The 55919-nt window shown below is 68.3% G+C and carries 51 protein-coding genes and 1 riboswitch (2 of these 52 cut by a window edge); of the genes, 28 read left to right on the top strand and 23 right to left on the bottom strand.

What is annotated here, in order from left to right; all coding sequences use genetic code 11:
* The 6 genes from AC07PA_RS01520 to AC07PA_RS01545 form a co-directional block, all read right to left on the bottom strand.
* Positions 1-207: the start of a polyamine aminopropyltransferase gene (locus AC07PA_RS01520; RefSeq protein ID WP_494603713.1), read on the bottom strand. It extends 1377 nt beyond the left edge of the window; the window shows 207 of its 1584 coding nt (coding positions 1-207); its start codon is at positions 205-207; the stop codon falls past the left edge of the window.
* 4 nt (positions 208-211) lie between these two features.
* Positions 212-1282, bottom strand: a complete 1071-nt coding sequence (locus AC07PA_RS01525) for a hypothetical protein (RefSeq protein WP_494603711.1) — start codon at positions 1280-1282, stop codon at positions 212-214.
* A 58-nt stretch (positions 1283-1340) separates the two neighbouring features.
* Positions 1341-3485: a TonB-dependent receptor gene (locus AC07PA_RS01530; protein WP_494603709.1), complete on the bottom strand. Its 2145-nt coding sequence runs from the start codon at positions 3483-3485 to the stop codon at positions 1341-1343.
* Positions 3486-3647: 162 nt separating this feature from the next.
* Positions 3648-3869, bottom strand: coding sequence for a DUF350 domain-containing protein (locus AC07PA_RS01535; RefSeq protein WP_007851022.1), 222 nt, complete (start codon positions 3867-3869; stop codon positions 3648-3650).
* 20 nt (positions 3870-3889) lie between these two features.
* The gene (locus AC07PA_RS01540; protein ID WP_007851024.1) at positions 3890-5383 is read right to left on the bottom strand and encodes a DUF4178 domain-containing protein; all 1494 of its coding nucleotides are present in this window, start codon (positions 5381-5383) and stop codon (positions 3890-3892) included.
* Positions 5384-5485: 102 nt separating this feature from the next.
* Entirely contained in the window at positions 5486-6535 is a 1050-nt protein-coding gene (locus AC07PA_RS01545) for an SPFH domain-containing protein (RefSeq protein WP_494603707.1), read from the bottom strand.
* A 248-nt stretch (positions 6536-6783) separates the two neighbouring features.
* Here AC07PA_RS01545 and AC07PA_RS01550 point away from each other — a divergent pair, with 248 nt between their 5' ends.
* A complete protein-coding gene (locus AC07PA_RS01550) occupies positions 6784-7038 on the top strand; it encodes a DUF2061 domain-containing protein (RefSeq protein ID WP_494603705.1) in 255 nt (84 codons plus the stop codon).
* 78 nt (positions 7039-7116) lie between these two features.
* On the opposite strand, the gene AC07PA_RS01555 is transcribed toward AC07PA_RS01550, so the two are convergent.
* Positions 7117-7671 carry an adenine phosphoribosyltransferase gene (locus tag AC07PA_RS01555; protein ID WP_494603703.1) on the bottom strand — a complete coding sequence of 185 codons (555 nt, stop codon included), beginning with the start codon at positions 7669-7671 and terminating at the stop codon, positions 7117-7119.
* Positions 7672-7825: 154 nt separating this feature from the next.
* Between AC07PA_RS01555 and AC07PA_RS01560 the strand changes: the two genes are divergently transcribed.
* Complete coding sequence (locus AC07PA_RS01560) at positions 7826-10888, top strand: bifunctional diguanylate cyclase/phosphodiesterase (protein WP_494603701.1); 3063 nt, start codon at positions 7826-7828, stop codon at positions 10886-10888.
* 9 nt (positions 10889-10897) lie between these two features.
* On the opposite strand, the gene AC07PA_RS01565 is transcribed toward AC07PA_RS01560, so the two are convergent.
* Positions 10898-12883 carry a monovalent cation:proton antiporter-2 (CPA2) family protein gene (locus AC07PA_RS01565; RefSeq protein ID WP_145694040.1) on the bottom strand — a complete coding sequence of 662 codons (1986 nt, stop codon included), beginning with the start codon at positions 12881-12883 and terminating at the stop codon, positions 10898-10900.
* 49 nt (positions 12884-12932) lie between these two features.
* Here AC07PA_RS01565 and AC07PA_RS01570 point away from each other — a divergent pair, with 49 nt between their 5' ends.
* The 4 genes from AC07PA_RS01570 to AC07PA_RS01585 are packed head-to-tail and all read left to right on the top strand — an operon-like array spanning position 12933 to position 16016.
* Positions 12933-13925: a KpsF/GutQ family sugar-phosphate isomerase gene (locus tag AC07PA_RS01570; RefSeq protein ID WP_494603698.1), complete on the top strand. Its 993-nt coding sequence runs from the start codon at positions 12933-12935 to the stop codon at positions 13923-13925.
* A gap of 3 nt (positions 13926-13928) precedes the next feature.
* Positions 13929-14492, top strand: coding sequence for a KdsC family phosphatase (locus AC07PA_RS01575; protein WP_007856743.1), 564 nt, complete (start codon positions 13929-13931; stop codon positions 14490-14492).
* Positions 14493-14550: 58 nt separating this feature from the next.
* Complete coding sequence (lptC, locus tag AC07PA_RS01580; protein WP_494603696.1) at positions 14551-15177, top strand: LPS export ABC transporter periplasmic protein LptC; 627 nt, start codon at positions 14551-14553, stop codon at positions 15175-15177.
* 50 nt (positions 15178-15227) lie between these two features.
* Positions 15228-16016: an SDR family oxidoreductase gene (locus tag AC07PA_RS01585; RefSeq protein ID WP_494603694.1), complete on the top strand. Its 789-nt coding sequence runs from the start codon at positions 15228-15230 to the stop codon at positions 16014-16016.
* Between the two features lie 118 nt (positions 16017-16134).
* Here AC07PA_RS01585 and rbp (AC07PA_RS01590) read toward each other — a convergent pair whose 3' ends face one another.
* Both rbp (AC07PA_RS01590) and rbp (AC07PA_RS01595) read right to left on the bottom strand, forming a co-directional pair.
* Positions 16135-16719, bottom strand: a complete 585-nt coding sequence (rbp, locus tag AC07PA_RS01590; RefSeq protein ID WP_494603692.1) for an RNA-binding regulator — start codon at positions 16717-16719, stop codon at positions 16135-16137.
* 325 nt (positions 16720-17044) lie between these two features.
* Complete coding sequence (rbp, locus tag AC07PA_RS01595; protein WP_007852956.1) at positions 17045-17437, bottom strand: RNA-binding regulator; 393 nt, start codon at positions 17435-17437, stop codon at positions 17045-17047.
* Positions 17438-17688: 251 nt separating this feature from the next.
* Positions 17689-17849: riboswitch (yybP-ykoY riboswitch) on the top strand.
* A 58-nt stretch (positions 17850-17907) separates the two neighbouring features.
* Between rbp (AC07PA_RS01595) and AC07PA_RS01600 the strand changes: the two genes are divergently transcribed.
* From AC07PA_RS01600 to AC07PA_RS01615, 4 genes are all read left to right on the top strand, one after another.
* Positions 17908-18474: a TMEM165/GDT1 family protein gene (locus AC07PA_RS01600; protein ID WP_007852954.1), complete on the top strand. Its 567-nt coding sequence runs from the start codon at positions 17908-17910 to the stop codon at positions 18472-18474.
* Positions 18475-18699: 225 nt separating this feature from the next.
* Entirely contained in the window at positions 18700-19830 is a 1131-nt protein-coding gene (metX, locus tag AC07PA_RS01605; RefSeq protein WP_494603689.1) for a homoserine O-succinyltransferase MetX, read from the top strand.
* Positions 19827-20411 carry a methionine biosynthesis protein MetW gene (gene metW / locus AC07PA_RS01610; RefSeq protein WP_007852951.1) on the top strand — a complete coding sequence of 195 codons (585 nt, stop codon included), beginning with the start codon at positions 19827-19829 and terminating at the stop codon, positions 20409-20411. The genes metX and metW overlap by 4 nt, the downstream gene beginning before the upstream one ends.
* A gap of 73 nt (positions 20412-20484) precedes the next feature.
* Entirely contained in the window at positions 20485-21612 is a 1128-nt protein-coding gene (locus AC07PA_RS01615) for a glycerophosphodiester phosphodiesterase (protein WP_494603687.1), read from the top strand.
* A gap of 4 nt (positions 21613-21616) precedes the next feature.
* Here the strand turns inward: AC07PA_RS01615 and AC07PA_RS01620 are convergent, their stop codons facing one another.
* Positions 21617-22228, bottom strand: coding sequence for an NAD(P)H-dependent oxidoreductase (locus AC07PA_RS01620; protein WP_494603685.1), 612 nt, complete (start codon positions 22226-22228; stop codon positions 21617-21619).
* Positions 22229-22321: 93 nt separating this feature from the next.
* A complete protein-coding gene (locus AC07PA_RS01625; RefSeq protein WP_494603683.1) occupies positions 22322-22759 on the bottom strand; it encodes a MerR family transcriptional regulator in 438 nt (145 codons plus the stop codon).
* 97 nt (positions 22760-22856) lie between these two features.
* Here AC07PA_RS01625 and otnI point away from each other — a divergent pair, with 97 nt between their 5' ends.
* The 5 genes from otnI (at position 22857) to AC07PA_RS01650 (ending at position 29796) form a co-directional block, all read left to right on the top strand.
* Positions 22857-23675: a 2-oxo-tetronate isomerase gene (gene otnI / locus AC07PA_RS01630; RefSeq protein WP_494603681.1), complete on the top strand. Its 819-nt coding sequence runs from the start codon at positions 22857-22859 to the stop codon at positions 23673-23675.
* 137 nt (positions 23676-23812) lie between these two features.
* A complete protein-coding gene (locus AC07PA_RS01635; RefSeq protein WP_199234331.1) occupies positions 23813-25783 on the top strand; it encodes a methyl-accepting chemotaxis protein in 1971 nt (656 codons plus the stop codon).
* Positions 25784-25870: 87 nt separating this feature from the next.
* Positions 25871-27106, top strand: coding sequence for a GGDEF domain-containing protein (locus AC07PA_RS01640; protein ID WP_494603679.1), 1236 nt, complete (start codon positions 25871-25873; stop codon positions 27104-27106).
* A 109-nt stretch (positions 27107-27215) separates the two neighbouring features.
* On the top strand, positions 27216-28706 hold the full coding sequence (locus AC07PA_RS01645; RefSeq protein ID WP_494603677.1) for a M20 family metallopeptidase: 1491 nt from the start codon (positions 27216-27218) through the stop codon (positions 28704-28706).
* Positions 28707-28890: 184 nt separating this feature from the next.
* Positions 28891-29796 carry an alpha/beta hydrolase gene (locus AC07PA_RS01650; RefSeq protein WP_494603675.1) on the top strand — a complete coding sequence of 302 codons (906 nt, stop codon included), beginning with the start codon at positions 28891-28893 and terminating at the stop codon, positions 29794-29796.
* 38 nt (positions 29797-29834) lie between these two features.
* On the opposite strand, the gene AC07PA_RS01655 is transcribed toward AC07PA_RS01650, so the two are convergent.
* Entirely contained in the window at positions 29835-30314 is a 480-nt protein-coding gene (locus tag AC07PA_RS01655; RefSeq protein WP_007859572.1) for a YidB family protein, read from the bottom strand.
* Between the two features lie 137 nt (positions 30315-30451).
* Complete coding sequence (locus AC07PA_RS01660; RefSeq protein ID WP_007859571.1) at positions 30452-31813, bottom strand: M20/M25/M40 family metallo-hydrolase; 1362 nt, start codon at positions 31811-31813, stop codon at positions 30452-30454.
* Positions 31814-31952: 139 nt separating this feature from the next.
* Between AC07PA_RS01660 and AC07PA_RS01665 the strand changes: the two genes are divergently transcribed.
* Positions 31953-32894: a LysR family transcriptional regulator gene (locus tag AC07PA_RS01665; protein WP_494603672.1), complete on the top strand. Its 942-nt coding sequence runs from the start codon at positions 31953-31955 to the stop codon at positions 32892-32894.
* Here the strand turns inward: AC07PA_RS01665 and AC07PA_RS01670 are convergent.
* The 5 genes from AC07PA_RS01670 to AC07PA_RS01690 all read right to left on the bottom strand — a co-directional run bounded on the left by AC07PA_RS01670 (position 32859) and on the right by AC07PA_RS01690 (position 38222).
* On the bottom strand, positions 32859-34034 hold the full coding sequence (locus tag AC07PA_RS01670; protein WP_494603670.1) for an MFS transporter: 1176 nt from the start codon (positions 34032-34034) through the stop codon (positions 32859-32861). The genes AC07PA_RS01665 and AC07PA_RS01670 overlap by 36 nt on opposite strands.
* A 52-nt stretch (positions 34035-34086) precedes the next feature.
* Positions 34087-34818: an SOS response-associated peptidase gene (locus AC07PA_RS01675; protein WP_494603668.1), complete on the bottom strand. Its 732-nt coding sequence runs from the start codon at positions 34816-34818 to the stop codon at positions 34087-34089.
* A gap of 39 nt (positions 34819-34857) precedes the next feature.
* A complete protein-coding gene (locus AC07PA_RS01680) occupies positions 34858-36015 on the bottom strand; it encodes a diguanylate cyclase (RefSeq protein WP_494603666.1) in 1158 nt (385 codons plus the stop codon).
* Positions 36016-36141: 126 nt separating this feature from the next.
* On the bottom strand, positions 36142-36885 hold the full coding sequence (locus tag AC07PA_RS01685) for a 16S rRNA (uracil(1498)-N(3))-methyltransferase (protein WP_007859565.1): 744 nt from the start codon (positions 36883-36885) through the stop codon (positions 36142-36144).
* A 194-nt stretch (positions 36886-37079) separates the two neighbouring features.
* The gene (locus AC07PA_RS01690) at positions 37080-38222 is read right to left on the bottom strand and encodes a phosphotransferase (protein ID WP_108016405.1); all 1143 of its coding nucleotides are present in this window, start codon (positions 38220-38222) and stop codon (positions 37080-37082) included.
* A 96-nt stretch (positions 38223-38318) separates the two neighbouring features.
* Here AC07PA_RS01690 and AC07PA_RS01695 point away from each other — a divergent pair, with 96 nt between their 5' ends.
* From AC07PA_RS01695 to rsmA, 3 genes are all read left to right on the top strand, one after another.
* Complete coding sequence (locus AC07PA_RS01695) at positions 38319-40733, top strand: LPS-assembly protein LptD (RefSeq protein WP_369751450.1); 2415 nt, start codon at positions 38319-38321, stop codon at positions 40731-40733.
* An 11-nt stretch (positions 40734-40744) separates the two neighbouring features.
* Entirely contained in the window at positions 40745-42142 is a 1398-nt protein-coding gene (locus tag AC07PA_RS01700; protein ID WP_494603663.1) for a peptidylprolyl isomerase, read from the top strand.
* A gap of 276 nt (positions 42143-42418) precedes the next feature.
* Positions 42419-43207 carry a 16S rRNA (adenine(1518)-N(6)/adenine(1519)-N(6))-dimethyltransferase RsmA gene (gene rsmA / locus AC07PA_RS01705; protein WP_494603661.1) on the top strand — a complete coding sequence of 263 codons (789 nt, stop codon included), beginning with the start codon at positions 42419-42421 and terminating at the stop codon, positions 43205-43207.
* A 310-nt stretch (positions 43208-43517) separates the two neighbouring features.
* Here the strand turns inward: rsmA and AC07PA_RS01710 are convergent, their stop codons facing one another.
* The 3 genes from AC07PA_RS01710 to AC07PA_RS01720 form a co-directional block, all read right to left on the bottom strand.
* On the bottom strand, positions 43518-43943 hold the full coding sequence (locus AC07PA_RS01710) for a barstar family protein (protein ID WP_007854744.1): 426 nt from the start codon (positions 43941-43943) through the stop codon (positions 43518-43520).
* Positions 43944-44080: 137 nt separating this feature from the next.
* Positions 44081-44491 (bottom strand): guanyl-specific ribonuclease, encoded by a 411-nt coding sequence (locus AC07PA_RS01715; RefSeq protein WP_007854746.1) that lies wholly within the window; start codon positions 44489-44491, stop codon positions 44081-44083.
* A 155-nt stretch (positions 44492-44646) separates the two neighbouring features.
* Entirely contained in the window at positions 44647-46968 is a 2322-nt protein-coding gene (locus AC07PA_RS01720) for an NADP-dependent malic enzyme (protein ID WP_007854748.1), read from the bottom strand.
* 462 nt (positions 46969-47430) lie between these two features.
* Here AC07PA_RS01720 and AC07PA_RS01725 point away from each other — a divergent pair, with 462 nt between their 5' ends.
* The 9 genes from AC07PA_RS01725 (at position 47431) to AC07PA_RS01765 (ending at position 54926) form a co-directional block, all read left to right on the top strand.
* Positions 47431-47910: a GNAT family N-acetyltransferase gene (locus AC07PA_RS01725; protein ID WP_494655359.1), complete on the top strand. Its 480-nt coding sequence runs from the start codon at positions 47431-47433 to the stop codon at positions 47908-47910.
* Positions 47907-48644, top strand: coding sequence for an aspartyl/asparaginyl beta-hydroxylase domain-containing protein (locus tag AC07PA_RS01730; protein ID WP_494603655.1), 738 nt, complete (start codon positions 47907-47909; stop codon positions 48642-48644). The genes AC07PA_RS01725 and AC07PA_RS01730 overlap by 4 nt, the downstream gene beginning before the upstream one ends.
* Positions 48610-49623, top strand: a complete 1014-nt coding sequence (locus AC07PA_RS01735; protein ID WP_007854753.1) for a sulfotransferase family protein — start codon at positions 48610-48612, stop codon at positions 49621-49623. Before AC07PA_RS01730 ends, AC07PA_RS01735 begins: the two co-directional genes overlap by 35 nt.
* A gap of 482 nt (positions 49624-50105) precedes the next feature.
* Complete coding sequence (locus AC07PA_RS01740) at positions 50106-50531, top strand: hypothetical protein (protein ID WP_007854758.1); 426 nt, start codon at positions 50106-50108, stop codon at positions 50529-50531.
* 107 nt (positions 50532-50638) lie between these two features.
* Positions 50639-50935, top strand: a complete 297-nt coding sequence (locus AC07PA_RS01745; RefSeq protein WP_007854759.1) for a hypothetical protein — start codon at positions 50639-50641, stop codon at positions 50933-50935.
* A gap of 158 nt (positions 50936-51093) precedes the next feature.
* Positions 51094-51450, top strand: a complete 357-nt coding sequence (locus tag AC07PA_RS01750) for a hypothetical protein (protein ID WP_494603652.1) — start codon at positions 51094-51096, stop codon at positions 51448-51450.
* A 44-nt stretch (positions 51451-51494) separates the two neighbouring features.
* Positions 51495-53165 carry a DUF4384 domain-containing protein gene (locus AC07PA_RS01755; protein WP_494603650.1) on the top strand — a complete coding sequence of 557 codons (1671 nt, stop codon included), beginning with the start codon at positions 51495-51497 and terminating at the stop codon, positions 53163-53165.
* Positions 53162-54343, top strand: a complete 1182-nt coding sequence (locus tag AC07PA_RS01760; RefSeq protein ID WP_494603648.1) for a tetratricopeptide repeat protein — start codon at positions 53162-53164, stop codon at positions 54341-54343. Before AC07PA_RS01755 ends, AC07PA_RS01760 begins: the two co-directional genes overlap by 4 nt.
* 16 nt (positions 54344-54359) lie before the next feature.
* A complete protein-coding gene (locus AC07PA_RS01765; protein ID WP_494603646.1) occupies positions 54360-54926 on the top strand; it encodes a pentapeptide repeat-containing protein in 567 nt (188 codons plus the stop codon).
* 63 nt (positions 54927-54989) lie between these two features.
* Here the strand turns inward: AC07PA_RS01765 and AC07PA_RS01770 are convergent, their stop codons facing one another.
* On the bottom strand, positions 54990-55919 hold the 3' portion of the coding sequence (locus AC07PA_RS01770) for a CoA-acylating methylmalonate-semialdehyde dehydrogenase (RefSeq protein WP_007854764.1). It continues 588 nt past the right edge of the window; the window shows 930 of its 1518 coding nt (coding positions 589-1518); its start codon lies off the right edge, out of view; it ends in the stop codon at positions 54990-54992.

A 55919-nucleotide genomic window follows, 5' to 3' on the forward strand; every position in this document is an offset into this window, starting at 1 on the left:
GCCCATGGCGAACAGGTAGGTGCCGATGATGGTCGAGAACTGCAGCACCGAGTCGCCCAGCACATAGGACGCGAGCGCGCCGGCCGCCAGCTCGTAGAGCAGGCCGCAGGCGGCCACGACGAACACGCTGGCCAGCAGCGCCACATCGATGGGACGCGCGCCCGAGGGCGCGGAGGCAGAAGAGGGGGAGGTAGGGTTCGAGGACAAGCCGCTATTGTGCTGCGAACGGCGAGGGCACCGGCTGCTGGCGAGGTTCTGCCGTCGCGGGGCCCAGCAGGCCCCTGGGGAGGTCCTTGCCCTGGGCTGTGAGCTGTGCCGCCAGGCCTTGCGCAATGGCCTCGGCGCGTGCCCGGCCCTGGGCCACCTGCCCGGGCGGCAGGCGGGCCTCTTCGCGCTGCATGAAGTCGGCCAGATGTTGCGGGCTGCGCGCCATCCGGGCCAGCAGGATGCGGTAGGCATGGCCTTCCACGGGGTCATGGATGGCAGGGGCAGCCGGCACGCTGGGGCCCGCGTCATAGAGCCATGCCAGGGTGCTCACGGCCAGAAAGGGCTCCCCGATCAGGGCCTGCTGCGCATAGCCCAGCACCTCCCGGTACCAGGCGGCCAGTTGCGCATCGCTCTGGGGAGCCCCCGCAAACCCTTCGGGCCCATGGCGGCCCGTGGGCCCCACGTACTGGAAGTGCAGCTGTGCGTCCACATTGCCGGCGCGCGCGTGCAGGCGCAGGATCCCGGTGCGCAAGGCATAGTCTGTGTCCGACAGCCGCGCGCACAGCGCCGTGGCCTGGGCATGCCGAGCATCGAGCTCCTTGAGGCGGGCCGCCGATGCGCTGCCCTGGGAGCGGCCCTCCCACAGCTGTCTTGGCAGGTCGCCGCTGTACTCGCAATAGCTCAGTGCGACCAGCATCTCCACGTCGGCGTCGATGCCCGCTACCGAGGGGCCGGGGTAGCTGCGCAGCATCTCCCACACGGGGCGTGCGGGGGGCATGAAGGCGGCCGACATCGTGCTGAAGCGGCTGGGGGGCCGCTGCGCGGCCGGCGCTCCCGAAGCCGCTGCGGGCGCGCTGGCAGCGCCCAGTTGGGGGTCCCACGGGAAATCCGTGGCCTGGGGCGCCGCAGCACTGGCCGCAGGGCCGTCCCTGGATGCAGTGCCGGCTTTCGGTGCGCCAGCGAGCCTCTCGATCCAGAGCGTGCTGGTGACCAGCGCAACGACAACGATGGCGCCCAGCGCCCAACCCCACCCACCGAGGCGTCGGGGCTTGGAGCGGGGTGGATGGGCCGTCACGCAGCCAGTCAGCACAACGGGGCAGTGCCCCTCGCCCATGCCAGAGAAATGGCGCGAATCAGAACTGGTAGTTCACGCTGACCAGCAGGCTGCGCGGAGCACCCGGCATGGCGTCGGCACGCCAGTACTCCTTGTCCAGCAGGTTGGAGATGGCGGCCGTGGCCGTCCACACGCCCTGGCGCCAGCCCACCAGCGCATCCCAGCGGGTATAGCCGGGCAAGCGCGAGGTGTTGGCGGTATTGAGCCAGCGCGCGCTGGTGTGCGTGGCACCGATTTCCGCGTACCACGGGCCTTGCGGCGCATAGCGCACGAAGAAGTTGCCGTTGCGCAGGGCGGTGTCCACCAGGTACTTGCCGACCAATGCGGGCTGCAGCTTGTCCTCCGTGACCTTGGCGCTGGTCACGCCCACGCCGCCGCGCACGTACCACGACGAAGCCACACGGCCCGCCGCGCTGAACTCGATGCCGCGCGAGCGCTCCTTGCCGCGCACGGCCCAGGTGAAGGGGTCGTTGACCGCGTCGGGGCGGTAGCGGATGTTGGCGTGTTCGAGCTGGTACACCGACAGCTGGGTCGAGAGCGCGCCGTTCAGCCAGTCGCTCTTGACGCCCACCTCGACCTGGCGCGAGTGCTGGGGCTCGTCGTCGTAGACGGCGGTGGGCGAGACATCCACGCTGATCATGCCGCGCCCGCCGTAGGGCGAGTAGCTCTTGTTCCACGAGGCGTACAGGCTGTGCTCGCGCACCGGCTGCCAGACCACGCCCAGGCGCGGGCTCACCGAATCACCGTCGTAGCCACGGCCCACATTGGTCAGCAGGTTGGTGCTGTTGAAGTCGAAGCGGTCATAGCGCAGGCCGGCCAGCAGCTTCCACCCGGGCGTGAGGCTGATGAGGTCCTGCACGTACAGGGCCTGGCTTTCGGCCTTGTGCAGGTTGTGCTGGGTCGGGTTGCCCTGGGCCGGCTTGGCGCCCCAGGCGATGGGCTGCAGCGGGTCGTAGCTGAAGGTGGAGGCCGGCTGGCCGATGCGCGGGTGGCGCTTTTCCTCGCTCACTTCCACGCCCACCAGGACCTCGTGCTGGATACCGCCGGTGCTGAACTTGCCCGTCAGGTCGACGGTGTTGGACAGTGTCTCGTTGGCCGTCTGCTGCCAGGCGTAGTTCGGCCGCACCTGGCCACGCCAGGTGCAGGCAGCGCCCGCGGAGGTCTGGCCCGCCGTGTTGCAGTAGGTGCCGGCGAAGTAGTGGTCGAAGTCCTGGCTGGCCTCGCGCTTGCTGGCCACCCAGCGCACGCTCCAGGCGCTGTTGAAGTCGTAGGACAGGTCCGAGCGCAGCACGCGCAGGCGGTCTTCGACATAGTCGCTGGGGTGGGCAAAGCCCTTGCGGATGGAGACACCCGCGGGCAGCTGGTCGTAGACCGGGCCACGGTCGGGCACGCGCCAGATGTTGTCGTAGGTGTACTGCCCCGTCCAGCGCAGGCCGGTGCGGGTGTCCACCAGGATGCTGGGCGAGACCATCTCGTTCTTGTTGCGGATGCCGCTGCGAAAGCTGTCGGCCTGCTCACGGTCGGCCGTCAGGCGCACGGCCACGTGGTTGTTGATGACCTTGTTGATATCGAGCGTGCCACCGTAGTTGTCCCACGAGCCGCCGCGCAGGGTGACGCTGCTCTTGGCATCGAAGCGCGCCTGCTTGCTCACCAGGTTCACGATGCCGCCGCCGCTGCTGCGGCCGTAGAGCACCGAGGCCGGGCCCTTGAGGATCTCGATGCGCTCCACGTTGGCCGTGCTGCGGCGCACCTGGCCCGACTCGCGCACGCCGTCGCGGTAGATGTCGCCCGAGTCGGCGTTGAAGCCGCGGATCATCACGCCCTCGCCGCGCATGTCGTACTTGGTGTTCACGCCGGGCACGCCGTCGAGCATGACGGCCAGGTCGTTGATGCCGTAGCTCTTGTACTTGTTGACTTCGAGCGTATCGATGGTCTGCGGGATGTCGCGCGGCGCCATGTAGGTCTTGGTGGCCGTGGTGACGCCCTCGGGGCGCACGTCGTCGGCGTCGTACTGCGAGCCGGTCACCTGCACGGCGGGCAGGGCAGCATCGGCCTGGGCCCAGGCCTGGGAGGTGCCCAGCACGGCCAGCAGGCTGGCCGCGGCGGTGGCCGTCAAATGAAAACGGGCAGCCTTGGTGCTGCCCGCATGGTTCTTGTTCGCCATGTGTACTCCAGTGGGTCGAACACGGCCCCTCCGGCCGCACCCGTTAACAGAAAGTACACATTTTAATACAAACGATAATTATTCTTATTCATCCCTTTACATTCCCAAGGACAAGCGCCTGCATGCCCTGGGCAGGGCCGGTCTCCAGCACCACCGCCACCCTCAATGGATGGCCGCAGCGACGATGATGCTGATGCCCAGGCACATGGCGGCCACCACGACGCCCAGCGCCACGTTCTGCTTCTCGACGATCTCGCCCCACAGGTCGTAGGGGGTGATCTTGTCGACGATGACAAAGCACAGCCAGAAGATGACGACGCCGATCAGCGCGTACAGGATGGACCCGAGGAACGCCGCGGGCTTGAGCCATTCGATTCCCATCATGGTGGAAGCTCCTTGATAAATTACTTGTGCCCGCCGCCGCCGCTGGAATAGCCGCCGAACGAGCCGCCCGAACTGCGGTAACCACTGCCGGACGACCCGGAACAGTTGCTCAGCAGGATCAGCAGGATGATGATGACGATCGCAATGATGATGATGGTGCCGCAGCCCAGGCCCGATTTGGCCACGAAGGGCCCCGGGTCGTCGCGCTGCAGCACATCCTTCTTGTCTTCGAGCTTGAAGGCCTTGGCCACGGTGTCGCTGGCCAGCTTGTCGCCCGAGGACCAGGTCACCTCATTGGGTGTCTGCTCCATCGACAACAGGCCCTTGGCGCTCGCGAAGTCGCGGTTCGATGTCTTCTGGCCGCGCGTGACCTGCCAGTAGAACTCGCCCAGCACATAGGTGGTCTCGGCCTCGTAGCTGTATTTGAGCTGGTAGGTCGTGCCCAGGTAGGTGGCGCTGCGGCCGCTGGCGGCCATCTGCGGCGCGCCGGTGGTCGGGCGCACCATGCTCCAGCCGTCCTCGGCATCGACCAGGAAGGCAAAGCCGCGCTTCTGGTTGTAGAGCAGGTACTCGCTCCAGCCGAAGTGCTCGTCGTCGCCGGGCTCCACGCCCATGCGGTGCTGGAAGCCCACCACCTGCCAGTGCACGCCCTGCAACTGGCCCTTGCTGCCCAGCGGGATGATGGGGCGCACCGGCTCGTCCTGCTCGGCCGAGCGCAGCTCGCCACCCACGCCGCTGTCCAGCGAGATGATGCTCGCGCACGATCCGCAGGTGACGCTCTTGGTGCTGGACAACTGCACCTGCACCGGTGCACCGCAGTGCGGGCAGCTGAACTGGCGGCCTTTCTCGTCCTTGGCCGATTCGTCCTTGAGACCGGTGAGCTTGAGGTCCTCGAGCAGCACGGCGCGGCCGCGCTCCAGGTGCGGCGGCGTGTGGCCGTAGTCGATGCTGAGCACCTCGCCATCGGCGCTGCGCAGCTCGACCATGTCGAAGGGCTGGCCGATGGGCGGCAGCTTGGGCAGCTCGCCCTGGGCCGAGATCAGCGTGGCGCTGCCGCTGAAGGCGACGGAATACGACTTGCCGGAAATGGCCGTCGTCGCGCCGATGCGAAAGCGGCTGGCCTCGGGCAGCTCGCGCCCGGCCTCCATGGGCCGCGTGAAGACGTAGGCACCGTTGTCTTCGCCCAGGCTGGCCAGGGTCCCGTCCTGCAGGAAGGCCGACCACTCGGTCCAGACACCCGCCTCGGTCTTGTACTGCAGCCGGCCGATCAGCGTGAACGGGATGTCCTTGCCATCGAGCTCGATGCGCCCGCTGGCCATGAGCTGCAGCGGGCTGTGGTCGTCGAACAGCTCGGCCATCTTGCCCACGCGCTGCAGCACGTCGCCGCTGCGCACCACGGTGCTCTGGCAGTAGCCGCAGACGGCGTGGGTGGACTGCGCGCTGCGGAATTCAACCGGCGCGCCGCAGCCCGGACAGGGCGCACGGTAGGAACGCTGTGTAGGGTCAGTGGCCATTCGGGCGTTGCCAAGGGCGGCCAGGTGCGGCAGAGCAGGGGCCCGTCAGCCCGCTGCCGCCCGCACCCGAGGCGCCGGTAGCGAAGGTAGGTTGCGCCGGCCTCAGATCAGCTTCTTGAGCAGTTCGGACTTCTTGGCGTCGAACTCCTCCTGCGTGAGGATGCCCTTGGACTTGAGTTCGCCGAGCTTCTCGAGCGTGGCCATCACGTCCTCGGGCTTGACGCCGGAGGACACGGCAGCCGCCGCCGCGGCAGCCGGTGCCGCATTGCCGCCACCCTGCAGGCCCTGCTGCAGGTTCTGCGCCATCACCTGGCCCAGCGCCACGCCGGCCCCCAGGCCCATGGCATCGCCCGCGATGCCGCTGCCGCCACCGCTGTTCTCGGCGAACTTGGGGATGGCCTGGGCCGTCTGGTACTGCATGAACTTGGCCATGTCGTTGCCGACCATGCCCATGCCGATCTTCTGGTCGAGGATCTTCTGCAGCTCTTCGGGCAGCGAGACGTTCTGCACCGTGAGGTTCTCGATCAGGAGGCCCAGCTTGGCGAAGATCGGCGCGAGTTCCTTGGTCAGCGCATCGGCGAACATGACCTGGTTGGCCGCCAGGTCCAGGAAGGGCAGGCCGCTGCCGGCAATCGCGTTGCTGATGTTCTGCAGCACCAGGCCGCGCAGCTGGCCTTCGAGGTCGCCCACGGGATAGACATCGCGCGTGCCCGAGATCTCGGTGTGGAACAGCTTGGGGTCGGCAATGCGGAAGGCATAGTTGCCGAAGGCGCGCAGGCGCACCGCACCGAAGTCCTTGTCGCGGATGGTGATGGGCTGGGGCGTGCCCCACTTCTGGTCGATCTGCTGGCGCGTGCTGAAGAAGTAGACATCGCTCTTGAAGGGCGACTCGAAGAGCTTGTCCCAGTTCTTCAGGTAGGTCAGCACCGGCAGCGTCTGCGTGGTGAGCTTGTAGGTGCCTGGGCCGAAGACGTCGGCCACCTTGCCTTCATTGACGAACACCGCCATCTGCGACTCGCGCACCACCAGCGTGCCGCCATTCTGGATTTCCATGCCACTCATGGGGAAGCGCCAGGCAAGCGTGCCGTCGCCGTCCTCGGTCCACTGAAGGACGTCGATGAACTGTTTCTTGATGAAGTCCATGAGGGCCATGTCTGCTCCCTAGTGCGTTGCCGCAGTTGAAAAGATGTCCATCATAGCAACGGGGTTGGCGCCGCCAAGGGCATTTTGATTCCCCACTGCGTGACGGAATTAACGGTGTGGCGGGGCATTAGGCAAAGCCTGGTCATCAATAGTTTCAATGCTAAGACTAGCCGAACTCAATTGGCCACAGCTATTGAGAATGCCTACCATTTCATGACCGGTGGCACTGCCACACGAATGAAAGAAAGGAATCCACCATGGCCCGCCTCCGCCAGATCGCCCAGCAGAACAAGACCATGCTCATGAAGACCGGCAGCTACTACCTGATCCACATCAGCGTGGCCGCCATGGTGGCCTATGCCGTCACGGGCAACCTCTGGGCATCGATCACGCTGAGCCTGCTCGAACCCACGGTGCAGGCCGTGGCCTTCTTTTTCCACGAGAAGGCCTGGGACCGTGCAGCACGCCGCCGCGAGGCCAGTGCTGACGGCGCCATCCCTGCAGGCGCCTGACAAGCATGCGCAGGCACTTTGCCCGGTGGGCGCAACAGGTACTGGCCGCCTACGCCCTGGCGCACTGACGCGCCGGGCTCAATGCCCGGCGAAGTCGACCAGGGTGAACAGCGGCAGGCCCGATTCCTTGAGCCGCTGCGAGCCACCCAGTTCGGGCAGGTCGACGATGGCCGCGCCCTCGGTCACCGTGGCGCCGAGTTTTTCGAGCAGGCGCCGGCCGGCCATCATGGTGCCGCCGGTGGCGATGAGGTCGTCGATCAGCAGCACGCGGTCGCCGGCTTTCACGGCATCGGTGTGCAGCTCCACCGTGGCGCTGCCGTATTCGAGCTCGTAGGTCTCCTCCACCGTGGTGAAGGGCAGCTTGCCCTTCTTGCGGATCGGCACGAAGCCCACGTTGAGTTCATAGGCCACCACCGCGCCCAGGATGAAGCCGCGCGCATCGAGCCCGGCCACGACGTCGGGGCGCAGGGCCTTGTCCATGTAGCGGTGCACGAAGGCATCGATCAACACGCGAAAGACCTTGGGGTCCTGCAGCAGCGGCGTGATGTCGCGGAACTGCACGCCGGGTGCCGGCCAGTCGGGCACGGTGCGGATGTGCTGGCGCAGGTACTGGTTGACGCTGAGGGGCTGCATGGGGTGTGGGGTGGATGGCACAAAGGGGGCGAGTGTAAACACCAGCCCCCCGGGGTTGGCGGGCCGCAAGCCCCGAATGCTGACCCATAATGGGTCATCGTTACCCCTGCGGTATGCAGGCTGCCATTCCTTGCCTGGAAAAACCAGATCGGCCATGCCCATCTCCGTCCTGTTGATCGAAGACGACCGGGAGCACGCACGGGCGTTGGTCGAGGCCTTGGTGGACCCCTGGCTGGGCTGGCGGGTCGAGGTGGCACCCTCGCTGGCACAGGCCCAGGCATGGCTGCAGGACCACACCCCTGACATCCTGCTGGTCTGCCAGCATTTCGAGGACGGCTCGGCCTACGACGTGCTCGAGCGCATGGGGCGCATCCCGGCCTTGATCATCGTCGACGCCGGGGCCGACGCGCAGGCGGCGCACGCCATGCGCCATGGCTTTGCCGACTTCACCATCCGCGATCCCGGCTGCAACTACCTGCTGGCCCTGCCCGCGCAGATCGAGGCCGTGCTCGAGCGCAGCAGCAGCGTGCGCGCCCGGCGCGCCGCCGAGGCCATGCTGGCGCGCCAGCACCGCCTGCTGCAGGCGATCTCGCGCGCGCAGGCCGTGTTCATTGCCAGCTCGGCACCGCGCGCGGCGTTCGACGCGCTGCTGCACGAGCTCATGGAGCTGACCGGCAGCCGGTTCGGGCTGGTCGGACAGGTGCAGCGCACGGCCGAGGGCCGGCCCTTCCTGCGCATGCACTCCGTGACCGACCTGGAATGGGACGAGGCCACGCGTGCGCGCCACACCCGGGACGCGGAGGAGGGCCGGGTCTTCGACGACCTCGACTCCCTGCCCGGCCAGGCGATGCAGACCGAAAAGCCGGTGATCGTCCACAACGCGGCAGGCGACCCCCGCAGCGCCGGCATGCCGCCCGGGCATGCCCCCGTGGTCTCCTACCTGGGCCTGCCCATCCTGGCCTCGGGTGAGCTCGTCGCCGTGGTGGGCCTGGCCAACCGGCCCGAGGGCTACACCACGGCCGACGTGCAGTTCCTGCAGCCGCTGCTGAGCACCGTGGGCCAACTGGAGCTGGCGCGCCGCGCCGAACTGGCGCGCCGCCAGGTGGAGGAGGAGCTGGCGCGCACCAGCGAGCTGCTGGCCGAAAAGACCCGGGCGCTGCAGAGCACGCTGGCCAGCGTGTCGCAAGGCATCACCAAGGTCGATGGCGAGGGCCGCATCCGCGTCTACAACCAGCGTTACCTGGAGCTGCTGAACCTGCCGGATGAACTGCTCGCGGGCGAGCCGCGGGTGGAGGAGGTGGTGCGCTTCCAGACCGAGCGCGGGGACTTCGGTACCAGTTTTCAGCTGATCGAATCCAAGGCGCGGGACTATGTGGGTGCCGAGTACGCTGCGCATGGCGGCAAGCTGACCATGCCGGACAGCTACATCCGGCGCACGGTCAACGGCCGCTTCATCGAGGTCCGCACACGCCCGCTGGAAGACGGCGGCCGCGTGCGCACCTTCACCGACGTGACCGACTACCTGGGTGCGCTGGAGGCCCTGCGCGAGAGCGAGGCGCGCTGGCGCAGCCTCACACAGCTGTCCTCCGACTGGTACTGGGAACAAGATGCCGAGTTCCGCTTCGTGCGCATCGAGGGCAGCCCGCAGAACAAGATGGACCTGCGCGACGACCAGCTCTTCGGGCTCACGCGCTGGGAGCTGCCCAACACCTTCGCCGACGAGGGCCAGTGGCGCGCGCACCGCGAGCAGCTCGCGCAGCGCCAGGTGTTCCGCAATTTCGAGATCCAGCGCATGTCGGCGCAGGGCGAACCGATCTGGGTGTCCATCAGCGGCGAGCCGATCTTCAATGCCGAGGGCGAGTTCACGGGCTACCGCGGGCTGGCCCGAGACATCACGGAGCGCAAGCGCGCCGAGGCCGAGATCCAGCGCCTGGCCTTCTACGACGAACTGACCAAGCTGCCCAACCGGCGCCTGCTGCTGGACCGGCTGGAGCGCGTGGCGACGGCCTGCGAGCGCGACGGCCAGCATGGCGCCCTGCTGTTCCTGGACCTGGACAACTTCAAGGGCATCAACGACACCATGGGCCATGAGTGGGGCGACCGCCTGCTGGTGCAGGTGGGCACCCGCCTACGTGCCAGCGTGCGCGCCACCGACACCGTGGCCCGCCTGGGGGGCGACGAGTTCGTGGTGGTGCTGCAGGGCCTGAGCAGTGAGGAGACCGGGGCCGCCGTCGAATCGGAGGCCGTGGCGCAGAAGGTGCTGCAGGCCCTCAACGAGCCTTACGACATGGATGGCAGCGAACTGCACAGCACGCCCAGCATCGGCATCGCGCTGTTCCACGACCGGGAGCAGCCCGTCAACGAACTGCTCAAGCGGGCCGACCTGGCGATGTACCAGGCCAAGGCCCAGGGGCGCAATACGCTGTGCTTCTTCGACCCCGCCATGCAGGCGGCGGCCACGGCGCGCTCGGCACTGGAGGGCGACATCCGCCAGGGCATACAGCGCAACGAGTTTTTGCTGCACTACCAGCCCGTGGTCAACGCCGCAGGCCAGGTCATGGGCGCCGAGGCCCTGGTGCGCTGGCAGCACCCGCAGCGCGGCATGGTGCCGCCGGGGCAGTTCATCCCGCTGGCCGAGCAGACCGGCCTGATCCTGCCGCTGGGCCAGCGCGTGCTGCACCTGGCCTGCGAGCAGCTGGCACGCTGGAACCGCGAGAGCGCCACCCAGGCATGGACCGTGGCTGTGAACGTGAGCGCGCAGGAGTTCCGCCATACCGAATTCGTGCCCCAGGTGCTGCAGGCGCTCTACACCACGGGTGCCGACCCCGGACGGCTCAAGCTGGAGCTGACTGAAAGCCTGCTGCTCACAGACGTGGAGGAGAGCATCGTGAAGATGCAGGTGCTGCGCAACCTGGGCGTGGGCTTCTCGCTCGATGACTTCGGCACCGGCTACTCCTCGCTGGCCTACCTCAAGCGCCTGCCACTGGACCAGCTCAAGATCGACCAGAGCTTCGTGCGCGACGTGCTCACCGACCCCAACGACGCCGCCATTGCCTGCACCATCGTCGCGCTGGCGCACAGCCTGGGCCTGGACGTGGTGGCAGAAGGGGTGGAGACCGAGGGCCAGCACGACTTCCTGCTGCGCAACGGCTGCCAGCAGTTCCAGGGCTATCTCTTCGGGCGGCCCGGCCCCGCAGAGGCGCTGCAGCCCGGTTGATCCGGCCTGTCAGCCTTTGAGCAACTTGGCTTCGGCCAGGCTCAGCGCCGCGGGGTGGCCCGACAGCACCAGCGTGTCGCCCTCGGCCAGCGCCGCATCGTCCACCGCAGCACTCACATGGCCGTTGGCACGGCGCAGGTTGACCACGCGCACGCCCATGGCGGGCAGGGCCAGCTCGCCCAGCGCCTGGCCCAGGGTCTTGGCGCCCAACGGCAGGGTGACGGTGGCCAGGCGCTCCTGGTCGCGCTCGTTGACGGTGTCGTCGTCGGCCCCGTGGAAGTAGCCGCGCAGCAGGTTGTAGCGCGCATCGCGCTGGTCCTGCACCAGGCGCAGCACGCGGCGCATGGGCACACCGACCAGGGCCAGGGCATGGCTGGCGAGCATCAGCGAGCCTTCGATGGCCTCGGGCACGACCTCGGTCGCGCCGGCATCCCGCAGCTTGTCCAGGTGCAGGTCGTCCTGGGTGCGCACCACCACCGGCACCTGTGGCGCATGGGAGCGGGTGTTGGCCAGCACCTTGAGTGCGGCAGGCACGTCGACGTAGGTCACCGCCACGGCGCTGGCGCGCACCAGGCCGGCCGCCATGAGCGCCTGCAGGCGCGTGGCATCGCCGTAGACGACGGAGTCGCCGGCGGCGGCGGCCTGGCGCACGCGGTCCGGGTCCAGGTCGAGCGCCATGTAGGGGATGCCCTCGTGCTCCAGCATGCGCGCCAGGTTCTGGCCCGAGCGGCCATAGCCGCAGATGATCACGTGCTTGCTCGAGTTGATGGACTTGCGCGCGATGGTCGTCATCTGCAGCGACTGCTGCAGCCAGTCACTGGCCACCAGCTTCATCACGATGCGGTTGGCATACATGATGAGAAAGGGCGTGGCCAACATGGACAGCACCATGGCCGCGAGGATGGGGTTCATGAGCGCGGGCTGCACCAGGTTGTTGGTCTGGGCCAGCGACAGCAGCACGAAGCCGAACTCGCCGGCCTGCGCCAGGTACAGCCCGGTGCGCAGCGAGATCCCCGTGGTGGCCCCCATGCCGCGTGCCAGCACCAGGATGACCACCAGCTTGAGCGTGATCGGCACCACCAGCAGCGCCAGCACCAGGCCCCAGCGGTCGACCAGGATGTGCCAGTCCAGCATCATGCCGATGGTGATGAAGAACAGCCCGAGCAGCACGTCGTGGAAGGGACGGATGTCGGTGCCCACCTGGTGGCTGTACTCGGTCTCGGAGACCAGCACGCCGGCGATGAAGGCCCCCAGCGCCAGGCTCAGGCCGGCCACCTCGGTCAGCCAGGACAGGCCCAGGGTGATGAGCAGCAGGTTGAGCATGAACAGCTCTTCGCTCTTGCGGCGCGCCACCAGGGTCAGCCACCAGCGCATCACGCGCTGGCCGCCGGTGAGCAGCAGGCCCACCAGCACCGTGGCCTTGAGCAGGGCCCAGGCCAGCGCCACCAGCAGCTTGTCGGGCGAGGAGCCCAGGGCCGGGATCAGCACCAGCAGCGGCACCACGGCCAGGTCCTGGAACAGCAGGATGCCCATGACGTTGCGCCCGTGCTCGCTTTCGAGCTCGGCGCGCTCGGCCATGAGCTTGACCACGATGGCCGTGCTGCTCATGGCCATCACCCCGGACAGGGCCAGGGCGGTCTGCCAGCCCATCTCCCAGACCCCGCCCAGCAACTGGGCCAGGATCAGCGAGCCACCGGTGGCCAGGGTCATGGTCACGACCACCTGCATCAGCCCCAGGCCGAACACCTGGCGGCGCATGGCCCGCAGCTTGGGCAGGCTGAACTCCAGCCCGATGGCGAACATCAGGAACACCACGCCGAATTCGCCCAGGTGGCGCACCCCCTCGGAGTTCTGCGCCAGGGCCAGCGCGTGGGGACCGATCAGCACGCCCGCAGCCAGGTACCCCAGCATGGGCGGCAATTTCAGGCTGCGGCAGACCACCACGCCCAGCACTGCAGCCAGCAGGTAGAGCAGGGTGAGGGCGAGTGAGGACATAGGCTGATGCTATCCGAGCCCGGGCAGGCCGGTCGATAGAATCTCGCGCATGACCGCCGTACTTCCCCCTTTCGATGCCGAGCAGGCCCTGCGCCTGGCCCGTGAAACCTTCGACATCGAAGCCGCCGCCCTGAACGGGCTGGCCGCCCGCGTGGATGCACGCTTTGCCAACGCCGTGCAGATGGCGCTGTCCATCCGCGGCCGCGTGGTCGTGATGGGCATGGGCAAAAGCGGCCATGTGGGCCGCAAGATCGCCGCCACCCTGGCCTCCACCGGCACCCCGGCCTTTTTCGTGCACCCCGGAGAGGCCAGCCATGGCGACCTGGGCATGGTGACCGAGCACGACATGGTGCTGGCCATCTCCAACAGCGGCGAAAGCGGCGAGCTCACGGCCATCCTGCCGGTGCTCAAGCGCCTGGGCGTTCCGCTCCTGGCCCTGACCGGCGGCCTCGATTCCACGCTGGCGCGCCATGCCGACCTGGTGCTCGACTGCAGCGTGGAGCGCGAGGCCTGCCCGCTGAACCTGGCCCCCACGGCCAGCACCACGGCGCAGCTGGCCATGGGCGACGCGCTGGCGGTGGCCCTGCTCGACGCGCGCGGTTTCCGGCCCGAGGATTTCGCGCGCTCGCACCCCGGTGGTGCACTGGGCCGCAAGCTGCTGACCCATGTGAGCGACGTCATGCGCTCGGGCAGCGATGTACCGCGCGTGGCGCCCGAGGCGTCTTTCAGCGAGCTCATGCGCGAGATGAGCGCCAAGGGCCTGGGCGCCTCGGCCATCGTGGACCCGGCCGGCCAGATCCTGGGCATCTTCACCGACGGCGACCTGCGCCGGCGCATCGAGGCCGGTGCCGACCTGCGCGCCGCCACGGCGGCCGAGGTGATGCACCCCTCACCCCGGCGCATTGCGCCGGACTCCCTGGCCGTGGACGCGGCCGAGCTCATGGAGGCCCACAGCATCACCAGCGTGCTGGTGGTGGACGCCACCGGCGCGCTGGTCGGCGTGGTGCACATCGGCGACCTGATGCGCGCCAAGGTGATCTGAGCCATGGCGACCCCCCTTTCCGTGCAACCGGCCCTGAACTTCGCACCCGAGCTGCTGCTGCGCGCCCAGGGCGTGCGCGTGGCGTTCTTCGACGTGGACGGCGTGCTCACCGATGGCAGCCTGCTGTTCACCGACGCCGGCGAAACCATCAAGCGCTTCAACACCCTGGACGGCCACGGCCTCAAGCTGCTGCAGAAGGCCGGCATCACGCCGGCCGTGATCACCGGGCGCGACTCGGCCCCGCTGCGCGTGCGCCTCAAAGCCCTGGGTGTGGAGCATGCGGTCTTCGGCACCGAGGACAAGCGCCCCGCGGCCGAGGCCATCCTGGCCGGGCTGGGCCTGTCCTGGGCGCAGGCCGCCGCCATGGGCGACGACTGGCCCGACCTGCCGGTGATGCGCCGCAGCGCGCTGGCCTGCGCCCCGGCCAACGCCCAGATCGAGGTGCGCCAGAACGCCCACTACGTGACCGCCGCCCGCGGCGGCGATGGCGCTGCGCGTGAACTGTGCGACCTGCTGCTGGTGGCCACCGGCCACTATGCGCGCCTGCTGGCAGACTACACCGCATGACCACCGCCCCGCTTTTCTTTCCCATTGCAGCCACCGACCTGCGCGCCGGAGGCCGCCCATGAGCCGGCGCCAGATGCTGCGCCAGAGCTGGGAGCGCATCACCCTGTACCTGCCGGTGATGATCATGGGGCTGCTGGCCCTGGGCACCTGGTGGCTGGTGCGCAATGCGCCCATGCCCCTGGCCCCCGCTTCCGAAAAGGCCCGCAGCAACCAGCCCGACTATTCGATGAAGGCGTTTTCGGTCAAGAGCTTCGATGCCAAGGGCCGCCTGCAGAGCGAGGTGCAGGGCGATCTGGCGCGGCACTTCCCGGACACGGACACGCTGGAGATCGACCATGCGCGCATGCGCTCGGTGGCACTCGATGGGCGCCTGACCCTGGCCACCGCCAACCGTGCCCTGAGCAATGCCGACGGCAGCGAAGTGCAGCTCTTCGGCAATGCCATCGTCACGCGCGAGCCGCTGCCCGCCCGCCCCGGCGTGGCCGCCCAGCCGCGCATGGAGTTCCGAAGCGAGTTCCTGCATGCGTATACCCAGACCGAGCGCGTGCGCTCGGACAAGCCGGTGGTGCTGACGCGGGGCAATGACCGCTTCACGGCCGATGGCATGGACTACGACCACCTCGACCAGGTGCTGCAGCTGCGCGGACGGGTCAAGGGCGTACTCGCCCCCGGCGCCGCCAAGTAAAAGAGCAAGCAGCGCCGGCCGGCGCTTTCCACCCCACCACCAAGGCCCCCATGACCCTGCAGCAGCGACCCTCACTGGCCTTCATCACCGGCGCCTCCAGCGGCATCGGCCAGGCCCTGGCCCTGCGCTTTCACCAGGCCGGCTACCGCCTGGCGCTGGTGGCGCGCCGCACCGAGGAGGTCAAGGCCTGGGCGATCGCACAAGGCATCGACCCCGCGGACTACGAGATCTACGGCGCCGACGTCTCGGTGGTGGACAGCATCATCGCCGCCGGGTACGACTGCCTCGCGCGCCAGGGCACGCCCGACGTGGTGATCGCCAACGCCGGCATCAGCGTCGGCATGGACACGGCGGTGCGGGCCGACATCGATGTCATGGCCCGCACCTTCGCCACCAACAACATCGGCATGGCCGCCACCTTCCACCCCTTCGTCGATGCCATGGTGCAGCGCCAAAGCGGCACCTTCGTGGGCATCGGCAGCGTGGCCGGCATCCGCGGGCTGCCCGGGCACGGTGCCTACTGCGGCAGCAAGGCGGCGGTCATCAGCTATTGCGAAAGCCTGCGCGGCGAGATGCGGCCCCACGGCGTGCGCGTGGTGACCATCTCGCCCGGCTACATCGACACGCCACTGACCCAGGGCAACCGCTACGGCATGCCCTTCCTCATGAAGGCCGAGGATTTTGCCGAGCGCGCCTTCCGCGCCATCACCGCAGGCGTCACCTACCGCGTGATCCCCTGGCAGATGGGCGTGGTGGCCAAGCTCATGCGCCTGCTGCCCAACTGGGTGTTCGACAAGGCCCTCGCGGGGCGTCCGCGCAAGCGCCGACAAGGCGAGTAACCTCCTGAGGCACCTCGCCCCATCGGAGATGGCAGCAGGTCCACACGCAAAATTCCAGGCATGAAAAAAGCCCCCGAAGGGGCTTGTCTTGGGTGCGCGCGAGGCGCAGCCGGGTTGCTCAGTAGCCGCTGTTGCCGCCACCACCGTAGCCGCCGCCACCACCGCTGCGGCCACCGCCGCCGCCGTTGCGCGAGCCGGAGCCGTAGGGGCTGCGGAAACCGCCTTCGCTGCGGCCGCCGCCACCGTAGCCACCACCGCCACCGCCGTCACCACGGCCACCGCCGCCATAACCGCCGCCGCCGCCATCACCACGGCCACCGCCGTAGCCGCCGCCACCGCCTTCACGGCCGCCACCACCACCGTAGCCGCCGCCACCGCTGCGGCCACCGCCGCCGCCATAGCCGCCACCACCCCCACCACCGCCGCCAAAGCCACCGCTGCGGGGAGGACGGGGTTCCATGGGACGTGCTTCGTTCACCACGATGCTGCGGCCGCCGAGGGGCTGGCCGTTCATGCCGTTGATGGCAGCTTGGGCTTCTGGGTCGCTGCCCATTTCAACAAACCCGAAACCCTTGGAGCGGCCGGTGTCGCGCTCCATCATCACTTTGGCACTGGTCACTGCGCCAAATTGGCCAAAGGCCTGCTCCAGATCGCTGTCGCGTACCGAGTACGGCAAATTGCCAACGTACAGTTTGTTGCCCATCGAGGGACTCCTCAAAAACACATGGATAAAGCGATGGAGTCCCGATACCGCAGCCAGCTAATCTCAATGACGCTCTCAGCGCGAAACTGACGGATCACCGCAAACTTGAGACGGGCAAAACCCGCCAAGCCATTATGCGCCACAAATTTCCCAAAAAAGCAAGCCTCATGGTCTGGCGGGGTACGGTGTGGTGGCATGGTGACAAATGCCACAGCGAGGGGAGAAATGGCCCCTCGCAGGCCCTTACGGGCATAAAAAAAGGAGCCCGAAGGCTCCTTGTTTTTGTCGTCAGCAGGCCAAGCCTGCCGGGACGGGTGTGCGCTGCTTAGTAGCTGCCACGGCCACCGCCGTAACCACCACCGCCGCCGCCGCCGGAACGGCCACCGCCGTAACCGCCGCCGCCGCCGCCACCGTAGCCGCCGCCACCACCACCGCCGCCACCGAAGCCACCGCTACGGGGAGCGCGGGGCTCCATGGGACGGGCTTCGTTGACCACGAGGTCACGGCCGCCGAAATTCTGGCCATGCACGCCTTGGATGGCGGCTTGTGCTTCGGCATCGCTGCCCATTTCGACAAAGCCGAAACCCTTGGAACGGCCGGTGTCACGCTCCATCATGACCTTGGCGCTGCCAACCGAGCCGTACTGGCTGAAGGTTTGCTGCAGGTCTTCGTCGCGGAAGCTGTAGGGCAGGTTGCCCACGTAAAGTTTGTTGCCCATGAAAGGACTCCTGAAAAAACATGAAAACGCGATGGAGCCCGACGCAATCAACAAACCTGTGACGACTTCAAAGACGCGAAACTGACCAATCACCGCTAACCATCTGCCTTGCTGCTGGGCAGTAAGGCGAACCCATTATCAATCACTTTATGCGGCTTGTGGGGTTTTATTTCAGCAAGGGCAAACCCGAGCTGCCTTTTGTCAACCGCCCGCGGGATCGGGTTTCTCCCTAGATTTTCCAACATTCGTATACAATTGCGGCGTCTCTGGGGAGTAGCCCGTCCGGTCGTTCCATGCGCCGGGGGCATGCGTCAACATACTTGGGATCCTTGCAACCCATGGCGCATGCGGTTCTTCATTCTTTCTTGAATGAGCTGGGCAAGACCATTGACTGCATGCCGATCCAATGGCCGGAGTCGGGGTGCAGTCAATGCGCTCGCACAACAATCCGGCCGGATTGACCCCACCCGATGGAAGCCTTCTTCGTTTCGACCGCCCTCGTCGCCCTTGCCGAGATGGGCGACAAGACCCAACTGCTGGCGCTGGTACTCGCCGCCCGTTTCCGCAAACCCTGGCCCATCGTCCTCGGGATCCTGGTCGCCACGCTGGCCAACCACGGCCTGGCCGGCGCACTCGGCGCCTGGGTCACCACCATGCTGGGCCCGCAGATGCTGCGCTGGATCCTGGGCGCCTCCTTCATCGCCATGGCCATCTGGATGCTGATCCCCGACAAGCTCGACGAAGAGGAAACCGGGGGAGCCCCGCGCTGGGGGGTCTTCGGCACCACGCTGATCACCTTCTTCCTGGCCGAGATGGGCGACAAGACCCAGATCGCCACCGTGATGCTGGCGGCACAGTACAACGCCTACCTCTGGGTGGTGACGGGCACCACGCTCGGCATGATGCTGGCCAACGCCCCCGTGGTGTGGCTGGGCGAGCGCATCACGCGGCGCGTGCCCATCAAGGCGGTGCACATGGTGTCGGCCGGCATCTTCCTGGTGCTCGGCGCCATCGCACTGTTCGCACCGGTGAGCTGACTCCCCCTGAGTCGCTTCGCGCCTTCCCCCATAGGGGGACGCCACCCACGGCCTGCGTGCGGCGCGCAGGCCCGTTGGTCACCGGCGTGCGGCCGGCGCCCGCCTTTGGTATAGTTGTACCTGCGCCGATTTGCCATAGCTTGCGGGCGCTTTATAAATTCTGCTAAAGACCCGACCGACACCCAAACCCCGGCCTCGTTTTTAGCGATGCCGGGTTTTTTGTTTATGTCGTTCATTGCCACACCCCAGTCCATGCATTTCGAGGAGGCGCTGCCGCTGCAGAGCGGCGCCTCCATCCGCGACTACGTGCTGGCCTACGAGACCTACGGCACGCTCAACGCCGAGCGCTCCAATGCCGTGCTCGTCTGCCACGCGCTCAACGCCTCGCACCATGTGGCCGGCGTCTATGAAGGCCAGCCGCGCAGCGAGGGCTGGTGGGACAACATGATCGGCCCGGGCAAGCCGGTGGACACCAACCGCTTCTTCGTGGTCGGGGTGAACAACCTGGGCTCGTGCTTCGGCTCGACCGGGCCCATGCACACCCACCCCGACACGGGCGAGGTCTATGGCGCCGACTTCCCGGTGGTGACGGTGGAAGACTGGGTCAATGCCCAGGCCCGCCTGCTCGACCGCCTGGGCATCACCCAGCTGGCCGCCGTGCTCGGTGGCAGCCTGGGTGGCATGCAGGCCCTGGGCTGGACGCTGCAGTACCCCGAGCGCATGCGCCATGCCGTGGTGGTGGCCAGCGCCCCCAACCTCACGGCCGAGAACATCGCTTTCAACGAGGTGGCGCGCCGCGCCATCGTGACCGACCCGGACTTCCACGGCGGCCACTTCTACCGCCACGGCGTGATCCCGCAGCGCGGCCTGCGCATCGCGCGCATGATCGGCCACATCACCTACCTGAGCGACGACGTGATGAACGAGAAGTTCGGGCGCCAACTGCGCGAGGGCCTCACGCCCAAATACAGTACACAGGACATCGAGTTCCAGATCGAGAGCTATCTGCGCTACCAGGGCGACAAGTTCAGCGAGTACTTCGACGCCAACACCTACCTGCTGATCACGCGCGCGCTCGACTACTTCGACCCGGCGCTGCAGTACGGCGGCAGCCTCACGCAGGCGCTGGCCCGCGCCACGGCCAAGTTCCTGCTCATCAGCTTCACCACCGACTGGCGCTTCTCGCCCCAGCGCAGCCGCGAAATCGTCAAGGCCCTGCTCGACAACCGCCGCCGCGTGAGCTATGCCGAGATCGACGCGCCGCACGGGCACGACGCCTTCCTGCTCGACGACCCCCGCTACATGGACACCATGCGCTCGTATTTCGACAGCATCGCCAAGGAGGTCCACGCATGACCGAGAAAGCCACCATGGAGGCGCTGGCGCGCCTGGTCCCCACCGGCTCGCGCGTGCTCGACCTGGGCTGTGGCGATGGTGCCATGCTGTCCTACCTGCAGCGCGAACGCGGCTGCAGCGGCTACGGCGTCGAGATCGCCGACGCCAACGTGCTGGCCTGCGTGCGCCGCGGGGTGGACGTGATCCAGCTCAACCTGGACGAAGGCCTGGCCATGTTCGGTGACAACAGCTTCGACGTCGTGCTGCAGATCGACACGCTGCAGCACCTGCGCAATGCCGAGGTGATGCTGCGCGAGACGGCGCGCGTGGGCCGCACCGGCATCGTCGCCTTCCCCAACTTCGCGCACTGGCCCAACCGCCTGTCCATCCTGCGCGGGCGCATGCCCGTCACGCGGCGCCTGCCCTACCAGTGGTACGACACGCCCAACATCCGCGTGGGTACCTACAAGGATTTCGAGGTGCTGGCGCACAAGAACGAGCTGCGCGTGCTCGAATCCTTCGGGCTGCAGGACGGGCGCGAGGTGCGCGTGCTGCCCAACGTGATGGCCGGCACCGCCGTCTTCCACTTCGAGCACGCCTGACGGGCGCCATGCACCTGTCACGCAGGCGGGTTATGGTGGCAGGTTGGCAAACACCACCGCCCCGGAGACCCCCATGCGCCTCGTGCCCCTGAAATCCGCCCTCGCCATCGCCCTGGCCACCCTGGCCCTGGGCGCTGCCGCCCAGCAGGCCTGGCCGCCCACCCCCACGGTGATCGCCCACCGCGGCGCCTCGGCGCTGCGCCCCGAGCACACGCTGGCGGCCTACCAGAAGGCCATCGACGATGGCGCCGACATCATCGAGCCCGACCTGGTGATCACCAAGGACGGGGTGCTGGTGGCCCGGCACGAGAACGCCATCGCCATCCTCAACGCCGATGGATCGGTGAAGGAAGCCACCACCGACGTGGTCGACCGCCCCGAGTTCGCGGCGCGCAAGGCCACGCGCAGCATCGATGGCCAGGCCATCACCGGCTGGTTCACCGAAGACTTCACGCTGGCCGAGCTCAAGACCTTGCGCGCGCGCGAGCGCATCCCGGCGCAGCGCCCGGCCAACGTGGCCTACAACGGCCAGTTCGAGATCCCCACGCTGCAGGAAGTGATCGACCTGGCCAAGGCCCAGAGCGCCAAGACCGGCCGCACCATCGGCATCTACCCCGAGACCAAGCACCCGACCTACTTCCAGTCCATTGGCCTGCCGCTGGAGGCGCCGCTGCTCGCGGTGCTGGAGAAGAACGGCTGGAACCACAAGCAGGCACCGGTGTTCGTGCAGTCCTTCGAGGTGGCCAACCTGCAGGCCATCCGCAAGCTGAGCACCGTGCGCCTGGTGCAGCTGGTCGCGCCCTCGGGCCGGCCCTATGACTTCGTGGCCCAGGGCGCGGCCAACACGCGCAGCTATGCCGACCTGGTCACGGCCGAGGGCCTCAGGCAGGTGGCCAGCTATGCCAACGCGGTCGGCCCCTTCAAGACCCTGGTGGTCCCGGTGAAGGACGGTGTCCTTGGCGAACCCACTGCGCTCGTGGCCAACGCCCGCGCGGCCGGCCTGTCGGTACACATCTGGACCCTGCGGCCCGAGAACAGCTTCCTGCCCACCAGCCTGCGCAAGGCCCCGGCCAGCGACGCCACGGCCCGCGGCGACAGCATCGCCGAGATCACCGCCTACCTGCGCGCAGGCGTGGACGGTTTCTTCACCGACGACTCGGCCGTGGGCCGCGCCGCCGTGCAGGCATTCACCGCGAAATAAGCCGTCAGGACGCCGCCACCGTGGCCGGGGTGCGGCCGCCATGCCGCGCGCCCAGAGCGCGGGCCTGTGCCACCCATGCGCCCAGTTGCTTCGCGTCGGCCGTGCGCACCGGTCCGAAGCTGTGCACTTTCACGGGCCGGATGCCGCAGAACTCCAGGATGGCTTTCTTCATCTGGTGGTGGCCCGGCATGCGCGTAACCCAGCGAAAGTACCAGGGCGGCGAATCCATGGTCACCAGCAGCTCGGCCGAGCGACCGGCGAGCAGCTTGTCCCACAGCGAAGAGCCCTGGCGGTACTTGAAGGCATAGCCGGGCAGCAGGACCCGGTCGATGAAGCCCTTCAAGAGCGCAGGCATGGCGCCCCACCAGATGGGGTAGACCCAGACCAGGTGCTCGGCCCAGGCAATGTCGGCCTGCGCGGCCAGCAGGTCGGGTTCCAGCGGCTGTTCGCCATAGTGGCCAGCATGCAGCAGGGGATCGAAGTGCAGGGTGGAAAGGTCCAGGCGCCGCACTTCGGCGCCAGCGGCCTGCGCGCCCTCGGCATAGGCGGTCGCCATGCCTGCGCACAGGCTGTTGAGGGCAGGGTGGCCAAGGATGACCAGGATGCGTTGCGCCACGAGAACTCCCGAAAAGTGTTGAGTTCCCCATGCTCACCTTGCCCCACGGGGCAGAGTCAAGCAGCGGGATCAGGCTTTCCGCACAAAGAGCCGTCAGGCGGTGGCGCTGGCGAGGGGGACGAGGTGGCGCAAGGGGCCCACCGGCCCCTGCGGCGCCGCGCAGGCCTGCGGCGCGGCGGGGAGGGCCAGCGCATCGCATGCATGCAGCTCGGCCTGCAGTGCGGCCAGTTGCCCATCGAGCGCGGCCAGGCGCGCCTGTTCCTGCGCCACCATGGCGCGCCGCTCGGCCAGCAATCCGGCCATGCGCGCCCAGCCGGCGCTCTGGTGCAGGTCGGGCAGGCCGTCGAGCTGCGCCAGGCTGAACCCCAGGCCCTGGGCCTGGCGGATCAGTTGCACACGCGCCACGTCCGCCTCGCCATAGTGGCGGTAGCTGCCGTCGCGCGCCACCGTGCCCAGCAGCCCGCGTGCCTCGTACAGGCGAATGGCCTTGGGCGTGGTGCCGGTGCGTTGGGCCAGTTCTCCGATGCGCATGGGGCGGTTCCTGAAGGGGGGTGGGCGGTGGAGGGGATGGCTCCACCGCAAAATAGTAGCCTACGCACGTCCGGCCTTCCACCTTTTGCCCACCGCCATGCCCCAGTTCGCCGCCAACCTGAGCCTGATGTACACCGAGCTGCCCTTCCTGGAACGCTTTGCCGCCGCCGCGCGCGACGGCTTTGCCGCGGTGGAATGCCAGTTCCCCTATGCCTTCGCCCCGGCCGAGCTGGCGGCGCGGCTGGCCGACAACGGCCTGGCCATGGTGTTGTTCAACGCCCCGCCCAGCGGCACCGACCGCGCCAGCATGGCCACGGCCTGGGAGCAGCAGGCGCGCGGCACGGCCGCGCTGCCTGGGCACGAGGCGGAGTTCCGCCGCGGCGTGCAGGAAGCGCTGGAATATGCCGCTGCCCTCGATTGCCCGCGCATCCACGTGCTGTCGGGCATGGTGCCGGCCGGGGTGGAGCGCGAATCGCTCAAGGGCCTGTGCGTGGACAACCTGCGCTGGGCCGCGACCGAGGCGGCGCGGAGCGGGCGCGAGATCCTGATCGAGCCGATCAACCTGCGCGACATGCCGCGCTACTTCCTGAACCGCCAGGACCATGCGCATGAGCTGCTCGAGGCGGCGCAGATGGACAACCTCAAGGTGCAGATGGACCTGTACCACTGCCAGATCGTGGAGGGCGACGTGGCCAGCAAGCTGCGCCGCTACCTGCCCACGGGCCGCGTGTCGCACCTGCAGGTGGCCGGCGTGCCCGAGCGCCAGGAGCCGGACCGGGGGGAGCTCCACTACCCCTACCTGTTCGACCTGATCGACAGCCTGGGCTATGCCGGCTGGGTGGGCTGCGAGTACCGGCCGGCCGCCGGCACCTCCGAGGGCCTGGGCTGGCTGGAGCGCACACAGTCGGGTCACTGACATCCAAAGCCGCCGAGGCGGTACGCAGCTCTGCGTAAGGGAATGCGTGAATAAATGTAACAAGCACTCGGGCTTAGAGTGAATGCAGACCGGCACAGCCGGCAGCAGTGCGCATTCACTTCCAGGAGACAAGCCCCGTGCCAGCCCCCCTTGCCAACAACCGTTCCGTCGCGCGCCAGGTCACGCTCATGGCCATTGCCCTGGTGGCACTGGTCATGGTGCTCGTGGGCCTGGCCATCGCCGTGCTGACCGAGCGCAACACCCGCACGCAGCTGATCGCCAGCGTGGGCGACACGGCACAGAGCGTGGCCCAGTCGCTCGACGCGGCCGACAACACCAACCGCGAGCTGGTGCAGCTCACGATGAAGGGCTTCCAGCGCTACTTCGATGCGGCCATGCACCTGGACGAGGCCACGGGCGAGCTGCGCAGCTACGGCGCGCTGGTCAACGAGGACTATGGCTCGGTGGACAAGTTCGCCAACGAGACCGCGGGCATCGCCACGGTGTTCGCGCGCAAGGGCGAGGATTTCATGCGCATCACCACCTCGGTCAAGAACGCCCAGGGCGAGCGCCAGCAGGGCACGCCGCTGGCGCGCACCGACCCGGCCTATGCGGCCGTGAGCAAGGGCGAGACCTACACCGGCGTCACCGTGGTGAACGGCAAGCCCTACATGGGCCACTACCTGCCGACCAAGGACGGTGCCGGCAAGGTCACCGCTGTGCTGTTCATCGGCAACGACATCAGCGTGTTCCACGCCATGCTGCAAAAGCAGGTCGCGCAGACGCGCTTCTTCGAGCATGGCGGCACCTACGTGGTCAACCCCGGCGCCGGGCTGGACAAGGCGAATTTCGTCTACCACCCGAGCGCCGGCGGCAAGCGCGTGCTGGAGGCCTATCCCCAGGCCGGCGCGTTCCTGGAGGCGCTTGCCGCCTCCCAGGACGGCTATGTGCGCGAGGCCCTGCCGCTGCTGGGCCAGGGCGCCGAAGACCCCTTCGCCCTGGTGCGCAAAACCGCCGGCGGCTGGTGGGTGGTGGCCGAGGTGCCCTACGGCGAGGCCATGGCCGGCCAGCGCCGCGTGACCCTGGCCGTGTGGGCCCTGATGGCGGTGGCCGTGGCGCTGCTGGCCGTGGGCCTGTTCCTGGTGCTGCGCCGCGGTGTGAGCCGGCCGCTGCGCGACCTGACCCAGGCCATCACCCTGGTGGCCCAGGGCGACCTGACCCAGGCGTTTCGCACCACGCGGCGCGACGAGATCGGTGCGCTGGTGCAGGAGGTCGAAGGCATGCGCCAGCGCTACACGCAGATGCTGCAGCAGGTGCGCACGGCCGTGGACAACATCGGCACGGCCAGCGCCGAGATCGCCAGCGGCAACCAGGACCTGTCGGCGCGCACCGAGGCCACGGCCAGCAGCCTGGCGCAGACGGCCCAGAGCATGGACCAGCTCACCGCCACCGTGCGCCAGTCGGCCGACGCGGCACGCCAGGCCAACCAGCTGGCCAGCAGCGCCGCCGAAGTCGCCGCGCGCGGCGGCCAGGTGGTGGGCGAGGTGGTGACCACGATGGGCGAGATCAACCAGAGCTCGCGCAAGATCGCCGACATCATCGGCGTGATCGACTCCATCGCCTTCCAGACCAACATCCTGGCGCTCAATGCCGCTGTCGAAGCGGCCCGCGCCGGCGAGCAGGGCCGGGGCTTCGCCGTGGTGGCCAGCGAGGTGCGCAGCCTGGCCGGGCGCAGCGCCGACGCGGCCAAGGAGATCAAGCAGCTGATCAGCGCCTCGGTGGAGCGCGTCGAATCGGGCGCGCGCCTGGTGCACAACGCGGGCACTACCATGGACGAGATCGTCGGCTCGGTGCAGCGCGTGGGCCACATCATCGGCGAGATCACGGCGGCCTCGGGCGAGCAGTCGGACGGCATCGGCCAGGTCAACACCGCCGTGAACCAGCTCGACCAGATGACCCAGCAGAACGCCGCCCTGGTCGAGGAATCGGCCGCGGCCGCCCACAGCCTGCGCGAGCAGGCCACCCGCCTGGCCGGCGCCGTGCAGGTGTTCAAGCTCTCGGGCACGCCGGCCCTCGGCCTGTCGGCAGCGGAGGTGCCCGCGCTCTGATCCGGCACTTTTTCTGACGGGAGTCCGCAGCGCCATCGTTTATCCTGAACTCCCTGCGGCCTTTGCCGCCCGTCCCGACTACGCGCCATGGTTCCCTTCACTGCCGACGTGCCCACCATGCTGGTGATGATCATCCTGTCATCGCTGGCGGCCGCCTTGGCCATGGCGGTCATGACCTGGGGCAAGCGCCGCGAAGGGGTGGAGCTGTGGGCGCTGGGCCTGCTGCTCAACGCTATGGCGTATGCCCTGTTCGCATCGCGCGGCCACATCCACGCCCTGCTGTCCATCGTACTCGGCAATGTGCTGCTGTGCGGCGCATTCACCAGTCTGGTGGCGGCGCTGCTGCAGTTCCAGGGCCGGCCCATGCCCTGGCCCGGCCTGGTGGTGGCGCCGGTGCTCATGGCGGCCGGCATGGGCTGGTTCATCGACGACTACGCCGCGCGCGTGGTGGTCGCCGGGCTGCTGCTCGGTGCGCTGAGCCTGTGGGCCCTGTGGATCCTGTTCTCGCGCCGCGAATCCACGCCCGGCCGGGGGGCTTGGCTGGTCATGGCGATGCTCGCCCTGCAGGCGCTGGTGTTCCTGGTGCGCGTGCTCGTGGTCGGCAGCAGCGACCAGCCGGCCACCGGCATCATGCAGCCCAGCGGCGTGCAGACGCTGACCTTCAGCACCACCTTCATCGAGCTCATGGTGGCCACCATGGGCTTCATCTTCATGGCCCGGGACCGTGCGGACGAGAACAACCGCCGCCTGGCAGCGCTCGACCCCCTGACGGGCGTGGCCAACCGGCGCGCGGCGATCTCGGCGCTGGACCGCGACGTGGCGCGCGCGGTGCGCACGCGCGAGTCCATCTCGGTGATGATGGTCGACATCGACCATTTCAAGCGCGTCAACGACCACTACGGCCACCCCGTGGGCGACCAGGTGCTGTGCAGCGTGGTGAACCTGCTGCGCGAGCGCCTGCGCTCGCAGGACCTGGTGAGCCGCTATGGCGGCGAGGAATTCCTCATCGTGCTGCCCGACACCGACCTGATCGGCGCCCACCAGCTGGCGCGCCAGCTGTGCGAATCGGTGTCCGGCGCGCGCCACCGGCATGAGGGCAAGGACATCAGCGTCACGGTGAGCATCGGCGTCTTCGGTGGCCGGCTGGAGCCGGGCGACAGCTGGGACATGCTGATCTCGGCCGCCGACCGGGCCCTGTACCGGGCCAAGGAGCTCGGGCGCAACCGGGTGGAGGCCGCGGTTGCGCTGCACCCGCCCTCGTCGCCGTCCTCGCTGGACAGCAACCCCGAGACCCTTCCCGCTTCAGGATACTCAGGGTATTGACCAGGGACAGGCCCCATCCCATGCCGGGACAGGGGCGGTTCCCGGGCGGTGGCGCACCCGCGCGCGTTGTGTTGGAATGCTGGTTTCATCCCGCCAGAGGAACACCACCATGAACGCCCGCGTCCCCTCCCACGCCCTGCAACCCGCACTGGCGCTCGAGCGGGTGAGCCAGGCGTGGGACACCGACATCCTGCGCCAGCTCACCGACTACATCGCCATCCCTGCCAAGTCGCCCGGCTTTGCCCCCGACTGGGCCGAGCTCGGCCTGCTCGACACCGTGGTGCGCAACGCCGCCACCTGGGTCGAAGCCCAGAAGGTGCCCGGCCTGCGCCTGGAGATCGTGCGCCTTGAAGGCCGCACCCCCGTGCTGTTCTTCGAGATCGACGCCACCGCACCCGCCTCGACCCAGACCGTGCTGATGTACGGCCACCTGGACAAGCAGCCCGAGTTCTCGGGCTGGCGCAACGACCTGGGCCCCTGGACGCCCAAGTACGAGGACGGCAAGCTCTATGGCCGCGGCGGTGCCGATGACGGCTACGCGGTGTACGCCAGCGTTGCCGCGGTGCAGGAACTCAAGCGCCAGAACGTGCCGCACCCGCGCATCGTGGGCCTGATCGAGACCTGCGAGGAAAGCGGCTCGGGCGACCTGCTGCCCTACATCAACGCCCTGAAATCCCGCATGGGCGACGTGGCGCTGGTGGTCTGCATGGACTCGGGCGCCGGCAACTACGACCAGCTGTGGCTCACCACCAGCCTGCGCGGCATGGCCAGCGGCACGCTCAAGGTCGAGGTGCTGACCGAAGGCATCCACTCGGGCGACGCCTCGGGCCTGGTGCCCTCGTCGTTCCGCATCATGCGCCAGGTGCTTGACCGCCTGGAAGACAGCGCCACCGGCCGCCTGCTGCCCGCCAGCTTCCACTGCGAGGTACCGGCCGACCGCCTGGCCCAGGCCCGCGCCACCGCCGCCATCCTGGGCGAGGAGGTGTACAAGCGCTTCCCCTGGGCCCACTACGACTGCGGCGGCTCCACCGCCTTCGCCCTGCCCACCACCACCGACCCGCTGCAGGCCCTGCTCAACCGCACCTGGACGCCCACGCTGAGCGTGACCGGTGCCGAGGGCTTCCCGGCCCTGAAGGACGCGGGCAATGTGCTGCGCCCTTACACCGCCTTCAAGCTCAGCCTGCGCCTGCCCCCGCTGGTGGATGCCGGCCAGGCCGTCCAGGAACTCAAGGCGCTGCTCGAGGACAACGCCCCCTACCAGGCCAAGGTCACCTTCGAGCATGGCGGCGGCGCCACGGGCTGGAATGCCCCGAGCACCACGCCCTGGTTCGAGCGCGCGCTCAACGAGGCATCGCAGGCGCATTTCGGCGCGCCCTGCGGCTACATCGGCCAGGGCGGCACCATTCCGCTCATGAACATGCTCAGTGAAGGCTTCCCAGAGGCGCAGATGATGGTCTGCGGCGTGCTCGGCCCCAAGAGCAATGCCCACGGACCCAACGAGTTCCTGCACGTGCCCTATGCCAAGCGCCTCACGGCCTCGGTGGCGCATGTGATTGCGGCCATGGCGGCCGAGCAGGCCGTGGCCGCACCAGCGGCCTGAGCCCCCGCGGGGCGGCACCACCCGTGCGGGTGGCCTGTCGCCCCCGCGCCGCAGTGCGGCATGAAATCCATTGACGGCGCCGCGGGGCCCCGTCACGATGCCTGCATGCGGCAGATTGTTGGCTGCGCGCACCTTTTTCCTGCCCGCTCCCGGGCCACGATGCCCACCTCTGCCGCCCTGCCCGATGACCGAACCCGTTGCCTCCACCCTGACCACCTTCACCGCCAGTGACGGGGAGAACCTGGCCGTCCAGGACTGGCCGCTGGCGCCGGGCCAGGCACAGCGCGGCACCGTGCTGCTGGTGCACGGCCTGGGGGAGCATGTGGGCCGCTACGACGCGCTGGCGCGGCAGCTCGTTGGCTGGGGCTTTGCCGTGCGCGGCTACGACCAGTACGGCCATGGCGAATCGGCCGGGCCGCGCGGCGGCCTGACCTCGGACAGCCGGCTGCTCGACGACCTGGCCGACATGGTCGACGCCCTGCGCGCACGCACCCCCGAGGGGCTGCCCCTGGTGCTGCTGGGCCACAGCATGGGCGGGCTGGTGGCCTCGCGTTTTGTCGCACTCGGCCTGCGGCCTGTGGATGCGCTGGTGCTCTCGTCGCCCGCGCTGGACCCCGGCCTGGGTGCGGTGCAAAAGCTGCTGCTGGCCACGCTGCCGCGCATCGCCCCCAACCTGCGCGTGGGCAACGGCCTCGATGCGCAGTACCTTTCGCACGACAGTGCCGTGCCTGCCGCCTACCTGGCCGACCCGCTGTGCCATGACCGCATCAGCGCGCGCCTGGCGCGCTTCATTGCCGATGGCGGCCCGGCCACCGTGGCCGCAGCGGCGCAATGGAAGGTACCCACCCTGCTGATGTGGGCCGGCAGCGACAAGCTGGTGAACCCGGCCGGCAGCCGCGCCTTTGCGGCCGCAGCGCCCAGCGCCCAGGTGCAGTCACGCTGCTTCGAGCCGCTGTACCACGAGCTGTTCAACGAGCGTTCCGACCTGGCAGCGCCCGTGTTCGAGACCTTGCGCCACTGGCTGGACATGCGCTGTCCGGTGCGCGCAGGCCGCTCCGAGGCCCGGGACCGGGTCGCATCCGTCGCCTGATCCCGATCCGCCAGGCCCTGGCGGATCCCGCCGGGCGCCTACTTGCTGAGCAGGCCGCCGAGCATGCCGAACAGATCGCTGCTCTGGCCCAGCCCGCCCTGGGGTGCATGGCCTTGCGGCGTGAGCTGGTCGAGCAGGCCCGGCAGCACCTGTGCCAGCTGGTTGGCCGCATCGGACTGGCCCACGCCCAATTGCGATGCCACCTGCGACAGCGGGCCGGAACCGAGCACGCGCGAGAGCTGGTCGCCCGAAATGGCCTGGTTGGCCCCGGTGCCGAGCCACGAAGCGATCATGTCGCCCAGGCCCGCCTGCTGGAATTTCGCCATCAACCCTGGCAGGCCGCCCACCGGGCCGTCATTGCTCACCAGGGACAGCACCGCCTGGATGAGTTGCGGGTTCTGCGCGGCCAGCGCCACCAGCCCGCCCAGGCCCCCGCCGCCTTGCGCGGCCGATGCACCGCCATGGCCCTGCGACGCGTTCTGAATGACAGCGCCCAGCACTGAATCGAGCAAACCCATGGTGATCTCCTGAAAAAGACAAGGGCAGGGCCGAAGCGGCCTGCCACCTGGCGATGGTACGCAGGCCAGAGCCTGCCCCCATGTCAACAATGGTGAATTGTTCTACCGCCCGCCGCCGGTCGATAGCAGCGAGCGGCTCACTTGCTGCGCGGCGCGCGTTTTTCCAGCAGCGGAGCGCTCACGCCCTGCACGCCCACCAGGCCGAGCACGGTCACCAGCGAGTTCTGCGCGCCCTTCCAGGCGTCGGTCAGGTCGATCCATTCCGACAGCGCATGGAAGCCCCCGGTCTTGCCACCGCCGCCGATCACGATGGCCGGGATGCCCAGGGACATGGGCACGTTGGCATCGGTGCTGGCGCCGCTGAGCACCGTCTTGTGGCCGAACGCAGTGTTGGAGCGCACCGCGGCCTCGACCAGGACCGTGTCCACCGCCGTGCGACCACCCGGGCGGTCGCCGATCAGCCTGGTCGACGCGCTCAGCGTGGCCACGCCCCAGCGCTTGTTCTCTTCGGCCACGGCCTCGTCCACGGCGGCCAGCACCTGCTTTTCGGTGGCCAGCAGCGGTTCCATCGCGTCGGAGCGGATGTCCACGGCCATGCGCGCATCGGGCGCGATGGTGTTCACCGAGGTGCCGCCGCCCACCGTGCCCACGGTGAAGGTGGTCTTGGGCGTGGTGGGCGTGCGGATCTCGGAGATCTTGGCGATGGCCCGGCCCATGCCGTGGATGGCGCTCGGTACCTGGCCGAAGGCCGCGAAGCTGTGGCCGCCCGGCCCCTTGAAGGTGACCTCGTGGCGGTGGCTGCCCGTGCCCTGCATCAGCACCGTGCCATCGGGCGCAGGCTCCAGGGCCACCATGCCGTCGATGTCCAGGTGCTCGGCGAACAGGTGCTTCATGCCGCGCAGGTTGCCCAGTTCCTCCTCGCCCACGTTGCCAACGAACACCAGGTCGCCCACGGTGGCGATGCGCTGGTCGTTGAGCACCTTGAGCCAGGACAGCAGCACGGCCAGGCCGCGCGTGTTGTCAGAGATGCCGGGTGCATACAGGCGGCCATCGCGCTCCTTGACCTTCACGTCGGTGCCGGCCGGGAACACCGTGTCCATGTGGGCCGAGACCACCAGCTTGGGGCCCTGGCCCGTGCCCTTGCGCACGCCGACCACGTTGCCTTCGGCATCGATGGCAGCGCTGGTGAGACCCAGCGCCTTCATGCGGGCCAGGAAGGCTTCGGCACGCTTTTGCTCCTTGAAGGGTGGCGCCTCGATCTCGGTGAGCATCTTCAGGTCGCCGATCGAGCGCTCATGGTCGGCCTTGACGGCCTCGAGCAGTTGGTGGATCTGCGGCGCCGCCATGAGCTGGGTGTAGGCCTGGTCCACGGCGGGGCGCAGCTGCGTGGGCGTGGGGGCGACGGCCTGCGCATGGGCCGTGCCGGCGCACAGGGCGGCGACGGACAGCGACACGGCGCTGGCGGAAAAGGCAAGGCGGCGGACAGGGGATAAGGTCATGGCTGTAAGGAAAATTGACTGGTGAGAGGCAGAGCGGGTGCACGGCCATGGCCGTGACACGCTGATGACAGAGCAATTGTTGGGCCGCGAGAGGACCTTCTGCTCTGCTTTAATCTGGCATCCCGTCAGTTTTTCTTACATGCACCGCCACATCCCCAGCACCCGCGCCCTGTTGATTTTCGATGCCGTGGCGCGCCACCACGGCGTGGGCAAGGCCGCCCAGGAGCTGTGCCTGACGCACAGCGCCGTGAGCCAGCAGCTGCGCCAGCTCGAAGGCCAGCTCGGCCTGCAGCTGGTGCAGCGCAGCGCGCGCGGCACCGAGCTGACCGCGGTGGGTCGGCGCTACCACGCGCAGATCACGGGTGATCTGCTGCGCCTGCAGAACCACACACGCGAGGCCATGGCCCAGCGCTCCGACGGCACCAGCCTGCAGCTGGGCTGCGTGCCGGTGTTTGCCGAGCGCTGGCTGCTGCCGCGCCTGCCGGCCTTCCTAGCCGAGGAGCCGGCCTGCAGCGTGCACCTGCAGGTCTACCCCACGCAAACCTACATGGCCGAGATCCCGTTCGACGTGGCCGTGCAGTACGACGATGCGGCCTGGCCCGGGGCCCTGCAGCAGCCGCTGCTGCGCGAGACCTGCGTCGCCGTCTGCGCGCCCGGCTCGCGCCACCGGCGCGCCATGGCACGGGGCGACTTCAGCGCCGTGCCGCTGCTGCAGCTCAGCTCGCGCCTGGGGGCTTGGGACGACTGGTTCGCCCATGCAGGCATCGCGCACACACCGGCGCACAGCCTGGGCGGGCACCGGTTCGATCTGTTTTCCATGCTCGTGGAGGCGGTGCGCGCGGACCTGGGCGTGGGTCTGGTGCCGCAGTACTTCGTGCAGCGCGAGCTGCAATCGGGCGAACTGGCGCTGGCCCATCCCTTCGTCGACAGCGGCCTGCGCGGCTACAGCCTGTTCGTCGCACGCGAGCGGACAGAGGAGCGCGCCGTCGCCGCCTTCGTGCGCTGGCTCACGCAGGCCGTCGCGGCCGAAGCGCCGAAGGAAGCACTATGGGCAACGGCGGCGCTGCACGGCCAGCCATAGCAGGCCCGCGCCCGTGACCACGATGGGCACCAGCGAGCCCGCGTTGAGCAGCGTCCAGCCCTGGGTGGTGACCAGCACGCCCGACGAGAAGGCGCTTACCGCCAGCGTGGCGAACACGCAGAAGTTGATCGCCGCCTGCGCGCGGTCCTTCTCCTCGGGGCGGTAGGCCGTCATCGCCAGCGTGGTGGCGCCCGTGAACAGGAAGTTCCAGCCCACGCCCAGCATGAACAGGGCGATGCCGAAGTGGTGCAGCTCCAACCCCGACAGCGCCACCGCCACGCAGGCGAAGTTGAGCAGCACGCCCGTGCCCATCACGGGCAGCACACCCAGGCGCTTGATCAGGTGGCCCGTGAAGAAGCCCGGGGCGAACATGCCGATCACATGCCACTCGAGCACCAGCGCGGCCTGGTCGAAGCCAAAGCCGCAGACCTGCATGGCCAGCGGCGTGGCGGCCATCAGCAGGTTCATCACGCCGTAGCCGAGCGCCCCCCCGAGGATGGCCACCACCAGGGCGGGCTGGCGCATCAGCTCGGCCAGCGGCCGGCCGGTCTGCGGCTGGCCCGCCGCATTCAGCACCACGGGCAGCTTCTCGAAGCGGATGGCCGACATGGCGGCCATGGCCAGCAGCGCCACGCCCATGAGCGCAAGGTAGGCCCCGGCAAATGGCACCGAGAACAGCGTGCGCGTGGCACTGGCCAGGTTGGGGCCGGCCACGGCGCCCAGCAGGCCACCGGCGAGCACCACTGAGACGGCCTTTTCGCGGTAGTCCGGCGCGGCCAGCTCGGCAGCGGCAAAGCGGTAGAGCTGACCGTTGGCGCTGTAGTAGCCGGCCACCACGGTGGCCGCGCACAGCAGCCAGAACTGCGCGCTGAACGCGGCCCAGGCGCACAACGCTGCCGACAACAGGGCCACGGCCAGGCCGATCTGGAACGAGACCTTGCGCCCCCAGCGTGCCTGCGTGGCCGCCACCAGCGCGGTCGACAGCGCGCCGCCGACCACGTAGCCCATCACCGGCAGGGTCGCCATCCAGCCATAAGGGGCCAGCTGCAGGCCCACAAGCCCGTTGATGGCGATGAAGACGACGTTGTTGGTGAGGAAGAGGCCCTGGCACAGGGCCAGCAGCCAGAGGTTCTTGTTCATTCAGCGCAGCGGGCAGGGGAGGGCGCCCATTGTGCACAGCGCCCCGGACGGGTTACTCCAGCCAACCTTTGGGAACCTTGTCGGCCTTGGTCTCCACCGGGTTGGCCGTGAGCGACTGGGCCGGGTACTGGCGCAGGAACTCCTTGGCCTTGTCCGCGCGCGCACCGAGCCAGGCGTCGTAGGCCCCTTCGTTGAGGATGGCGGGCATGCTTTTTTCGCTGCCCGGCTGCTGGTAGCGGTGCATGAGCGCGTGGTTGTTGGCGTTCACGGTGATCAGCGCATAGCTGAGCAGCACCTCGCCGTCCGGCCCCTGCCAGCGCGCCCACAGCCCTGCCACGCCCATGGGCTTGCCGTCCACGCGCGCGATGCGGGTGGGGCGGGCCTTGCTGCCCTGGCGAAAGTCGTCCTCGTAGAAGGCCGCCATGGGCACGATGCAACGCTGGCCCTGGAGCCAGGCGTCGCGGAACGCCGTCGCCGTGGAGGCCAGGTCGGACTTGGCGTTGACCAGCTTGGGCGCGCGCAGCTTGCCGTCGGACGCCGACTTGACCCAGTGGGGTACCAGGCCCCATTGCGCGGGCACCAGTTCCCGGCGCCGCCCGGGGGCTGGGCCCGCATCCCCCCCTTCGCCCTCGGCCACCGCGACCTCCGGCGTGGCGGGCAGCCGGATGAAAAAGCCGCTCTTGCGCGGCCACAGGTGTTGCTCGCCCAGCGCATCGGGCGCCGGCACGCCCAGGGATTCGGGGTAGGCGCTGGCGTGCTGCAGGGTTTCGTAATGGGTGCTCATGCCAGGATGGTACCCGCGCCATCCCGCCATACCGGTTGCTCAGGACCGCAGGTGCGCCCCGGAGGCCCCCAGCGGCCGGGGCGAAGGGGCCACCGCCACGCGGTTGCGCCCGAGCGCCTTGGCCGTGTACAAGGCCTGGTCGGCCCGGTCCAGCGTGTGTTCAATGGTCTCGCCGGGCAGGTGCTGGGCCAGGCCGGCCGACACGGTAAAGCACACGGCCTCGGACACGTGCAGCACCTGGAGCTGGGCCACCGCGCTGCGCACCCGGTCGAGCAGCTCCATCCCGTCTTCCAGGCGGGTATCGCAGAGCATCAGCACGAACTCCTCGCCGCCCCAGCGGGCCAGCACGTCGGTGTCGCGCACGCTGCCGCGCACGGCGGCGGTGAAGGCCTGCAGCGCCCGGTCGCCGGTGGAATGGCCGTGCAGGTCGTTGATGGGCTTGAAGTGGTCGATGTCCAGCAGCGCCAGCAGCAGCGGGCGCCCGCTGCGCAGGCTGCGCCGCTGCTCGAGCAGCATCAGGTCGAGCATGGCGCGGCGGTTGAGCAGGCCGGTGAGTTCGTCGCGCATGGCCAGTTCGCGGTTCTCAGCCAGGGCCTGGGCCAGGGCCTCGCGCTGCAGGCGCAGGCGCAGGCGGATGTTCTGGATGCGCAGGTTCAGGGCAATGGAGCCCGCCAGCACCAGCAGCACCATGAGCGCATAGGCCGTGTCCACGACGCCATAGGTGCCGGCATTGAAGCGCGCCGCTGCGGCCACCGCCACCACGAAGGCCGCCAGCGCATAGCTGCCAATGCCCACGACCTGCGCCAGCGTCAGGCCGAAGGTGCCGAAGAACAGGATCATGGCCAGCACGGCGGGCACCACGCCGCGCGCGTCACCCGCGAGCACATAGGCCACGGCGCCGCTGGTGATGGTCCAGGCCATCTGGGCCATGGTGAGGGAGGGGTCCGGCAGCCGCGCGGACCAGCCGCTGAAGACCATGGCGGTCATCACCATGAGGCCGCCCACCGACACCGCGGCCCACCACTGGACCGCCTCTTCGTGGGCGGTCATGCCGGCATGCGCGAGCATGAGCATCACGCCCGAGCTGCCGATCATGAGCAGCAGCGCAAGCAAGGCCATGCTGCCTATCGTGCGCTGCCGACGGTCCGTGGGAAGGATGGAGCCCACCAGCCGCCGCCAGTGGGTGGGTTTGTGCAAGGGGGCCTGCCTCTCCTGCCAAGGGCCCATCGCCCGGGTTGGGCGCGCTGGGCCAGCGGCGCTGCCCGCGATTTTACGGGCGGGGCCCCCTGCGTGGGGCTTTTTTGTGTCGCGTCCGTTCCTGGCTCAGGCCAGGGTGAGCGCGGCGAGGGCCGCCAGGGGCGCCGTTTCGGCCCGCAGCACGCGCGCCCCCAGGGTGACGGGCGCAAAACCGTGCTGCAGCGCCAGATCCTCCTCGGCCGCGCTCAGGCCACCTTCGGGGCCCGAGAGAAACACCACCGGCCCGTTGCCTGCCGCCCCCGTGTGCAGCGGCACGGTACCCGCCCGCAAGGACAGCAGCAGGCGCTGCGCCGCACCGGGGGTGCCCGGCTGCAGGGCCTGCGCACGCAACCAGGCGGCCAGGTCGACGGCACCGTGCACCACGGGCACGCGGTTGCGCCCGCACTGCTCGCAGGCGGCCACGGCCACGGCCTGCCAGTGGGCGATTTTCTTGTCGGCGCGCTCGCCCTTGAGCTTGAGCACGCTGCGCTCGGCCACCAGCGGGGTGATGCTGGCCACGCCCAGTTCGGCGGCCTTCTCCACGAGCCAGTCCATGCGCTCGTTGGCGGTGATGCCGGCCAGCAGGTGCACGGCGCGCGGCGCCTCGCGCTCGACGGCATGGTGGGCGCCGACCTGCACGCGCACGTCGCTGCGGCCCATGCGCAGCACGGTGGCCTCGAATTCGCCACCAGGGCCGTCCTGGCCCCCGTGGAACAGGGTGATGGCGTCACCGGGCTGCAGACGCAGCACCTGCACATGGCGGGCGGCGCCCGGAGGCAGTTCGATCTCGGCGCCGGGAGCGAGATCCACGGGGCAATGGAAGCGGGGCATGTACGTTATCTCTTCAATGGCATATCAATTTCCCATGGCGCCGAACGCAACCCGCAACGCACAAAAACTGGCACGGTCCAAGCCAGTGCCCCCGCGCAAGGGCCGCCCCGCCGCGCTGGGGGCGTCCCCCTCCCAGATTGCGAAGCAATATGAGAGAGGGGTGAAGGCGCGAAGCGACTCAGGGGGTGCTTCATTCAAACGCGACCAAAGGCATAGCCCATCGGCGCCTCGGTGCCCTCGATGCCATCCAGCATCTTCAGCAGCGGGCCCAGCTGGCGGTAGCGGTTGGTCGTGGCGCGGATGTAGTGGAGGAAGCGCGGCGCATCGGCCAGGTACCTGGGCTTGCCGTCGCGCAGGGTCAGGCGCGCGAAGATGCCGGCCACCTTGAAGTGCCGCTGCAGGCCCATCCATTCCACGCTGCGGTAGAACTCGCCGAAGTCGTCGCCCCAGCCGCTGGCACTGTTGGCGCCCAGCAGGCCGGCCTTGCGGGCCTTCTCCCAGTAACGCACGGTAATGTCGATGACAAATTCCTCTTCCCAGCTGATGAAGGCGTCGCGCATCAGGCTGGCGATGTCGTAGGTGATGGGGCCGTAGACCGCGTCCTGGAAGTCGAGCACTCCGAGCGGCGCTCCCTCCTGCACCGGCACCATGAGGTTGCGCGCCATGAAGTCGCGGTGCACGTAGACCTGCGGGGCCGCGAGGTTGTGCGCCACGATGGCGTCGAACGCGCCCGAGAGCGTGGCCTGCTGCCCGGCATCGAGCGTCACACCGCGGTGCTTCGCCAGGTACCAGTCGGGGAACAGCGCCAGTTCGCGGCGCAGCAGCGCTTCGTCGTAGACGGGCAGCACGCCGGGCTTCGAGGCCAGTTGCCACTGCAGCAGCACGTCCGTGGCCTGCTGGTACCAGGCATAGGCGTCACGGGGCTTCTCGGGGTCGAGCAGCTCGATCAGCGTCTGGTGCCCCAGGTCGGACAGCAGCATGAAACCGCCGGCCTCGTCCCAGGCCAGGATCTGCGGCACGTTCAGGCGGGCATCGGCCAGCAGGCGCTGCACCTGCACGAAGGGGCGGCAGTTCTCCTTGTCGGGCGGGGCATCCATCACGATGCAGCTCGTGCCCAGCGTGGTGTCGATGCGCAGGTAGCGCCGAAAGCTCGCATCGGCCGATGCCGGGCGCAGTGTTTCGGGCTTCAGCTGGTGGCCGCCCACCAGGGGCGCCAGCCAGGCGTCGAAGGCGCTGTGGCGTGCGGCGTCAGGCCAGGCGACCGTGGAGGAAGAGGGAGTTGCCACCGCCGCACCGGCGGGTGGGGGGGAGGAAGGTGGGGGGAAAGGGTGGCTCATGGATAATCCGATTTTACAAACCCGTTCCCTGGAGCGGGTTCCCTTCTTCTGATACAGCCCCTACCGTCCCACGTGCCACGCCGCAAGCCCCCCACCGTGCAGACCCCTTCCTCCCGGACCCGGCCCGCCACGGCACCCGGAGCGCGGCTGCGCCCGCCGGTGCCGCGCGCACTGGCCTATGGCGTGGCCCTCGCCTGGTGCGGCCTGCCGTTGGCCGCCCTGGCGCAGGACGGCAACACGCCCAGCGCCTGGGATGCCCCCCCGGCGCTGCGCACCTCGCCCCAGCTGCAGGAGAACATTCCCGAGGCGGTGCGGCCCAAGCTGCCGATCTTCGTCACCGGTGACCACATCAGCGGGCAGACAGACCTGAACGCCACCATCGAAGGCAACGCCGAGCTGCGCCGGGGAGACACGGTGATCCGCGCCGACCGGCTGGACTACGACGTGCCCGAAGACCTGGCCAAGGCACGCGGCTCGGTGCGCATCAACCGCGCCGGCAATGTCTATGAAGGCACGGCGCTCGACCTGCGGGTGGAGGCCTTCGAGGGCTTCTTCAACGACGCGCGCTACCGCTTCCTGGCCACCCAGGCCCACGGAGATGCCTCGCGCGTGGATTTCATTGACCGCCAGCGCTCCATCGTCCACGACGCCACCTACACCACCTGCCAGAAGAACGACGAGGCCTCATGGCAGCCCGACTGGGTGCTGCGCGCCAAGACCATCCGCATCGACCGCGAAGAGGAAGTGGGCACGGCCGAGGACGCGGTGCTGGAGTTCAAGGGCATCCCGCTGCTGCCGATCCCGCGCATCACCTTCCCGCTGTCGGACAAGCGCAAGTCGGGCCTGCTGCCCCCGTCCTTCGGGCTGGACAGCCGCGATGGCGTGGCCTATTCGCAGCCCTATTACTGGAACATCGCGCCCAACCGCGATGCCACGCTGCGCGCGGCGCTGCTCTCCAAGCGCGGCACCAACCTGGGCGGTGAGTTCCGCTACCTGGAGCCCACCTACAAGGGCGAGATCAGCGGCGACTACATGCCTTCGGACCGCCTGCGCGACCGCGACCGCTGGGGCTTCACGGGCAAGCACGACGCCCTGATCGCCTCGCCCGTGGGCGGCCTGAACCTGAGCCTGAACCTCAACCGGGTGAGCGACGACAACTACTGGCGCGACTTCGGCCGCGTCTCCGAACCGCTGCGCCAGCGCCTCCTGCCCGGCGATGCCACGCTGACCTGGGGCAGCGGCGACATGTCGGTGCGCGCGCGGGCCCTCAAGTGGCAGACGCTGCAGGACGTGTCGGCGCCCATCGTGCCGCCCTACGACCGCATGCCGCAACTGGTCTGGCGCTATGAGCCGACGATGCTGCCCGGCGGCTTCGACGCCAGCGTCGAGCTGGACACCACGCGCTTCCAGGCCGACCGCTTCCTGACCAAGCAGCCCGACGCCAACCGCTCCTTCGCAGTGGCGCAGATCAGCCGGCCGTTCCTTGCGCCGGCCGGCTTCATCACGCCACGCCTGCAGCTGCACACCACGCAGTACCAGTTCGACGGCCCGCTCAGCGACGGCTCGCGCTCGGCCAGCCGCACGCTGCCGACCTTCAGCCTGGACAGCGGCCTGGTGTTCGAGCGCGATGCCAGCTTCTTCGGCCGCTCCTTCCTGCAGACCCTGGAGCCCCGGGCGTTCTACACCTACACGCCCTACCGCGACCAGAGCAAGCTGCCGCTGTACGACACGGCGCTCAACGACTTCAACTTCGCCACGATCTACACCGAGAACTCGTTCGGCGGCAACGACCGGCTGGCGGACAACAACCTGCTGACCATGGGCGTGACCACGCGCCTGATCGACCCCGACTCGGGTGCCGAGGCGGCGCGCTTCGGCGTGGCGCAGCGCGTGCGCTTCTCTGACCAGCAGGTGACCCTGCCGGGTGCCGCCCCGGTGAGCGAGCGCCTGTCGGACATCCTGCTGGGCGCGGGCATCAACTGGACGAAGAACTGGGCCTACGACTCCACGGTGCAGTACAACCCCAAGACCCGGCGCTCCATCCGCTCGACCATCGGCGCGCGGTACAGCCCGGGCAACTACCGCACCGTGAGCGCCGCCTACCGCTTCCAGCGCGGCACCAGCGAGCAGATCGACATCGGCTGGCAATGGCCGCTCAACGACCTGTGGGGCGACAAGGGCCAGGACCTGGGCCCGGGCCGCGGCCAGGGCCCCGGCCGCTGGTACACCATCGGTCGCCTGAACTTCAGCATGCAGGACCGCAAGCTGGTGGACAGCGTGGTCGGCCTCGAATACGACGGCTGCTGCTGGATCGGCCGCGTGGTGCTGGAGCGCCTGCAGAACAGCGTCTCCACCTCCAACACCCGCCTGTTGTTCCAGATCGAGTTCGTCGGGTTCTCCCGCCTCAGCCTGGGCTCCAGCCCCCTCGACACCTTCAAGCAGAATGTGCCGCGCTACCAGAACCTGCGCGACCAGGTTGGCTCGCCCAGCCGCTTCAGCAACTACGACTGACTGACACCGCCATGAACCACCGTGTTTCCGCACTGGCACTTGCCTGCCTGGCCGCCCTCGCCTCCGGGGGCGCATTCGCGCAGGGCCTGCGCATCCAGGGCAACACCGGCCGGCCGGCCGCCGCTGCCGCCCCGGCCCTGGGCCTGCCCGTGCCCGCTGCGAGCCAGGGCCCGCAATCAGCCGACTTCATCGTGGCGGTGGTCAACTCCGAGCCCGTCACCAACAACGAGGTGCGTGCCCGCCTGGCCCGGGCCGAACAGCAGCTGGCACAGCAGCAGGGTGGCAACCGGCCCCCGCGCGACCTGCTGGCGCGCGAGGTGCTCGAACGCCTGATCCTGGAAAAGGCCCAGATGCAGCTGGCCAAGGAAAGCGGCGTCAAGGTCGAGGAATTCGCCCTCAGCCAGGCCGAGCAGGGCATTGCCCAGCAGAACGGCATGACGCTCGAGGACATGCACCGGCGCCTGGCCCGCGACGGCACGAGCAAGGAACGCTTTCGCGAGGAGCTGCGCAGCCAGTTGCTGCTGCAGCGCCTGCGCGAGCGCGATGTGGACGCCAAGGTCCGGGTCAACGACCAGGACATCGACCAGTTCCTGCGCGAGCAGCAGTCGGGTGCCGATGCCTCGGCCATGGAGATCAACCTCGGCCACGTGCTGGTGCTGGTGCCCGAGAACGCCACGCCCACCCAGGTGGCGCAGTTGCAGGCCCGCGCGCAGAGCGCCGCCGACAAGGCACGCGCCGCCGGCAGCGACTTTGCCGCCGTGGCGGCCGAGTTCTCGGATGCGCCCGAAGGCAAGCGCGCCGGCGGCCTGCTGGGCCTGCGCCCGGCCGACCGCTACCCCGACCTGTTCGTCAACTCCGTGCAGGGCCAACCCGTGGGCGGCATCGTAGGCCCCGTGCGCTCGCCCGCAGGCTTTCACATCCTGAAGGTGGTGGAGCGCAATGTGGCCGGCCTGCCGTCGACCGTGGTGCAGAACCACGCGCGGCACATCCTGCTGCGCCCCAGCGCGCAGCTGACCGAGGCCGCGGCCGCGGCACGGCTGGCCGACTACCGCCGCCGCATCCTGGCCGGACAGGCCGACTTTGCCACCCTGGCGCGCGAGAACTCGGTGGATGGCAGCGCCAAGCAGGGCGGCGACCTGGGCTGGGCCAGCCCCGGCCGCTATGTGCCCGAATTCGAGCAGGCGCTCAGCACGCTCAAGCCCGGCGACATCAGCGAGCCCCTGGTTTCGCGCTTTGGCGTGCACCTGATCCAGCTCATGGAACGCCGCGAGGCCAAGCTCACGCAGCGCGAGCAGCGCGACATGGTGCGCGACGCCGTGCGCGAGAAGAAGATCGAGGACGCCTACGCCACCTGGGCACAGGAACTGCGCGGCCGCGCCTATGTCGAGTACCGGGAACCACCGCAGTAAATAGAGCCCCCACGGTCGCGCACTGCGTGTCGCTCCCTGCCCCCCGAGGGGGCTGGCCTTGCTTGGGGCGGCCCGGCGCTGCGGCCGGTCCGCCCCCAGGTCTCGTGCCGTGGATGATCAATCAGGCGAACTCCGCGAGGTGCGGGGGTTGGGGCCACCAGCCCGGTAGCCTCGTGTCTGCCGATGGGGCATCATTCGCTGAAAGCGCGCTCGACCTCGGGCGCTCTTGCTTCTTTCCCCACGCGGGCCGATAGGCCACGCGCACATGCAATTGACATGAAACACATTCCCCGCAAGCGCTTCGGCCAGCATTTCCTGTCCGACAAGGGCATCATCGATGGCATCGTGGACGCCATTGCGCCGCAGGCGAGCCAGCCCATGGTGGAGATCGGGCCGGGGCTGGCGGCGCTGACGCAGCCGCTGGTGGAGCGGCTGGGGCGCCTCACGGTGATCGAGCTGGACCGCGACCTGGCGCTGCGGCTGCGCCTGCATGGGCAGCTCGAGGTGATTGAGTCGGATGTGCTCAAGGTCGATTTCACGCAGCTGGCGCAGGACTGGCGCGCGCGCGTGGAGCAGCCGGCGCTGAAGCTGCGCGTGGTGGGCAACCTGCCCTACAACATCTCCACGCCCATCCTGTTCCACCTGCTGGCGCACGTGGCGGTGATCGAGGACCAGCATTTCATGCTGCAAAAGGAAGTGATCGACCGCATGGTGGCCAGCCCGTCCACCTCGGACTATGGCCGCCTGTCGGTGATGCTGCAGTGGCGCTACGCGATGGAGAACGTGCTCTTCGTGCCGCCCGAGAGCTTCGACCCGCCCCCGCGCGTGGACAGCGCCGTGGTGCGCATGGTGCCCCGCGAGGCCCCGGTCGCCCTGAACGAACGCCTGCTCGAAGAGCTGGTCCAGGTCGCCTTCAGCCAGCGCCGCAAGCTGCTGCGCCACACCCTGGGCCGCTGGCTCGAAGCCAAGGCCTACCCCGGCACTTTCGACACCCAACGCCGTGCCGAGGAAGTGCCCGTGGACGAGTACGTGGCCCTGGCTGCGGCGATGGGCCAGGGCGCCTGACGGACGGCGATGCCGCGCCCGCAGCTGCGCGCTGGCGCATGCAGGCGTGCCGTGGTGGGCTTGGAAGGCTGCCGCGCAAGGCGGCAGGGTTCAATGCTGCCGCCCAGGGCGGCAGGGGGTCATGCAGCGCTGAGCCAGTAGCCCGCGTTGAAAGGGCTGCTCATGCGCAGCGCCAGGGGGGACACGTCCACCAACTTGTCAGTGGGCATCTTCTCGGCAGGGTCGGCGGGGATCTCGATGCCTTGGACCTTGGTCTGTGCTCCGGTAGCCTCGTTCGCCCGTTCTGCTTGGCTGGTGGATGCAGAACGGGCTACAGAAAAGAATAGAAACAGCGGAACGGGATCTTGCGGTCGCTCCAGTAGTCGGCAGCGTCTCGGAAGATGTCGAGCAGCTGCTCACGCGCTTCCTTGTCGAACTTGCCCGTGGCCGGGATCTGTTCCAGCACCACGATGAAGCCGGGCTGCGGGCCCGATTTGTGCAAGGGATCCGTCATGCAGTCGTACAGCGCATCGAAGTTCTTGCCGAAGTGCGACGGGAAGGTGAACTGCCCGGCGATCAGGTCCAGCACGTCCTGCTTGGACTGGGCGTGGGCCAGATTGGCGTACAGGAAATGTTGGCCCAGGGAAGTGGCTGCATCCTGCAGGTCCTGCACGCGAAACGCGCGGATGGACTGCACGATGTTGGTGCGCACGCCACGCAGTGGCGTTTCCAGGTCTTTACGAAGTGGCGTCTGCATCTCCGCTACTCTTTCTTTATAAAGTCCAAAAACTTCGGGTATCCGCCAGTCCACGGGGGCCGACTGCCGGTTGGGGGATTCAAGAGCGCGCACCGCCCACCGCCGGACAAACCGGGCGGTGCGTGGTGCATCGGGCGTCATTTTTCGATGATTTCGCGAAAACTGGCGTAGTGGTCGCTGGTGTAGTAGCAGGCGTCCGGTACCCGGGGCTTGCCGCCACACACGATACGCCGGGCTCCCCGGTCGCGCGAACCTGGTGTTCTGACGGTGTATTCACGGTAGTAGCCGCGCTTGTAGGCGGGCAACAGCCGCTCTCGATTGCCGAAAACCGATCCGTCCTTGTCGTACGGAAACGGGCCTCCTTCACGGATCAGCGCATACGTCGCACGTCCCTGGGGCGGCAACTCGGCCAGTGCGATAGGGGTGGTGGAACCGTGGGTGGAGGGGGATTGGCGGGCCTGCCCCACCATCGGGGAAAGAGCAAACGCAACACCCACCACACACAAAAACCCTGCTTTGCGCGCCCGGGTGGCTACAGCCTTCAGCATCAACAACACCTTTCAGAAACTACGGGTTAACCCGAAATTTCGAGCCCGTAGTGTGACTCAACGGTCCCCAAAAAGCAAGCGCCTGCACAAAGATTGGGCAGGCGCTCAAGGGAGTTGCAAGCAATATAAGTTAGTGCTCGCTATCAATAAATCACTTATCGAGAAGCGTTGGCATCGGCCACGGTGAGAGCTGTCATGTTGACGATGCGGCGCACCGTGGCGCTCGCCGTCAGGATGTGCACCGGCTGCGCAGCACCCAGCAGCACGGGGCCGATCGCGATGTTTCCGCCGGCCGCCGTCTTGAGCAGGTTGTAGGAGATATTGGCGGCGTCGATATTGGGCAGCACCAGCAGATTGGCATCGCCGATGAGATCGCTGTGCGGCATGATGGCCGCACGGGCCTTGCCGTCCAGCGCCACGTCGCCGTGCATCTCGCCGTCCACTTCCAGCCAGGGGGCCTGCACGCGCAGCAGTTCCAGGGTCTGGCGCATCTTCACCGCGCTGGGCTGGTTGCTGCTGCCAAAGTTGGAGTGCGAGAGCAGGGCGGCGCGCGGCTTGATGCCAAAACGCATCATCTCCTCGGCCGCCATCACGGTGATCTCGGCCAGCTGCTCGGCCGTGGGGTCGTAGTTGACGTGCGTGTCCACCAGGAACACCTGGCGGTCGGGCAGCAGCAGGCCGTTCATGCAGGCGTAGGTGCACACACCCGCGCGCTTGCCAATCACCTGGTCGATGTAGTTCAGGTGCAGGGCGGTGTGGCCCCAGGTGCCCACGATCAGGCCGTCGACCTCGCCCTTGTGCAGCAGCATGGAGCCGATCAATGCCAGGCGGCGGCGCATCTCGATCTTGGCGATCTGCACCGTCACGCCCTTGCGCTCGGTCATGCGGTGGTAGGTCTGCCAGAAGTCGCGGTAGCGGTGGTCCTGCTCGACGTTGACGATGTCGTAGTCCACACCCTCGCGCAGGCGCAGGCCGAACTTCTGGATGCGCTCGGCGATCACGGCGGGGCGGCCGATCAGCGTGGGGCGCGCGATGCGCTCATCGACCACGATCTGGGCGGCGCGCAGCACGCGCTCTTCCTCGCCTTCGGCATAGGCCACGCGCTTCTTGCTGGCGGCCTTTGCGGCGGCGAAGATGGGTTTCATCATGGTGCCCGAGGCGTAGACGAAGCTTTGCAGCTGGTCACGGTAGGCATCCATGTCGGTGATGGGGCGCAGGGCCACGCCGCTGTCGGCGGCGGCCTGGGCCACGGCCGGGGCGATCATCATCATCAGCCGCGGATCGAAGGGCTTGGGGATCAGGTACTCGGGGCCGAAGGCCAGTTGCTCACCCACGTAGGCAGCGGCCACCACCTCGCTCTGCTCGGCCTGGGCCAGCTGGGCGATGGCGTGCACCGCGGCGATCTCCATCTCCAGCGTGATGGTGGTCGCGCCGCTGTCCAGCGCCCCGCGGAAGATGTAGGGGAAGCACAGGACGTTGTTGACCTGGTTGGGGTAGTCCGTGCGGCCGGTGGCCATGATGGCGTCGTCGCGCACGGCCTTCACGTCTTCGGGCTGGATCTCGGGGTTGGGGTTGGCCAGCGCGAAGATCAGCGGACGTGGCGCCATCTTGCGCACCATGTCCTGCTTGAGCACGCCACCGGCGGACAGGCCCAGGAACACGTCGGCACCTTCGATCACTTCGCTGAGCGTGCGCGCCGAGGTCTTCTGCACGAACTGGATCTTGTCCTCGTCCATGAGTTCGGTGCGGCCTTCGTAGACCACGCCGGCCAGGTCGGTCACCCAGATGTTCTCGCGCCGGATGCCCAGCTTGACCAGCAGGCCCAGGCAGGCCAGGGCGGCCGCGCCGGCGCCCGAGGTCACGAGCTTAACGTCCTCTGGATTCTTGCCCGCCACCTTCAGGCCGTTGAGGATGGCGGCGCCAACCACGATCGCCGTGCCATGCTGGTCGTCGTGGAAGACCGGGATCTTCATGCGCTCGCGCAGCTTGCGCTCGATGTAGAAGCAGTCGGGCGCCTTGATGTCCTCGAGGTTGATGCCGCCGAAGGTCGGCTCCAGGCTGGCGATGATCTCGACCAGCTTCTCGGGGTCCTTCTCGTTGATCTCGATGTCGAACACGTCGATGCCCGAGAACTTCTTGAACAACACGCCCTTGCCCTCCATGACCGGCTTGCCCGCCAGCGGGCCGATGTCACCCAGGCCGAGCACGGCCGTGCCGTTGGTCACCACACCGACCAGGTTGCCGCGCGCGGTGTACTTGAAGGCGGCATTGGGGTCCTTGACGATCTCCTCGCAGGGCGCGGCCACGCCGGGCGAGTAGGCCAGCGCGAGATCGTGCTGGTTGATCATCTGCTTGGTCGCCGCGATGGCGATCTTGCCGGGCTTGGGAAACTCGTGGTACTCGAGAGCCGCGCGGCGCAGCTGGGCGCGCTTGTCGGGATGGTTGTTGTTGTTCTCGGCCGTGGTGTTCTCGGGCATTCAATTGTCTCCAGCTTGGGGTGTGCGCAAGGCGTCGGTCAGCTCTTGTAGGAACATGCTTACACGTTCCGGGGGAAGGGATTGTAGGCCGCGTTCGGTAAAAACCCTAGTAAGCGAATCTGCTTATATGGGTGGGACAGTTTTGCTGTCCGGGTTGGAAAGCAGCAGGCTAGCGGCTGCGCCAAGCCCCTGCGCACCGTTGGGACAAGGCAGGACGTACCCTCGCCCGGAGGGCGGCATTGCCTTGCCAAACAGCGCCCCATGGCGCGGAACCGGGCCATGCCGGCAGCATGCGGCGGAGCGACTGCCGAGTACGGCCTTGAGCATTTCGAACCGGATACCACGGTTGCATCCGCTGAAGAGTGATCCAATCGTTGGAGGATGGCCGTTCCCTTTGCCAGAATAGGCAGGTTTCCACGACCCGACCACACACCGTACCGCCGGTTATCCACTGTGTACCCATTGCCAGAACCCTTTGCCCTGCGGGACAGGACCGATACCGACCAGGCCTTTGTGCAGGCGCTGTATGCCTCCACCCGTGAGGACCTGCGGCAGGCCCTGCCGGATCCCGCGCAGTTGCTGCCCCTGCTGGCCATGCAGCAGAACGCGCAGGAAGCCGGGTTCCGCCGCCAGTTCCCCGAGGCCCGCCAGTGGCTCCTGCTGCGCTCAGGCCGGCCCATTGGCCGTGTGGTGGTGGACGCTGCAGCGCAAGACCTGCGTGTGGTGGACATCGCCATCGTCCCCGAGGCCCGCCGCAGCGGCGCCGCCACCGCCGTGCTGCAGGCGCTGCAGGCCCATGCCCTGGCGCAAGGGCTGCCGCTGTGCCTGGCCGTGGCCCATGGCAACCACGCAGCGCAGAGCCTGTACCGCAGGCTGGGATTCGCCACCACGTCCGAAGACGGTACCCACGCGCAGATGGTCTGGCGGGGGGAGCACGCATGAACCGCACCATCGCACCCACCCCCTACCTGAAGCTGCCCATGGCCTTCGACCTGGCCCGCCTGCAGGAAGACCTGCAGCGCGTGGCCCCTTCGGAATGGATCGGCCACTTCAACACCGCCGCCTACGAAAAAGGCTGGGGATGCGTGCCCTTGCGCTCGGTCGATGGCCGTGCGGACCACATCGTGCCGGTGAATGGCGGCCGCTTCGAGGACACCCCCATCCTCGCGCGCTGCCCCTACTTCCGGCATGCCATCGACCAGTTCCAATGCGAGAAGACCTCCATCCGCCTGATGGGGCTGGAAGCCGCAGGGGTGATCCACGAGCACCGGGACCAGGGCAGCGCACTGGAAGACGGCCTGACCCGCCTGCACATTCCCGTGCAGACCTCGCCGCTGGCCACCTACCGCATCGAAGGCGAAGAGGTCCATTTCTCGGCCGGCGATGCCTGGTACCTCAATGCCAGCTGCCTGCACGGCGCCCACAACCGCAGCCCGCAGGCCCGCATCCACCTGATGATCGACTGCGTCACCAACCCGTGGCTGGAACAGCTGTTCCTGTCCGCCGGCGGGGTGCTGCGCGAAAGCCCGCCCTATGGCGATGCCTCCATCCACGACGGCAACGTGCTGCAGGTCATTGCCGCGCTGCGCGCCGGCGGCCATGCCAGCGCAGCGCAGCTGGCCACCCGATTGGAGGAAACCCATGCTCGAAGAACAGGCACTGCTGCGCGGCCGTGAGGTGGGCCCGGCCGAGCGGCAATCGCTGCACGGCTGGTTCCCGGTGAGCCTGCAGCACGACCCGGCCACGGTCTGGTGGCGCTTCATGGGCGAGCAGCGCTTCACCGCCCCCTTCTTCGATGACACCCTGGCCTGGCAGGCAGCGCCGGACCGCCGGGTCTGCAGCACGCCCCTGTCCGCACTGGAGGACCTGCCCGACAGCGTGCCCCCCGCGGCCTTCATCTTCCACGTCTCGCGCTGCGGCTCCACGCTGCTCACGCAGGCGCTGGCCACCTCGCCGCAGTGCATCGTGATGTCGGAGCCCCCGGCCCTCAACGCCTTCTTCCGGCTGCACCATCGGCACCCGGAGCACAGCGGCGGCGCCCGGACCTTGCAGCGGCTGGTGGCCGCCCTGGGGCAGCGGCGCAGCCCTGCGGAGCGGCACCTGGTGATCAAGTTCGACTGCTGGCACCTGCCCTGGATTCCGTTCGTGCAGGCCGCGTTTCCGGGCACCCCCGTCGTGTTCCTGTACCGCGAGCCCAGCGAAGTGCTGGCCTCCCACCGCCGCCAGCGCGGCCGGCAGATGGTGCCAGGCTTGATCGACCTGTCGCGGCTGGCGGACATGCTGCACCGCCCCGGGGCCCCGGAACTGGCCCCCGGAGACCTGGACGGCCATGCCATCCGGGTGCTTGAAAGCCTGTACCGCTGCGGACTCGAGGCGGCGACCACATCGGACCTGGTGCTGATGGACTATGGGCAGCTTCCCGCGGTGATCTGGCACGGGCTGCTGGACACCCTGGGCATGGAGTGCAGCCCCACCGAACTGGCCGCGCTGCAGGCACGCTCGGGTTTCCACTCCAAGCACTCGCACGACCGATTCGAAGGCGATCCGTTGCCAACGCACGCCCAACCCCTGCCCCCCACGCCCGAACACCTGGGCGAGACCCATCGGCTCTACCAGCGGCTGGAGCAGTTGCGGCGCGCGCGAAGCCCCGACTGAACCCATGCCGGCCCGGTCCGGCAACCCCTTGCGCCGGTGGACTGCGGCAGGCAGGCGACGAAGGCCCTCGGGCCCTTGCGAGGGGCAGCAGGGCCACCGCCAGCACCGACGCCACCCCGGCCCAGCTCCCGCATCTGCATACAACATCCAAGCACAACGCGCTACCGCGGGTCGTCAGCGCCGCTGTCACATGTGTATTCATTTGGCATCCGTGTTTCCATAAGTACATGGGCCATTAACTTCTCCGCTGGTTTGTTGCTTCCGGTTGCGCTTATTTCAATATGAATGGCCGGAATTCTGCATTTTGAGAAGTTTTACGCAATTGGGGCGACTTACGTTCCAGCCGCTTCAATTTAATGAATTTGTCATGAAGCGGATTGAAACTGCCGTTGGGTCCAAAAGATTTCGAAGGATCCTTGGCAGCATTGGTTCAAGGGGTTCAAAGACACGGCAGTAATGGGTCATGAATATCCATTGCATGGATGCAGCAGGACAAGCCACGCATTGGGCACGACGAACATGGACTGGAATTTGAAATGAAGAAATCCCCATTTCCCTGGGTGGCCCTGGTGGCGTTGGCGCCCGCATGGGCCCACGGCGCAGGCAATCAGCAGACGGTCGAGCTGTCGGGCGGTGCCGCAAACCTGGCCGCCACGGGCGGCACTGCAGTGATGAATATCTCGTCGACCCAGGGTGCGCAGGTCATCAGCGGCAATTCACAGCAGGTGGTGGTGCGCGGCGCCGTGCTCAATGCGGCGACCTTTGGTGCCCATAGTGAATTGAATATTGCTTCCCGCACGGGGCCCGGCTCAGGCTCCGGCAGCCAGGTGATTTCGGTCCAGGGCCCCGTCGTCAACCAGGCCGCCGGCAAGGGCGTGAGAAGTGTCGTGAATATTGGCGGGAGGTAATTTCCGCCAAAACCTCCGATGGGTTATTTCAGATCCACCGGATTTCCCTATGGCAGCCATTATCTATCTGGCGCCTTTCCTTTTTATATTTATCAATGGAGTTCATTATGCAAAAGACTTTCGCACTGGCTATCTCTGCCCTCGTGTTCGTTGCTGGCGCTGCGCATGCAGAAGTGAAGATCGGCGGCAATAACAGCCAGAAGGTTACCGTGCAGAACGGCGCCGTGGCCAACATGGCCTTCGGTGCTTCCACCGCCAAGCAGAACCTGGCTTCCAACAAGGGCAACGTCAAGATCGGTGGCAACAACACCCAGGAAGTCTCCGTGAAGAACGGTGCCGTCGCCAACATGGCCTTCGGTGCTTCCAAGGCCGAGCAGAACCTGGCCTCCAACGACGGCAAGTAATTCAGGGGCGCGCCCTGCGCCCTGACCCTTCACGACAGAAGAACAAGGCGTGCAGTAGCGCTGCTGCCCGCCCTGCATTACCTGTCCAAAACCCTCTGGCAACAGCACTGCCGCAGGCACAGAGGATTTTGTACAGGTTCCAAAGAGGAGAAGCACCCATGAAACCCCATCGCCTCGCCGCGCTGTGCCTGGTCGGCGCATGCGCCGCCGCATCGTCTTCGGCCGCCTTTGCACAGACGCCCGTCCAGAAGCCCCCGGCCGGGCGCAGCGGCCTGGACCCCGCCTCGCGCACCAAGGTCACCAATGTGCTCTCGCGCACGCGCATCGATGCCGAGGACACGCTGGCCACGGTGGACCGCAAGCTCGTCACCGGTCCCAGCGGCAGCAGCTGCGCCACCAACATCGGCGCGCCCAAGGTGCCCGAGGGCGACAGCGGCATCGGCAACCGCTTCGGCACCGCCAACAACGACCAGGTCATCGTGGTGCAAGGCCCGGTGATCAACCTCTGCAAGTAAGCCTCCCGCAACCACACCCCCACTCCCACCCTACGGTTTCCCGCATGAAGAACAAGAACAGCCTCCCTGCACGCCGCTTGCTGGCCCTCTCAGCCCTGGCGCTTCTGGTGTCCGGGTGCGCCATCCAGCCCAACGTGAGCGACCGCGTGAACATCATCGAGCAGGGCACCGTGGAGCAGGCCCCCCTGGTCACGCCGAGCAAGTCCGGCTCGGTGCTGCGCGAGGGCCTGGCCTGCATGGACCGCATGCTGGCCGCCGAGAACACGCCCACCACGCTGATCGCCGTGAAGTCCATCCCCGATCCCTCGGGCCTGTTCAGCACCGGCACCAAGGAGATGCTGATCACCGCCCTGTCGCGCATGTCGCGCACCAGCCAGGCCTTCCGCGTGGTGGACTACGAGGTCGACGCGCTGCGCCAGGACACGGTGCAGACCCTCACCAGCCTGCTGCTCAACAACAACCAGATGGAACTGCGCAAGCCGCAGATCTACATCTCGGGCGCCATCAGCTTCGGCGACAAGACGGTGGTCTCCAAGCGCCAGAGCCTGGGCGTCTCCACCGCCGCCACCGACACCGGCTACAGCTGGGACGTGCTGGGCAGCGCCGTGGGCCTGGACCTGCACCTGGGGGACATGAACACGCGCACGCTGTACTCGGGCATCGAATCGGCCAACGAGCTCATCGTGGCCACCGGCGGCAAGGCCGTGGAGATCGGCGCCAAGGCCACCGGCCTGCCCCGGCATATCTACCGCGTGGGCGTGCAGTACGAGGTGGCGGCCGACAACAACCAGGGCGCCGGTGCCGCCATCCGCCTGCTGGTGGACCTGGCGGCCATCGAACTGGTGGGCAAGTGGGCCAAGGTGCCGTACTGGGACTGCATCGACTACGAGCAGAACCACCCCGAGTTCCTGCGCCAGATGCGTGCCTGGTTCGACGAGGCCAGCGTGGCCGAGCGCTGGACCCTGGCGCAGCGCGTGCTGCAGACGCATGGCATGTGGAATGGTGCGACGGACGGCACGGATTCGCCCGCCTTCCGCAAGGCCGTGGCCCTGTACCAGGCCTCGCAGGACCTGACCCCCGTGGGCGTGGTCACCTTCGAGACCTACACCCGGCTGATGCGCAGCTTCGTGGGCATGTCAGCCGAAGGCAAGCTGCGCAAGCCCGAATACGCCGGCGACCAGCTGGTGGCGCGCCCCAGCGGGCTGCCGGCCAACGAGCCCGACCCGCGCAGCATCGCGCTGAGCATGGTCGGCCGCAAGGACCGCGACCTCAAGGTGGGCGAATCCATCGTGGTGCGCGTGGTGCCGCCGCGCACCGGCTACCTGTACTGCTACTACCAGGACGCGGGCGGCTCCATCAGCCAGGTCTACCCGAACCCGATGCAGCCCTCGGCCACGGTGCAGGGCCGCACCAGCGTGCTGATCCCCGACATCAGCAAGCCCAACTCCTTCCTGATCGAGACGGCGCGCGGCGGCACCGAGAACATGTTCTGCGCGATGACGGCCCAGCCGCTCAAGGGCCAGGTGCCGGTGGCCCTGACCCGTGCCAACCTGGAGCCGATCAAGAGCTACTCCAGCCTGGCCCAGGTGCAGGGCGCCTTCGAGCAGGCCGGCGTCGGCGTGATGAGCACCTCGCTTGACTGGAACGTGCAGGCCCCCGAGCCCGCACCGGCCGCCGGCCGCGTCCGCAGCAACCCCAACCGGCCTGCCAAATGAGCACGGCCCGCCTGTCCCCCCCGGGCGCGCCCGCCGACCGGGCACGCAGGGCGGCCCTGCGCTGGTCCCTGGCCGCCTGCTGCGTGGCCGCCGCGGGCGCCGCCCAGGCGGTGATCCAGCTGCCCTCGGCGCAACCGGCGTCGGCCCCGCAAGGCGGTGCGGCCCGCGCCCCCCAGGCACCGGGCAGTTCGCTGCGCCTGCCCTCGGCCAATACCGGGCAGGTGCTCGACGGCCTGATCGAGGCGGCCAACGCCGGCGATGCCGATGCCATGGTGCAGGTGGGCATGTACTACCACGCCAACCCGGGCCTGCCCCAGGCCGCGGCCACGGCACGGCGCTGGTGGGGCCGCGCCGCCGAAGCCGGCGACGTGCGCGGCATGGCCGGCTACGGCTACCTGCTGGGCGTGGACAACGCCGGCGGCCAGCGCGACCTGTCGGCCGCGCGCGAATGGCTGCACAAGGCGCGCGCGGCCGGCCTGGTGCGCGCCACCTACCTCGAGTCGCTGCTCGAAGGCCAGATCACCGGCCCGCGCAAGCTGCGCGATGCGCGGCGCCTGCTGGAGCAGGCCGCCCAGGACGGCGACCCCCTGGCCCTGAACGACCTGGCCGTGGCCTGGGAGCTCGACGGCAGTCTGGAGCGGGCGCGCGAGATGTACGTGCTCGCCGCGGCCCAGGGCTATGGCGCGGCGCGCGCCAACTACCTGCGCCTGGAACGCCAGAACCGTTCCAGCGAATCGGCAACACTGGCACGCCTGCGCACCCTGTCGGACGACGGCAACGCCGATGCCACCTTGCAGCTGGCCCAGCTGTACCACCAGGGCCGGGGCGGCGTGCAGCGCGACTTCGCCCAGGCCATCCAACTCTACCGGCGCGCGGCCGACAGCGGCTCGCGCAGCGCGCGCGAATTCCTGGCGCTGGTCTTCAGCCGCTCCGCGCGCGACAACCCGGCGCGCGGCGTGGATGCCGCCTGGATGGAGGAACTGGCCACGCGCATCAATGCCCGCACCGATGCCGGCAAGGAGGGCCGGGACATGCTCTCCGACCGCCCGCGGCGCAGCGAGGACGCGCTGTGGAATCTCACCAGCTTACGTTGGACACCGCCTGTTACCGCCGAACCCGCCGTCCCCCCTTACAGTCCAGCCCGCGCTCCGGCCGAGGGCCTACCGATTGACGAATGACCAAGGAAATCCAGAGATGAAGAAGCCCCCCCTTGCCAGCACCCTGATCGCCCTCACGGCCGTCGCTGCCTGCATGCCCCTGGCCCATGCCCAGCGCAACCTCGCCTCCAACGGCTCCGGCACGGTGATCGCCGGGGACAACAACGCCACGGTGGTCGTCAACGGCCAGCACGTGATCACCGCTACCGACGGCAATGCCCGCGTGGAGACCACGGTGGGCGGCGGTGCCAACCGCGTGGTGGTGCAGGGCTCGTCGGTCACGGTGACCAACTCCGGCAACGCCAGGCCCGCCCCGGCTGGCAAGGCCGGCAAAAGCGGTGACTACGTGAACAGCGACCTCTCGGGCCGCAATTTCGCGGGGGCCCAGCTGGCCGGCCGCAAGTTCACCAACGTGGACCTGTCGCGCGCCAACCTCTCGGGCGCCGACCTGCGCGGCGCCGAGTTCGTCAACGTGAGCCTGGAGCAGGCCGACCTGCGCGGCGCCAACCTCTCGGGCGCAAAGATGGTCAATGTGGACCTGGACGCCGCCTTGCTCGAAGGCGCGACCTGGACCGACGGAAAGCGCTGCCGCGCCGCCTGCTGAGCCCCGAACCCGCCAAGAAAAAACGGCCCCGCGGGGCCGTTTGTCTTGTTGGACGCCGTCGAATCAGCGGCTGCTCGGAAAGCTGAACACCGCGCCTTCGCGCACGCCGGCCGAGGGCCAGCGCTGGGTGATGGTCTTGCGCTTGGTGTAGAAGCGCACGGCATCGGGGCCGTAGGCGTGCAGGTCGCCGAACAGGCTGCGCTTCCAGCCGCCGAAGGAGTGGTAGGCCACGGGCACGGGCAGGGGCACGTTCACGCCCACCATGCCGACCTGGATGTGGTCGGTGAAGTAGCGCGCAGCCTCGCCGTCGCGCGTGAAGATGCAGGTGCCGTTGCCGTACTCGTGGTCGTCGATCAGCTTCATGGCTTCCTGCAGCGTCTTCACGCGCACCACGCCGAGCACGGGGCCGAAGATCTCTTCCTGGTAGATCTTCATGCCGGGCTTGACGTTGTCGAACAGGCAGGCACCGAGGAAGTAGCCGTCCTCATGGCCGGGCACCGTCACGCCGCGGCCGTCGACCACCAGCGTGGCACCCTCGGCCACACCGCTGTCGACATAGGCCTTGACCTTCTCGAAGTGGGGCTTGGTCACCAGCGGACCCATGTCGTTGCCGTTGTCGGTACCGGGGCCGACCTTCATCTTGGCGATTTCGACCTTGAGGCCTGCCACGACGGCATCACCGGCCTCGTCACCCACGGCCACCACCAGCGGGATGGCCATGCAGCGCTCGCCGCAGCTGCCGTAGGCCGCGCCCATGAGCGCGCTCACGGCATTGCCGATGTCGGCGTCGGGCATCACGATGGCGTGGTTCTTGGCGCCGCCCAGGGCCTGCACGCGCTTGCCGTGCTTGCAGCCTTCGGAATAGATGTACTCGGCGATGGGGGTGGAGCCGACGAAGCTCACGGCCTTGACGCGAGCGTCCTGCAGCAGCGTGTCCACGGCCAGCTTGTCGCCGTTGACGACGTTGAGCACGCCCGGGGGCAGGCCGGCTTC

It is taken from the genome of Acidovorax sp. GW821-FHT09B03 (assembly GCF_059418305.1).

What these genes read in the sequence shown, in the direction of transcription:
- AC07PA_RS01530 (WP_494603709.1), bottom strand. Translation starts at nt 3,485, where the DNA reads ATGGCGAACAAGAACCATGCGGGCAGCACCAAGGCTGCCCGTTTTCAT.
- AC07PA_RS01645 (WP_494603677.1), top strand. Translation starts at nt 27,216, where the DNA reads ATGAACGCCCGCGTCCCCTCCCACGCCCTGCAACCCGCACTGGCGCTC.
- metX (WP_494603689.1), top strand. Translation starts at nt 18,700, where the DNA reads ATGTCGTTCATTGCCACACCCCAGTCCATGCATTTCGAGGAGGCGCTG.
- AC07PA_RS01615 (WP_494603687.1), top strand. Translation starts at nt 20,485, where the DNA reads ATGCGCCTCGTGCCCCTGAAATCCGCCCTCGCCATCGCCCTGGCCACC.
- AC07PA_RS01650 (WP_494603675.1), top strand. Translation starts at nt 28,891, where the DNA reads ATGACCGAACCCGTTGCCTCCACCCTGACCACCTTCACCGCCAGTGAC.
- AC07PA_RS01740 (WP_007854758.1), top strand. Translation starts at nt 50,106, where the DNA reads ATGCAGCAGGACAAGCCACGCATTGGGCACGACGAACATGGACTGGAA.
- AC07PA_RS01625 (WP_494603683.1), bottom strand. Translation starts at nt 22,759, where the DNA reads ATGCGCATCGGAGAACTGGCCCAACGCACCGGCACCACGCCCAAGGCC.
- AC07PA_RS01690 (WP_108016405.1), bottom strand. Translation starts at nt 38,222, where the DNA reads ATGAGCCACCCTTTCCCCCCACCTTCCTCCCCCCCACCCGCCGGTGCG.
- AC07PA_RS01730 (WP_494603655.1), top strand. Translation starts at nt 47,907, where the DNA reads ATGAACCGCACCATCGCACCCACCCCCTACCTGAAGCTGCCCATGGCC.
- AC07PA_RS01535 (WP_007851022.1), bottom strand. Translation starts at nt 3,869, where the DNA reads ATGATGGGAATCGAATGGCTCAAGCCCGCGGCGTTCCTCGGGTCCATC.
- AC07PA_RS01720 (WP_007854748.1), bottom strand. Translation starts at nt 46,968, where the DNA reads ATGCCCGAGAACACCACGGCCGAGAACAACAACAACCATCCCGACAAG.
- rbp (WP_007852956.1), bottom strand. Translation starts at nt 17,437, where the DNA reads ATGGGCAACAAACTTTACGTGGGCAACCTGCCCTACAGCTTCCGCGAC.
- AC07PA_RS01540 (WP_007851024.1), bottom strand. Translation starts at nt 5,383, where the DNA reads ATGGCCACTGACCCTACACAGCGTTCCTACCGTGCGCCCTGTCCGGGC.
- AC07PA_RS01570 (WP_494603698.1), top strand. Translation starts at nt 12,933, where the DNA reads ATGACCGCCGTACTTCCCCCTTTCGATGCCGAGCAGGCCCTGCGCCTG.
- rbp (WP_494603692.1), bottom strand. Translation starts at nt 16,719, where the DNA reads ATGGGCAACAAACTGTACGTTGGCAATTTGCCGTACTCGGTACGCGAC.
- AC07PA_RS01745 (WP_007854759.1), top strand. Translation starts at nt 50,639, where the DNA reads ATGCAAAAGACTTTCGCACTGGCTATCTCTGCCCTCGTGTTCGTTGCT.
- AC07PA_RS01600 (WP_007852954.1), top strand. Translation starts at nt 17,908, where the DNA reads ATGGAAGCCTTCTTCGTTTCGACCGCCCTCGTCGCCCTTGCCGAGATG.
- AC07PA_RS01585 (WP_494603694.1), top strand. Translation starts at nt 15,228, where the DNA reads ATGACCCTGCAGCAGCGACCCTCACTGGCCTTCATCACCGGCGCCTCC.
- otnI (WP_494603681.1), top strand. Translation starts at nt 22,857, where the DNA reads ATGCCCCAGTTCGCCGCCAACCTGAGCCTGATGTACACCGAGCTGCCC.
- AC07PA_RS01685 (WP_007859565.1), bottom strand. Translation starts at nt 36,885, where the DNA reads ATGCCCCGCTTCCATTGCCCCGTGGATCTCGCTCCCGGCGCCGAGATC.
- AC07PA_RS01765 (WP_494603646.1), top strand. Translation starts at nt 54,360, where the DNA reads ATGAAGAAGCCCCCCCTTGCCAGCACCCTGATCGCCCTCACGGCCGTC.
- AC07PA_RS01715 (WP_007854746.1), bottom strand. Translation starts at nt 44,491, where the DNA reads ATGCTGAAGGCTGTAGCCACCCGGGCGCGCAAAGCAGGGTTTTTGTGT.
- AC07PA_RS01710 (WP_007854744.1), bottom strand. Translation starts at nt 43,943, where the DNA reads ATGCAGACGCCACTTCGTAAAGACCTGGAAACGCCACTGCGTGGCGTG.
- AC07PA_RS01750 (WP_494603652.1), top strand. Translation starts at nt 51,094, where the DNA reads ATGAAACCCCATCGCCTCGCCGCGCTGTGCCTGGTCGGCGCATGCGCC.
- AC07PA_RS01640 (WP_494603679.1), top strand. Translation starts at nt 25,871, where the DNA reads ATGGTTCCCTTCACTGCCGACGTGCCCACCATGCTGGTGATGATCATC.
- AC07PA_RS01735 (WP_007854753.1), top strand. Translation starts at nt 48,610, where the DNA reads ATGCTCGAAGAACAGGCACTGCTGCGCGGCCGTGAGGTGGGCCCGGCC.
- AC07PA_RS01665 (WP_494603672.1), top strand. Translation starts at nt 31,953, where the DNA reads ATGCACCGCCACATCCCCAGCACCCGCGCCCTGTTGATTTTCGATGCC.
- rsmA (WP_494603661.1), top strand. Translation starts at nt 42,419, where the DNA reads ATGAAACACATTCCCCGCAAGCGCTTCGGCCAGCATTTCCTGTCCGAC.
- AC07PA_RS01670 (WP_494603670.1), bottom strand. Translation starts at nt 34,034, where the DNA reads ATGAACAAGAACCTCTGGCTGCTGGCCCTGTGCCAGGGCCTCTTCCTC.
- AC07PA_RS01555 (WP_494603703.1), bottom strand. Translation starts at nt 7,671, where the DNA reads ATGCAGCCCCTCAGCGTCAACCAGTACCTGCGCCAGCACATCCGCACC.
- AC07PA_RS01565 (WP_145694040.1), bottom strand. Translation starts at nt 12,883, where the DNA reads ATGTCCTCACTCGCCCTCACCCTGCTCTACCTGCTGGCTGCAGTGCTG.
- AC07PA_RS01700 (WP_494603663.1), top strand. Translation starts at nt 40,745, where the DNA reads ATGAACCACCGTGTTTCCGCACTGGCACTTGCCTGCCTGGCCGCCCTC.
- AC07PA_RS01560 (WP_494603701.1), top strand. Translation starts at nt 7,826, where the DNA reads ATGCCCATCTCCGTCCTGTTGATCGAAGACGACCGGGAGCACGCACGG.
- AC07PA_RS01755 (WP_494603650.1), top strand. Translation starts at nt 51,495, where the DNA reads ATGAAGAACAAGAACAGCCTCCCTGCACGCCGCTTGCTGGCCCTCTCA.
- AC07PA_RS01760 (WP_494603648.1), top strand. Translation starts at nt 53,162, where the DNA reads ATGAGCACGGCCCGCCTGTCCCCCCCGGGCGCGCCCGCCGACCGGGCA.
- metW (WP_007852951.1), top strand. Translation starts at nt 19,827, where the DNA reads ATGACCGAGAAAGCCACCATGGAGGCGCTGGCGCGCCTGGTCCCCACC.
- AC07PA_RS01575 (WP_007856743.1), top strand. Translation starts at nt 13,929, where the DNA reads ATGGCGACCCCCCTTTCCGTGCAACCGGCCCTGAACTTCGCACCCGAG.
- AC07PA_RS01550 (WP_494603705.1), top strand. Translation starts at nt 6,784, where the DNA reads ATGGCCCGCCTCCGCCAGATCGCCCAGCAGAACAAGACCATGCTCATG.
- AC07PA_RS01675 (WP_494603668.1), bottom strand. Translation starts at nt 34,818, where the DNA reads ATGAGCACCCATTACGAAACCCTGCAGCACGCCAGCGCCTACCCCGAA.
- AC07PA_RS01660 (WP_007859571.1), bottom strand. Translation starts at nt 31,813, where the DNA reads ATGACCTTATCCCCTGTCCGCCGCCTTGCCTTTTCCGCCAGCGCCGTG.
- lptC (WP_494603696.1), top strand. Translation starts at nt 14,551, where the DNA reads ATGAGCCGGCGCCAGATGCTGCGCCAGAGCTGGGAGCGCATCACCCTG.
- AC07PA_RS01545 (WP_494603707.1), bottom strand. Translation starts at nt 6,535, where the DNA reads ATGGCCCTCATGGACTTCATCAAGAAACAGTTCATCGACGTCCTTCAG.
- AC07PA_RS01655 (WP_007859572.1), bottom strand. Translation starts at nt 30,314, where the DNA reads ATGGGTTTGCTCGATTCAGTGCTGGGCGCTGTCATTCAGAACGCGTCG.